The 55710-nt window shown below is 73.8% G+C and carries 56 protein-coding genes (2 of these 56 running past the window's edge); 30 read left to right on the top strand and 26 right to left on the bottom strand.

The genetic code is table 11. The annotated features are described in order from the left end of the window. The 3 genes from CYQ11_RS28670 to CYQ11_RS28680 form a co-directional block, all read right to left on the bottom strand. Positions 1-190, bottom strand: partial view of a protein-arginine deiminase family protein gene (locus CYQ11_RS28670; protein ID WP_104651135.1) — the 5' portion only. 1604 nt of this gene lie to the left of the window's left edge; the window shows 190 of its 1794 coding nt (coding positions 1-190); its start codon is at positions 188-190; its stop codon lies off the left edge, out of view. A gap of 128 nt (positions 191-318) precedes the next feature. Further along, positions 319-1506, bottom strand: a complete 1188-nt coding sequence (locus tag CYQ11_RS30530) for a DUF6114 domain-containing protein (protein ID WP_240003200.1) — start codon at positions 1504-1506, stop codon at positions 319-321. Between the two features lie 152 nt (positions 1507-1658). After that, a complete protein-coding gene (locus tag CYQ11_RS28680) occupies positions 1659-2273 on the bottom strand; it encodes a DUF6230 family protein (RefSeq protein ID WP_099197917.1) in 615 nt (204 codons plus the stop codon). Between the two features lie 520 nt (positions 2274-2793). On the opposite strand from CYQ11_RS28680, the gene CYQ11_RS28685 reads away from it, so the two are divergent. Next, positions 2794-10476, top strand: a complete 7683-nt coding sequence (locus CYQ11_RS28685) for a type I polyketide synthase (RefSeq protein WP_099197916.1) — start codon at positions 2794-2796, stop codon at positions 10474-10476. 128 nt (positions 10477-10604) lie between these two features. Then, a complete protein-coding gene (locus tag CYQ11_RS28690; RefSeq protein WP_099197915.1) occupies positions 10605-11639 on the top strand; it encodes a hypothetical protein in 1035 nt (344 codons plus the stop codon). Positions 11640-11680: 41 nt separating this feature from the next. Here CYQ11_RS28690 and proP read toward each other — a convergent pair whose 3' ends face one another. Beyond that, complete coding sequence (proP, locus tag CYQ11_RS28695) at positions 11681-13222, bottom strand: glycine betaine/L-proline transporter ProP (RefSeq protein ID WP_099197995.1); 1542 nt, start codon at positions 13220-13222, stop codon at positions 11681-11683. Positions 13223-13583: 361 nt separating this feature from the next. Between proP and CYQ11_RS30535 the strand changes: the two genes are divergently transcribed. Together CYQ11_RS30535 and CYQ11_RS28700 are read left to right on the top strand one after the other, a co-directional pair. After that, positions 13584-13895: a hypothetical protein gene (locus CYQ11_RS30535; protein ID WP_240003199.1), complete on the top strand. Its 312-nt coding sequence runs from the start codon at positions 13584-13586 to the stop codon at positions 13893-13895. 57 nt (positions 13896-13952) lie between these two features. Further along, positions 13953-14762: an alkane 1-monooxygenase gene (locus CYQ11_RS28700; RefSeq protein ID WP_275666319.1), complete on the top strand. Its 810-nt coding sequence runs from the start codon at positions 13953-13955 to the stop codon at positions 14760-14762. Here CYQ11_RS28700 and CYQ11_RS28705 read toward each other — a convergent pair. Next, positions 14686-15486, bottom strand: coding sequence for a class I SAM-dependent methyltransferase (locus CYQ11_RS28705; RefSeq protein WP_181143897.1), 801 nt, complete (start codon positions 15484-15486; stop codon positions 14686-14688). The two genes, CYQ11_RS28700 and CYQ11_RS28705, sit on opposite strands and share 77 nt — an antisense overlap. 223 nt (positions 15487-15709) lie before the next feature. Between CYQ11_RS28705 and CYQ11_RS28710 the strand changes: the two genes are divergently transcribed. Beyond that, positions 15710-17563 carry a cholesterol oxidase substrate-binding domain-containing protein gene (locus tag CYQ11_RS28710; protein WP_099197914.1) on the top strand — a complete coding sequence of 618 codons (1854 nt, stop codon included), beginning with the start codon at positions 15710-15712 and terminating at the stop codon, positions 17561-17563. Then, positions 17560-18165, top strand: a complete 606-nt coding sequence (locus CYQ11_RS28715; protein WP_099197913.1) for a mycothiol-dependent nitroreductase Rv2466c family protein — start codon at positions 17560-17562, stop codon at positions 18163-18165. Before CYQ11_RS28710 ends, CYQ11_RS28715 begins: the two co-directional genes overlap by 4 nt. Before the next feature lie 36 nt (positions 18166-18201). Here the strand turns inward: CYQ11_RS28715 and CYQ11_RS28720 are convergent, their stop codons facing one another. From CYQ11_RS28720 to CYQ11_RS28760, 9 genes are all read right to left on the bottom strand, one after another. Beyond that, a complete protein-coding gene (locus tag CYQ11_RS28720; protein WP_099197993.1) occupies positions 18202-19011 on the bottom strand; it encodes an SDR family oxidoreductase in 810 nt (269 codons plus the stop codon). Between the two features lie 80 nt (positions 19012-19091). Continuing rightward, positions 19092-19529, bottom strand: a complete 438-nt coding sequence (locus tag CYQ11_RS28725; protein WP_099197912.1) for an SRPBCC family protein — start codon at positions 19527-19529, stop codon at positions 19092-19094. A gap of 66 nt (positions 19530-19595) precedes the next feature. Beyond that, positions 19596-20057 carry a hypothetical protein gene (locus CYQ11_RS28730; RefSeq protein WP_099197911.1) on the bottom strand — a complete coding sequence of 154 codons (462 nt, stop codon included), beginning with the start codon at positions 20055-20057 and terminating at the stop codon, positions 19596-19598. Between the two features lie 85 nt (positions 20058-20142). After that, on the bottom strand, positions 20143-20805 hold the full coding sequence (locus CYQ11_RS28735) for a hypothetical protein (protein ID WP_099197910.1): 663 nt from the start codon (positions 20803-20805) through the stop codon (positions 20143-20145). 135 nt (positions 20806-20940) lie between these two features. Beyond that, positions 20941-21177: a hypothetical protein gene (locus CYQ11_RS28740; protein WP_099197909.1), complete on the bottom strand. Its 237-nt coding sequence runs from the start codon at positions 21175-21177 to the stop codon at positions 20941-20943. A 261-nt stretch (positions 21178-21438) separates the two neighbouring features. Continuing rightward, positions 21439-22377, bottom strand: a complete 939-nt coding sequence (locus CYQ11_RS28745; protein ID WP_099197908.1) for a sensor histidine kinase — start codon at positions 22375-22377, stop codon at positions 21439-21441. Next, positions 22374-22736, bottom strand: coding sequence for an STAS domain-containing protein (locus tag CYQ11_RS28750; protein WP_099197907.1), 363 nt, complete (start codon positions 22734-22736; stop codon positions 22374-22376). The genes CYQ11_RS28745 and CYQ11_RS28750 overlap by 4 nt, the downstream gene beginning before the upstream one ends. A gap of 25 nt (positions 22737-22761) precedes the next feature. Further along, positions 22762-23646 (bottom strand): SigB/SigF/SigG family RNA polymerase sigma factor, encoded by an 885-nt coding sequence (locus tag CYQ11_RS28755; protein WP_099197906.1) that lies wholly within the window; start codon positions 23644-23646, stop codon positions 22762-22764. 168 nt (positions 23647-23814) lie between these two features. Beyond that, positions 23815-23985 (bottom strand): hydrophobic protein, encoded by a 171-nt coding sequence (locus tag CYQ11_RS28760; RefSeq protein WP_099197905.1) that lies wholly within the window; start codon positions 23983-23985, stop codon positions 23815-23817. 171 nt (positions 23986-24156) lie between these two features. Here CYQ11_RS28760 and CYQ11_RS28765 point away from each other — a divergent pair, with 171 nt between their 5' ends. Beyond that, positions 24157-24330 carry a CsbD family protein gene (locus tag CYQ11_RS28765; protein ID WP_181143898.1) on the top strand — a complete coding sequence of 58 codons (174 nt, stop codon included), beginning with the start codon at positions 24157-24159 and terminating at the stop codon, positions 24328-24330. 129 nt (positions 24331-24459) lie between these two features. Here CYQ11_RS28765 and CYQ11_RS28770 read toward each other — a convergent pair whose 3' ends face one another. Next, positions 24460-24909 carry an SRPBCC family protein gene (locus CYQ11_RS28770; protein WP_099197903.1) on the bottom strand — a complete coding sequence of 150 codons (450 nt, stop codon included), beginning with the start codon at positions 24907-24909 and terminating at the stop codon, positions 24460-24462. 310 nt (positions 24910-25219) lie between these two features. On the opposite strand from CYQ11_RS28770, the gene CYQ11_RS28780 reads away from it, so the two are divergent. The 11 genes from CYQ11_RS28780 (at position 25220) to CYQ11_RS28830 (ending at position 33183) form a co-directional block, all read left to right on the top strand. After that, a complete protein-coding gene (locus CYQ11_RS28780) occupies positions 25220-26215 on the top strand; it encodes a L,D-transpeptidase (RefSeq protein ID WP_240003197.1) in 996 nt (331 codons plus the stop codon). 109 nt (positions 26216-26324) lie between these two features. After that, a complete protein-coding gene (locus CYQ11_RS28785) occupies positions 26325-26621 on the top strand; it encodes a gas vesicle protein GvpO (RefSeq protein ID WP_099197902.1) in 297 nt (98 codons plus the stop codon). 63 nt (positions 26622-26684) lie between these two features. Then, entirely contained in the window at positions 26685-27104 is a 420-nt protein-coding gene (locus CYQ11_RS28790) for a gas vesicle structural protein GvpA (RefSeq protein ID WP_099197901.1), read from the top strand. After that, complete coding sequence (locus tag CYQ11_RS28795; protein WP_099197900.1) at positions 27101-27817, top strand: GvpL/GvpF family gas vesicle protein; 717 nt, start codon at positions 27101-27103, stop codon at positions 27815-27817. The genes CYQ11_RS28790 and CYQ11_RS28795 overlap by 4 nt, the downstream gene beginning before the upstream one ends. After that, positions 27814-28029 (top strand): gas vesicle protein GvpG, encoded by a 216-nt coding sequence (locus CYQ11_RS28800; RefSeq protein WP_099197899.1) that lies wholly within the window; start codon positions 27814-27816, stop codon positions 28027-28029. Before CYQ11_RS28795 ends, CYQ11_RS28800 begins: the two co-directional genes overlap by 4 nt. Next, entirely contained in the window at positions 28026-28343 is a 318-nt protein-coding gene (locus CYQ11_RS28805) for a gas vesicle protein (protein WP_099197898.1), read from the top strand. The genes CYQ11_RS28800 and CYQ11_RS28805 overlap by 4 nt, the downstream gene beginning before the upstream one ends. Then, complete coding sequence (locus CYQ11_RS28810; protein ID WP_240003196.1) at positions 28340-29146, top strand: GvpL/GvpF family gas vesicle protein; 807 nt, start codon at positions 28340-28342, stop codon at positions 29144-29146. Before CYQ11_RS28805 ends, CYQ11_RS28810 begins: the two co-directional genes overlap by 4 nt. Next, complete coding sequence (locus tag CYQ11_RS28815) at positions 29143-29346, top strand: gas vesicle protein (RefSeq protein ID WP_099197897.1); 204 nt, start codon at positions 29143-29145, stop codon at positions 29344-29346. Before CYQ11_RS28810 ends, CYQ11_RS28815 begins: the two co-directional genes overlap by 4 nt. Beyond that, a complete protein-coding gene (locus tag CYQ11_RS28820; protein ID WP_099197896.1) occupies positions 29343-29609 on the top strand; it encodes a gas vesicle protein K in 267 nt (88 codons plus the stop codon). Before CYQ11_RS28815 ends, CYQ11_RS28820 begins: the two co-directional genes overlap by 4 nt. A 99-nt stretch (positions 29610-29708) precedes the next feature. Beyond that, entirely contained in the window at positions 29709-31058 is a 1350-nt protein-coding gene (locus CYQ11_RS28825; protein ID WP_099197895.1) for an MFS transporter, read from the top strand. Positions 31059-31698: 640 nt separating this feature from the next. Beyond that, positions 31699-33183: an amino acid permease gene (locus tag CYQ11_RS28830; protein ID WP_099197894.1), complete on the top strand. Its 1485-nt coding sequence runs from the start codon at positions 31699-31701 to the stop codon at positions 33181-33183. 267 nt (positions 33184-33450) lie between these two features. On the opposite strand, the gene CYQ11_RS28835 is transcribed toward CYQ11_RS28830, so the two are convergent. The 3 genes from CYQ11_RS28835 to CYQ11_RS28845 all read right to left on the bottom strand — a co-directional run bounded on the left by CYQ11_RS28835 (position 33451) and on the right by CYQ11_RS28845 (position 35308). Then, on the bottom strand, positions 33451-33690 hold the full coding sequence (locus CYQ11_RS28835; protein WP_099197893.1) for a hypothetical protein: 240 nt from the start codon (positions 33688-33690) through the stop codon (positions 33451-33453). Then, on the bottom strand, positions 33687-33986 hold the full coding sequence (locus CYQ11_RS28840; protein WP_099197892.1) for a globin family protein: 300 nt from the start codon (positions 33984-33986) through the stop codon (positions 33687-33689). Before CYQ11_RS28840 ends, CYQ11_RS28835 begins: the two co-directional genes overlap by 4 nt. A gap of 110 nt (positions 33987-34096) precedes the next feature. Next, positions 34097-35308: a cytochrome P450 gene (locus CYQ11_RS28845; protein WP_243469311.1), complete on the bottom strand. Its 1212-nt coding sequence runs from the start codon at positions 35306-35308 to the stop codon at positions 34097-34099. A gap of 262 nt (positions 35309-35570) precedes the next feature. On the opposite strand from CYQ11_RS28845, the gene CYQ11_RS28850 reads away from it, so the two are divergent. The 4 genes from CYQ11_RS28850 (at position 35571) to CYQ11_RS28860 (ending at position 36873) form a co-directional block, all read left to right on the top strand. Next, a complete protein-coding gene (locus CYQ11_RS28850; RefSeq protein WP_099197990.1) occupies positions 35571-35906 on the top strand; it encodes an MmcQ/YjbR family DNA-binding protein in 336 nt (111 codons plus the stop codon). A 119-nt stretch (positions 35907-36025) separates the two neighbouring features. Beyond that, entirely contained in the window at positions 36026-36178 is a 153-nt protein-coding gene (locus CYQ11_RS29910) for a hypothetical protein (protein ID WP_099197890.1), read from the top strand. Positions 36179-36256: 78 nt separating this feature from the next. Further along, entirely contained in the window at positions 36257-36544 is a 288-nt protein-coding gene (locus tag CYQ11_RS28855; protein WP_099197889.1) for a hypothetical protein, read from the top strand. A 77-nt stretch (positions 36545-36621) separates the two neighbouring features. Further along, positions 36622-36873, top strand: a complete 252-nt coding sequence (locus tag CYQ11_RS28860) for a WhiB family transcriptional regulator (RefSeq protein WP_099197888.1) — start codon at positions 36622-36624, stop codon at positions 36871-36873. 87 nt (positions 36874-36960) lie between these two features. On the opposite strand, the gene CYQ11_RS28865 is transcribed toward CYQ11_RS28860, so the two are convergent. The 3 genes from CYQ11_RS28865 to CYQ11_RS28875 are packed head-to-tail and all read right to left on the bottom strand — an operon-like array spanning position 36961 to position 39253. After that, complete coding sequence (locus CYQ11_RS28865; protein ID WP_099197989.1) at positions 36961-37323, bottom strand: DUF488 domain-containing protein; 363 nt, start codon at positions 37321-37323, stop codon at positions 36961-36963. Positions 37324-37349: 26 nt separating this feature from the next. Beyond that, on the bottom strand, positions 37350-38099 hold the full coding sequence (locus tag CYQ11_RS28870; protein ID WP_240003194.1) for a sirohydrochlorin chelatase: 750 nt from the start codon (positions 38097-38099) through the stop codon (positions 37350-37352). Beyond that, the gene (locus CYQ11_RS28875) at positions 38096-39253 is read right to left on the bottom strand and encodes a uroporphyrinogen-III synthase (RefSeq protein ID WP_099197887.1); all 1158 of its coding nucleotides are present in this window, start codon (positions 39251-39253) and stop codon (positions 38096-38098) included. Before CYQ11_RS28875 ends, CYQ11_RS28870 begins: the two co-directional genes overlap by 4 nt. A 191-nt stretch (positions 39254-39444) precedes the next feature. On the opposite strand from CYQ11_RS28875, the gene CYQ11_RS28880 reads away from it, so the two are divergent. From CYQ11_RS28880 to nirD, 4 genes are read left to right on the top strand one after another with little or no spacing between them, the layout of a single operon-like run. Beyond that, positions 39445-41568, top strand: coding sequence for a molybdopterin oxidoreductase family protein (locus CYQ11_RS28880; RefSeq protein ID WP_099197886.1), 2124 nt, complete (start codon positions 39445-39447; stop codon positions 41566-41568). Further along, a complete protein-coding gene (locus CYQ11_RS28885; protein WP_099197885.1) occupies positions 41565-42776 on the top strand; it encodes an NAD(P)/FAD-dependent oxidoreductase in 1212 nt (403 codons plus the stop codon). The genes CYQ11_RS28880 and CYQ11_RS28885 overlap by 4 nt, the downstream gene beginning before the upstream one ends. Next, positions 42773-45370, top strand: coding sequence for a nitrite reductase large subunit NirB (nirB, locus tag CYQ11_RS28890; protein WP_099197884.1), 2598 nt, complete (start codon positions 42773-42775; stop codon positions 45368-45370). The genes CYQ11_RS28885 and nirB overlap by 4 nt, the downstream gene beginning before the upstream one ends. After that, complete coding sequence (gene nirD / locus CYQ11_RS28895) at positions 45367-47091, top strand: nitrite reductase small subunit NirD (protein WP_099197883.1); 1725 nt, start codon at positions 45367-45369, stop codon at positions 47089-47091. The genes nirB and nirD overlap by 4 nt, the downstream gene beginning before the upstream one ends. Before the next feature lie 136 nt (positions 47092-47227). Here the strand turns inward: nirD and CYQ11_RS28900 are convergent, their stop codons facing one another. Together CYQ11_RS28900 and CYQ11_RS28905 are read right to left on the bottom strand one after the other, a co-directional pair. Beyond that, positions 47228-48562, bottom strand: coding sequence for a S28 family serine protease (locus tag CYQ11_RS28900; RefSeq protein ID WP_099197987.1), 1335 nt, complete (start codon positions 48560-48562; stop codon positions 47228-47230). A gap of 75 nt (positions 48563-48637) precedes the next feature. Further along, positions 48638-49135, bottom strand: a complete 498-nt coding sequence (locus CYQ11_RS28905) for a MarR family winged helix-turn-helix transcriptional regulator (protein WP_099197882.1) — start codon at positions 49133-49135, stop codon at positions 48638-48640. 89 nt (positions 49136-49224) lie between these two features. Here CYQ11_RS28905 and CYQ11_RS28910 point away from each other — a divergent pair, with 89 nt between their 5' ends. From CYQ11_RS28910 to CYQ11_RS28925, 4 genes are all read left to right on the top strand, one after another. Beyond that, entirely contained in the window at positions 49225-50160 is a 936-nt protein-coding gene (locus CYQ11_RS28910; RefSeq protein WP_099197881.1) for an EamA family transporter, read from the top strand. Between the two features lie 5 nt (positions 50161-50165). Beyond that, complete coding sequence (locus CYQ11_RS28915) at positions 50166-50804, top strand: NAD(P)-dependent oxidoreductase (RefSeq protein WP_099197880.1); 639 nt, start codon at positions 50166-50168, stop codon at positions 50802-50804. A 59-nt stretch (positions 50805-50863) separates the two neighbouring features. Further along, positions 50864-51802: a class I SAM-dependent methyltransferase gene (locus tag CYQ11_RS29090; protein WP_107489242.1), complete on the top strand. Its 939-nt coding sequence runs from the start codon at positions 50864-50866 to the stop codon at positions 51800-51802. 110 nt (positions 51803-51912) lie between these two features. Next, entirely contained in the window at positions 51913-52419 is a 507-nt protein-coding gene (locus CYQ11_RS28925; RefSeq protein ID WP_099197879.1) for a hypothetical protein, read from the top strand. A gap of 62 nt (positions 52420-52481) precedes the next feature. Here the strand turns inward: CYQ11_RS28925 and CYQ11_RS28930 are convergent, their stop codons facing one another. The 3 genes from CYQ11_RS28930 to CYQ11_RS28940 all read right to left on the bottom strand — a co-directional run. Beyond that, on the bottom strand, positions 52482-53450 hold the full coding sequence (locus tag CYQ11_RS28930; protein ID WP_146104762.1) for a hypothetical protein: 969 nt from the start codon (positions 53448-53450) through the stop codon (positions 52482-52484). 130 nt (positions 53451-53580) lie between these two features. Then, the gene (locus CYQ11_RS28935; protein ID WP_104651136.1) at positions 53581-54933 is read right to left on the bottom strand and encodes an aldehyde dehydrogenase family protein; all 1353 of its coding nucleotides are present in this window, start codon (positions 54931-54933) and stop codon (positions 53581-53583) included. Positions 54934-54976: 43 nt separating this feature from the next. Then, positions 54977-55710, bottom strand: partial view of a proline racemase family protein gene (locus tag CYQ11_RS28940; RefSeq protein ID WP_104651137.1) — the 3' portion only. It continues 268 nt past the right edge of the window; 734 of the gene's 1002 nt are visible here — the last part of the coding sequence; its start codon lies off the right edge, out of view; it ends in the stop codon at positions 54977-54979.

Raw genomic sequence — 55710 nt, forward strand, 5'->3', positions numbered from 1 at the left:
ACCGCCGGGCGTCGTCGTCGAGATTGGGCAGCACGACCGCCCCTTCGGGCGCCCGCAACCCGGGAGGGGCGGGGGAGCCGCCGGCGTGGGCGCCGGCCGGGTGGATCAGCGTGGTCGCGACGGCGGCGCAGACCAGCGCTCCGATGAGGGCGGGACGGGTGTGCGACCGGGTGCTCAGCGGTGCTTTCATGCCCCTTACCCTCGCGCCGCGGGGCCCTGTGGCGCATCGGCCACCGGGTGGAAGCGGGGTTGAATCCTTCGGTGCAGCCCCGGGTGGAGGCGGCTCCACTCAGGGGTGGAGAGCCGCTGGCAAAGGTGTCAGTCGGAAGGAGGGCCTCCCCTTGACGTTGCCGCCCTGTCCCGTTCCGGAGGGCCGGGCGGGTCCGCGCCGGCGATCCGCAGCCCGTCGGCCACGATCGTGTCACTGGTGACGAGCGCCTGTTCGGCGACGACGTTCGTCATGAAGACGAAGGGGGGTGTGACCGGTGGCGGGGGCAGGGTCTCGGGGCGGAAGGTCAGGCACACGACGCCCTGGACGCAGCCGCTGAACCGGGTCAGGTAGAGGGTGACGTGCCCGGTCAGGCGCAGATCCGCCACGTCCAGGGCGAGGTCGTCGCCGCCGTCGTGGGTGCGCAGCCGGTACCGGGTCAGCGTGGCGGCCTCCATGCTGAGCACCATGACCCGCCGGGGGCCAGCCACGGTCGGCACTTCCGCCACCCTGGCGAAGGTGAAGCCGCGGGGCGCGAAGCGCGAGGTCGTGACCGTCGTCGGGACGCGACCGGCCACGACACGACCCGGGGCCGCCGCGTGGGCTTGCCTGGGCACGGCGGACACGGCCAGCAGCACCACGGGCAGGACGACGGCGAGAGCTTTGCCCGGCCCCTGCCCCCTCCCGCGCCCGCCCCGGTCCGGCACGTCTCCGTCCGGCGCGTCCCGGCCCGGGGCCTCCCGGTCCGACGCGTCCCGCCCCGGCCCGTCGCGGACGGGCCCGTCCCGGTCAGCGACTTCCTGATCGGGCACGTCCTCGTCCGGCACGTCCTCGTCCGGCATCTCCGGGTCCGGCCCGTCCTCGTCCCCCGGCACCGCCACCGTGCCGGCCGATCGCCCCGCGTCCAGGGCGGTTTCGCCCTGCGGCGCCGCCGCACCGGGCGTCCGCGTGCCCGTAGGGGCGGCCCCGGGCGTCCACGCGAACCCCATCGCCCCGCCCGCGATACCGAGCAGCATCCCGATGAGGAAACCGCCCAGGTTGCTGGCGGCGAAGGACAGGACCGACAGGATCACCGCGTGGATGCCCACGTAATGGCGGCTGTTGGGGAGGAACCACAGGAAGAGCCCGGCGGCCACCAGGGCGCATCCGATGCCCACCGCGGCGATGCCGCCCAGACCCAGGCTGAACAGCACGGTCCACGGCGCCAGGGGGATGACGAGCAGCTCGATGCCGGCGAGCATCAGCAGGGCCCCCGCCCAGAACGGACGCGTGCGCCGCCAGCCGCGCAGCGCCCGCACCCCCCGCGCCCCGTACGCCCTCCCCGGGAGGGACGAGTGTCCGCCCGGTGCCCCACGCCGCCACCCGCGCGGCAGCCCCCGCACCCGAGCCCCCGGTGAAGCCCCGCGCCGGCTCCCCGGAAGGGGCAGCGACCGCCTGTCCCGCACCCCGCTCAAAAGCACGCCCGGTCGTTGAGGCCCACGTCCAGGCGCAGGCCCTTGAGGCGGAAGTCGCCGCCGGTGACCGACCAGGTATGGGACCTCACCCCCGAAACCGTCACGCTCGCCGCCTGCAGGCCGAACTGCCCCGGGGCTCCCCTGACTCCCGGCACCTGGTCCAGCGTGGAGGCGTCCCGGCCGAGCTGGACCTCGCCGAAGCGGGCGTCGCCCATGAGGTCCTCACTGTGGAGCACGAGGTTGCTCACCATGACGTTCCCGGCCTCCCCTCCGGCCCGCAGGGAGAACACCACGGTCCCCAGAGGCGTGTTGACGCGCGCCGCCTGGCAGATGTCCGTGAGCGTCGCGTCGCCGACGCCGAGCAGTGCCGTCGCGTGGCCCCGGCCGTCGGCGGACCGGTCGACGTCGACGAACGAGACCAGCCCCTTGCTCGTCAGCCGGCTCGACGACACCTGGAAGGCCTGGCCCGAGACGGCGAAGGACGAGGCGAGGACGCCCTCTCCCATCGCCACCGCCATGGCCGCGACGGCCGCCACGGCGGGCAGGGCCACCAGGGCCGCCTTTCTCCACACCGTCCTGCCCTCAGACAGCCTCCGGTCGGCTCTGGTCACGGCGCGACTCCTCCCAAGTCTCCCAAGTCCCTTGGGCGCGGCGGTATCCGGCCACTCTCGAAGAGCGGCGAAACAGGACGATCCTGCCCGTGCGACGGCCGGGCGAAGCCTCCGGAGCCACCCGGTTCCCCCACCGAGGCCCTGGACCGACGACGCGCGTCCCCCTGGGCAACTGTGGTCGTCGACAACCCGATTGGTGAATTCGTCCAGGCATTCGTCTCGCTCATTCGATGGAGGTACTGCCTGTTTACGCCCGTCCTCCGACGGCTACTGATAGCAGCGTTCCGCAGAGCGAGGAACGGCGCTGTGGACGGCCGGGAAAACGCTTCCGCCCTCCGATCGCGGGAGAGCCGCGGCCCGCCGGGGCCGTGTCCGAAAGGCGCGGCCAAACGTCATCGTCATGGTCCGCGCTCGCGCGCCGCCCGCGCCGGTTCGCCTCTGTCCGCCTCGCTGCCGCTGTCCACCCACCGCTGCACGTGCGTCGCGATCGGTTTGCTCCCCGGGGAAAGGTCGTAGAGCCATGGGCGTTGACGGAAACGGGACCGTCCCGGACAGTCGGCTGATCGCCGTCGTGGGTGCCGCCTGCCGCCTCCCGGGCGGCATCACGGACCTCGACGGGCTGTGGCGGGCGCTGTGCCAGGGCAGCGACCTCGTCACGGACGTACCGGCCGACCGCTTCGACGCCGACCGCTTCGTGGACCCCTCGATGCCGCGCCCCGGCAAGAGCTACACGAGGGCCGGCGGCTTCCTCGACGACATCAGTGGTTTCGACGCCGCCTACTTCGGCATCGCACCGAAGGAAGCCGCGCAAATGGACCCCCAGCAGAGGCTGTTGCTGGAACTGGCCGCCGAGGCGTGCGACAACGCCGGCATCGCCCCTGCCGCCCTTGCCGGATCCGACACGTCCGTCTTCGTGGGCATCTCCGACCATTCCTACGGCGCGTTGCAGATGCTCATGACCGAGAGCGTCAACGCCTACACCATGTCCGGCGCGGCCTCCTCCATCGCGGCCAACCGCATCTCGCACTTCCTCGACCTGCGCGGCCCCAGCATCGCCGTCGACACGGCCTGCTCCTCCGCGCTGGTCGCCCTGGTGCAGGCCTGCCAGGGCCTGCTGGCCGGCACCAGCGCCGCCGCCTTGGTCGGCGGCGTCAACCTGCTCCTCAGCCCCTACCACTACGTGGGCTTCTCCCAGGCGTCCATGCTCTCGCCGACCGGCCGCTGCCGGTCGTTCTCCGCAGGCGCCGACGGGTACGTACGGGCCGAAGGCGGCGGCGTCGTCCTGCTGAAGAGACTGACCGACGCGGTGGCCGACGGCGACCGGGTCCTCGGCCTGATCGTCGACAGCGCCGCCAACAGCGACGGCCGCACCCCCGGCCTGGCCCTGCCCCGCGTGGAGACCCAGGAAGCCCTGCTGCGCCAGGTGTACGCACGGGCCGGCGTCGATCCGGACGACGTCGCCTACGTGGAGGCGCACGGCACCGGCACCCCCGTCGGTGACCCCATCGAGTGCGAGGCCGTCGGACGTGCCCTCGGCAGCCGCCGCACCAACGGCGAACTGCCCATCGGCTCGGTCAAGTCCAACCTCGGCCACCTGGAACCCGCCTCGGGGATCGCCGGGCTGCTCAAGGCGATGCTGGTCCTGCGCCACGGCGTCATCCCTCCGACGCTCCACGCCCTGCCGCCGAACCCGAACGTCGACTTCCCGGCCCTGCGGCTGGCCCCGGCGGCCGAGAGCCGCGAGATCGTCGTCGGCGAACGCACCGTGGCCGGGGTCAACTCCTTCGGCTTCGGAGGCGCCAACGCCCACGTCATCCTCGCGCCGGCCCCCCTGGCCACGGCCACACCCGCCCCGCCGGCGGACGCGCCACGGTTGGTCGTGGTCTCGGCGCGGACCCGCGACGCCCTCGCCGTGGTGGCCCGCCGTACGGCCGAACGTCTGGCGGCCGCGGATCCGGACGAGTTCTACGACCTCGCCTACACCGCCGGGATGCGGCGCGGCAAGCACCCGCACCGCGCCGCCGTGCTGGCCGACGGCCCCGCCGAGGCCGCCGCACGGCTCACCGCGCTCGCCGAGTCCCTCGCGGCGCCCGCGCTCCCGGACGCCACCGGCTCCACCGAGGGCGACGGAGCCGAGGCCGCGGCCGACGCCACCCCGCAGGCGCCGCAGACGCCGGACGACCACACCGCCCCGACGCGGGACCCCGCCCGAGGACACGGCACGGCGGTCGCCGACGCCGTCGCGCGCGGCCGCATCGCCTTCGCGTTCTGCGGCAACGGCGCCCAGTGGGCCGGCATGGGGGCCGACCTCCTGGCCACCGACTCCGTCTTCCGCGAGGCGATCGACGCCGTCGACGCCGCCCTGTCCCCCCACACGGGCTGGTCGGTGGCGGAAGTCCTCGCCGGGCCCCCGGCCGGCCTGTCCGTCTCCGCCACCGAGATCGCCCAGCCCCTGCTGTTCGCCGTCCAGGTCGCCCTCGTGGAGGTCCTGCGCCGCCAGGGCGTCGAACCCGCGGCCGTGACCGGGCACAGCGTGGGTGAGATCGCCGCCGCCCACGTGGCCGGCGCCCTGACGCTGGAGCAGGCCGCCCGGGTGATCGCCGCCCGGGGCCGGTCCCAGGCCGCCACCGCCGGCACGGGGCGCATGGCCGTCGTGTCCCTGCCGCGGGAGGAGGCGGAGAAGGCCGTCGAAGCCCACCCGGGGCTCTCGGTCGCCTGTGTGAACACCGCTCGCGACGTCACGGTCTCGGGCCCGGCGGACCGACTCGCCGCGCTCCGGGCCGACCTCACCCGCCAAGGCGTCGCCTGCACGGTGCTCGACGTCGACTACGCCTTCCACAGCGAGGCCATGGACCCGGTCGAGGAGCCGCTCAGAGCCGCCCTGGAGTGGCTGCGGCCGACCCCCGTACGCATCCCGATGCTCTCCACCGTCACCGCCGCGACGGTCGAGGGCCCCGAACTGGACGCCGACTACTGGTGGCGGAACGTCCGCCGGCCGGTGCTGTTCGCCCCGGCCGTCCAGCGCCTCCTGGGCGAGGGGTACGACGTCTTCGTCGACATCGGCCCGCACCCCGTCCTGCGCCCGTACCTGCGCCGGCTGACCGAGAAGTGCACCGCCCCCGTGGCCGTCGTCCCCACGCTGGCCAAGGACGAGGACGGGCCGGCCGCCCTGCGCACCGCCCTGGCCGCCCTGGCCGCCGCCGGAGCCCGCCTGGACTGGGGAGTCCACTTCCCCGTCCGCGGCCGCGTCACCGACCTGCCCGCCTACCCCTGGCAACGGGAACGGCACTGGAACGGCTCCCCCGGAGCCTGGGCGGGGACGTTCCGGGACGGCGGCTTGGACCATCCACTGCTGGGCGACCGGTTGCCGCTGCACGAGCCGACCTGGCGCGGTCCCGTCGAGCCCGTCCTCGTGCCGTGGCTGGCCGACCACCGGGTCGGCGGCGCGGTCGTGCTGCCCGCCACCGGCTACGCGGAGATGGCGCTGGCCGCGGGCCGACGGGTGCTGGACGGCCCGGCCGAAGTGGAACACCTGGAGATCACACGGGCCCTCGTGGTGCCGTGGGAGAACCCCGCGGCCGTCAATCTCCACCTCACCCTGTCCTCCGGCGACGGCGACCTCACCATCGCCAGCGCCATGGGCCGCACCGGCGAACCCACCCGCCATGCCAAGGGCCGGGTGCGCCGGCTGCTGCGCGGCCGGCCCGCACCCGTCGACATCCCCGCCCTCCGTGAACGGTGCGCCGGACGGGCCGATCCCGAGGAGCTCTACCGCACCCTCACCGGGGCCGGGCTGGACTACGGCCCCGCCTTCCGGACGCTCCGGGAACTGCACGTCGGCGACGGCGAGGTGCTCGCCGCCTACCGCAACGACCAGCCGGCCGACGGCTACGAGGTCCACCCGGCCCTGCTCGACGGCGCCCTCCAGGCCGGAGTGCCCTTGATGGCCGACGTGCTGGCGCGGCACCGGCACGCCTACCTGCCCGGCGCCATCGACGCCCTGCGCGTCTGGCAGACGCCCCCGCAGGAAGGGCTGGTCCACCTGCGCGAGCGGTTCCGCAGCCAGGCCGAGGTCTGCTGGGACATCACCCTCACCGACGGGGCCGGTCACGTGATGGCGGAGATGGCGGGGTGCCGGCTGCGGCGCTTCGACGGCCTGCGCACCTCGCCCCTCATCCGCTACGGCACCGTCATGCGGGCGGCGCCGTACGCGTCCGTTCCCGCGCAGCCCTCCCCGCTGCCCGGCCCGTCCCGGATCCTGGCCGCCGCGCAGCCCCGCATCGACGAGGTGCGCGCCGCCTGGTACGGGATGGGCTACGAGCGGGTGCGCCACCGGCTCAAGGAGGGGGCCGCGCTCGCCTTGGCGGAGTGCCTCAGGGACCTGCTCCCCGAGGGAGCCGAGTCCTATGGCCCGGAGGACATCACGGCTGCGGGCGTCCAGCCGCACCACCTGCGGCTGTGCCACCTCTTCCTCCCCCTGCTGGAACGCTACGGCCTCGCCGAGCGACTGGAGGACGGAAGGTGGCGGCCTCTGAAGGAGGGGCTCCACACACCGGACTCCGGCCGACGAGTGGCGCGCGACCACCCGGCCTTCGGCGCGGTGATCGCGCTCGCCGCCGCCCGCAGGCCGTCCCTGCTCGAGGAGCTGCTCGGAAGGAGCGAACCGCTGACACTGCTCGGCGAAGGCGTCGGCGAGCTGGTGGAGCTGTTCTTCGACGTCGCGCCACACTCCCGGTTCCACAACCGACTGATGCAGGCGCTGCTGTCCGTGATGGTCGACCGCTGGCCCGCCGACCGGCCGCTGCGCGTCCTGGAGGTCGGGGGCGGCACGGGCGGCACCGCCGCCGCGCTGTTGCCGCTGCTGCCTCCTGAGCGTACCCACTACTGCTTCACCGACGTCGTGCCCTTGTTCCTCACCCGGGCCGAAAAGCGGTTCTCCGGCTACGACTTCGTGGACTACCGCACGTTCGACCTGGACGCCGGCCCGACGGAGCAGGGTCTGACCGAGGGCGCCTTCGACGTGGTCGTGGCGGCCAACGCCCTCCACACCGCCAAGGACCTCGCCCGTGCCCTCCGACGCGTGGCGGCCCTCCTGGCGCCCGGCGGTGTGCTTCTCGCGCTCGAGGAGCACGATGCCCAGCTCACCGCGCCGTTCTTCGGCACCCTGGAGAGCTTCTGGACGTTCACGGACCACGAACTGCGCCCCGAGACACTGCTCCTCCCCGCCCCTCGCTGGCCCGGCCTCCTGCGGCGGTGCGGTTTCACCGACGTGGTCCGCACCGGCGACGGCCGGCGCGGCATCGATGCCGAGGCGTCCGTCCTGCTGGCGGCGGTGCCCCACCGCCCGGTGGCCGCCCCGGCGCCGCCGCCCGCCGACGGCGCGACCGCGTGGATCGTGGCGAGCGAGGACACGGCGGGTGAGGAGCTGCGCGGCGCCGTGGCCGGAGCGCTCGGTGCCGCGGGCGCCGGCGTCGTGCGCGAGGGCGTCGCCGGCCGCACCTCCGAACAGTGGGCAGAGCTGATCCCGCCGGACGCCGGGGCTGTGGCCGTCGTCCTCCTCCTCGACGGTGGCGCCGGTGAGCCGGGCCCCCACGAGCTCGTCGACCTCACCACGCACCGCCTGGCGGTGCTCAGGGCGTTCGCGGCCGTGAGCGAGAAGCTGCGCGAGGGAGTCCGGGTCACGCTGTGGGTGGTGACGCGGCCCAGCGGGGCGCTGCCGGCCCCTGAGCGCCCGGACTTCCCGGCCGACGCGGCTGTCTGGGGGGCGGCCCGCACCCTGGGCAACGAACACCTCCGCCTGACCGTTCGCCGCCTGTCCCTGGAACGCACCCCCGGTGACGCGGCCGGGGACGGCCGCCGCGTCGCCCGCGAGCTCCTCACCCCCACCGACGAGGACGAGATCGCCCTCACCTCCCGGGGCCGCTTCGTCCCCCGCCTCATCGACGTCAGCGACACCCCCCGGGGCACCGCCGACAGCCGTGACGTCGCGGCCTTCGCACTGGAGGTCCGTGACCCGGGCCTCGCGTACCGGCTCGCGTGGAAGGAGACCGAGCCCCCGGCGCAGGCCGGCCCCGGTGACGTCGTCATCGGCGTCAGGGCGGCGGCCCTCAACTACCGCGACGTGATGCAGACCGTCGGTGTGCTGCCCCCGGTGGACACCCTGCCGCGGCGCGCCCGCCAGCCCGGACCGGGCATGGAGTGCGCGGGCGTCGTCGAGGCGGTCGGCCCGGGCGTGACCTCCGTCGCCGTGGGGGACCGCGTCTTCGCCCTCGCGCCCGACGCCTTCGCCTCCCACGTCGTCACCAGCGAACACGCCGTCGGCCGCATGCCCAAGAGCATGTCGTTCACCGAGGCCGCGACCCTGCCCGTGGTCTTCCTCACCGTCCACTACGGCCTGGGCCGCCTGGCCCGGCTCGCGCCCGGGGAGACCGTGCTGGTGCACGGCGGCGCCGGGGGAGTGGGGCTCGCCGCGCTCCAGTACGCCCACCGGCGCGGCGCGCACGTCATCGCGACGGCGGGCAACCGCGTCAAGCGTGAGCTGCTGCGGCTGCTGGGGGTCGAGCACGTCCTCGACTCGCGGGACCTGCGCTTCGCCGAGGAGATCCGGGAGATCACCGGCGGCCGGGGAGTCGACGTCGTCCTGAACTCCCTGGCCGGGGAGGCCATCTCCCGGGGCCTGGAGGTCCTGCGGCCCGGCGGACGCTTCGTCGAGCTGGGCAAGCGCGACATCCTGGAGAACAAGCCGCTGCGCCTGCGCCCGTTCGACCGGAACATCGCGTTCTTCGGCGTCAACCTCACGCAGCTCCTGCACGATCCGGCGCTGGCCATGACGCAGTTCGCCGAGGTGACCGCCCTGGTGCGGACCGGCCGGTACCGGCCGCTGCTGCACACCGTCTTCCCGGCCGCGCGCGTCGCCGAGGCGTTCCGGCTCCTCCAGCACTCGCGGCACATCGGCAAGGTCGTCGTCGCCTTCGACCCCCTCGACGAACCCCTCGTCGTCGAGCGCGCGCCGCGCCCCCTGGAGCTCGACCCGCGAGGCACGTACCTGGTGACCGGTGGTCTCGGCGGCTTCGGCGCGGCGTCCGTCCACTGGCTGGCGGCCCGCGGGGCGCGCCACGTCGCCCTCGTCGGCCGCCGGGGAGCGGACTCCCCCGAGGCGCCGGCCCTGCTGTCCGCCCTGGCGGCCGGGGACGTACGGGCCCACGTCCACGCGGCCGACGTCTGCGACGCCGCCGCCATGCGGCGCGTGGTGGCCGAGGCCGAGGCGGAGGGCCGCCCGCTGCGCGGCATCGTGCACTCGGCGATGCACCTCGACGACGGGTTCTTCACGGACCTGACGGACGACCGGGTCCGGGCCGTCCTGGCTCCGAAGATGGGCGGTGGCGCCGTGCTCGACTCCGTGGCCCGGGGCCGGCCGCTCGACCTGTTCCTGGCCTACTCCTCGGTCACCGCCACCATCGGCCATGTGACCCAGTCCGGTTACGTGGCGGGCAACCTGTACCTGGAGGCCCTCGCCCGCAAGCGGCGGGAGCTCGGTCTGCCGGCTCTGGCCGTCGCCTGGGGAGCCATCGGGGAAACCGGTTACGTGGTGCGCAACAACCTCCTGGGGACCATGTCCCAGATGGGACTCCGGCCGCTCACGCCGGACGCGGCGTTCGAGGTCGTCGAGGGGTTCCTCACCGGCGAAGTCGACGTGGCCGGGGCCGGCCACTACAACTGGGAGCTGCTCGGCCGCCTGCTGCTGACCGTCGGGGCGCCGCGCCTCGCCCTCCTCATGCCGGTCCCGGGCACCGGCGGCGCCCTCACGCGGGAGGAGATCCTCAGCAAGCTCGCCGGGATGTCACCCGAGGAGGCCCAGCAGTACATCGCGGACTCGCTCGCCCGGGTGCTGGCCGACGTGGTGCAGATCCCGGTCGAACAGGTCGACCACCACCGCAGGATCGACACCTACGGGGTGGACTCGCTGATGGCCACCGAGGTGCTGACGTCGCTGCGGCAGCAGTACGACGTCGACATCCCCCCGATGGAACTGCTTCGCAGCGAGGGCACCATCGCCGACATCGCCCGCATCATCCAGCTGCGCCTCGGCCTGGCGACCGGTACGGGGGCCGACACCCTGGCGCCGGGGGCGCTGCCGCGGCGTGAGGAGCCGAAGGCGTTGCCGGCGGGGGAGAGGCCGGAACAGGAGGAGGAGCCCGGCTAGACCCGTGCCACGGGCCCACCGAGGGCGAACACACGCACCTCGAATGTGAGTATGAAGCGCATCTGTCGTCAGATACGCGGGCGCCCGCCGCCCGTGCCGGGCGCCCCGCGTCGATCTATGGTGGCCGCATGGCCGAGGACAACGAGTCAGGGGCGTGGCGGACGTTTCGCCACTCGCCGTTCTTCCCCGCCACCGTGCTCGTCCTCATCGTCGCCGCCGCCGCGGGGCTCTTCGCCGGTTCGTACACCTACGCCATGGCCAATCCGACGCCGCACAGCATCCCCACCGCCGTCACCGGCGTGTCCGCCCCGGAAGTCAAGCGCGCCGAATTCGTCCAGGGCATGGAGAAGGCGCTGGGCGCCTCGCTCAGGCTGCGCCACTACGGTTCGTACGACGCCGCCAGGACCGCGGTGGACGAACAGAAGGTCTACGCGATCCTCCGGGAACGCCCCGGCGGCGCGGAATTGGACGTCTCCGGCGCCTCGGGCGCCACCGTCGCGCAGCTGCTGTCCGAGACGGCCCCCCAGGTCGGCGGGCGGATCGGGGTGCCGGTGACCGTCAAGGACGTCAACCCGCTGCAGAGGGGCGATCCCCGCGGCCTCGCGCTGTTCTACATCTCGCTCGCCGCGGTGATCGTCGGCTTCGTCGGCGCGATCCAGCTGAGCGTGCACGCCAGCAAGCTGAACCCGGGTGAACGCATCGCCTTCACCGTCGCCTACTCGGCGCTGGGCGGCTTCACGATCGCCGCGATCGTGGACTGGGGGCTGGGTGCGCTGCGCCTTCCGTTCGCCGAGTCGTGGCTGATCCTGGCGCTGACGATGTTCACCTCGGGCATGGTCTTCAGCATGTTCAACGTGCTGATCGGCCGGTGGGCGATGCTGCCGACGTGGGGCCTGATGGTCCTGCTGGGCAACCCCTCCTCCGGCGGCGCCGTCTCCTGGCCCCTGCTGCCCTCGCCCCTCGGCACGATCGGCCGCTGGCTGCCTCCGGGCGCCTCGGTCAACGCCCAGCACACGGCCGTCTACTTCGGCGGCCACCAGCACGTCTTCCCGTTCGCCGTACTGGCGGCCTGGGCGGCGGTCTCCTGCGCGGTCTTCTGGACGTGGCGCCACCGCCACCCCGGCGGCCGCGAGCTGCGGACGGCGGCCGCGCCGGCGGGGTGAGGGGGCGGGGAGCCGCGTTCCCCCAGGGGGTGCGCGGTGGGTCAGTCCTTCCGCTCGTGGTGGCGGTGCCGCCCCGGATGGCGCAGGTGCAGCCAGATGTCGCGGGCGCGGCGCCCGGCTTCGGTGCGGCTTCCGGCGACCAGCTCCCGGGCCTGTTCCGGCGTCTCCACCATCGGCCCCGACCCGCGCAGCGGCTTGCCCGCCGTCTCGTGCAGGAAGAACGTGGACACGGCTCCGATCGCGCCGGCGGCCATCAGGTAGTAGGCCGGGACCATCTCGTCGTCCGTCGTCTCGATGAGCGCTGACACCACCAGCGGGGTGGTGCCGCCGAACAGCGAGACGGAGATGTTGTACGAGACGGACAGCGCCCCGTACCGCAGCCGGGTGGGGAAGAGCGCGGGCAGCGTCGCCGCCGCGGTGCCGGCGAAGCACACCAGCAGCAGGCCCAGGATGAGGCAGCCGAGAGCGGGCAGCAGGGCGCCGCCGGCCCGGATCAGGAGCATCGCCGGGACGGCGAGCGCGATCAGCGCCACGCTGCCGGCCATGAACACCGGCCGGCGCCCCCACACGTCCGAGGAGCGGCCCACGGTCGTGATGGTGAGGGCCACGACGATCATGGTGCCGAGGATCAGGAGCTGTGAGGTGGTGGCGTCCTGACCCAGCGTCTCGGTCATGTACGTCGGCAGGTAGGAGGTGACCATGTAGCTGGTGACGTTGTAGACCACCACCAGGCCCATGCAGATCAGCACCGCGTGCCAGTGCCTGGTGAAGATCTCCTTCAGCCGGCCGTGGCCCGACTGGCGGGCCTCCTCGCCCCCCTCCCCGGCCGTTCCGGTGCCCTCGGGCGTCCCCGCGGTGCCGCGGTCGGGCCCGGCCGCCTCCGTCTCCGCCCGGAAGGCGGGCGTCTCCTCCAGCCGCATCCGCATGTACAGCCCGATCAGACCGAGGGGGCCGGCGACGAGGAAGGGCAGGCGCCATCCCCAGTCCGTCATGCCGTCGGTGCCGAGCACGGCGGTGAGCACCGTCACCAGGCCGGAGCCGAGCGCGTAGCCGACGAACGTGCCGAAGTCGAGCCAACTCCCGAGGAAACCACGGCGCTTGTCGGGCGCGTACTCGGCGATGTAGGTGGTGGCGCCGGCGTACTCGCCGCCGGTGGAGAAGCCCTGCACCAGACGGCAGACGAGCAGTAGCACCGGGGCGCCGAAGCCGGCCGTGGCGTAGCCGGGCAGAAAGCCCACGGCGAAGGTGCTGACGGCCATCATGATCATTGTGGCGGCGAGCACCCGCTGCCGCCCGATGCGGTCGCCCAGCGGTCCGAAGACCAGGCCGCCGAGCGGTCGCACGAGGAAGGCGGCGGCGAACGTGGCGAACGCGGAGACCACCTGCGCGCCGGGTGAACTGGAGGGGAAGAAGACCTTGCCCAGCGTTGCCGCCATATAGGCGTACACACCGAAGTCGAACCACTCCATCATGTTCCCCAGCGCCGCGGCGGAGACGGCCCGCCGGACCTCGGGGCGGTCGGTGACCGTCACGTCCTCGATGCTCAGCGGGCGCTTGCGGCGGCGCAGCAGGGTGCGGAGCATGCGGTCCGTGGCCGAGGTGCCGCCGCGTGACGGCTCGGTGCCGCGGACCTTCACTGTTCTCTTGCGGTGGTAGCTCACTGTCACCTGCCAGCCGGGGATGGGCGGAGCATGGGGGAGATGTATCCCTGATCAGTTATTTTCATTACTTATATGCGATATTTGCCGGTTTATTCAGTGAACGGGCCGTCCGGTCGCCCGGGCGTGCGTTCACTCGCGCCTCGGGCGCATCACTTCGGCTGGGCGCCTGCCCAGCCGCAGGCGCCCCAATCCCCTGCTGACCGGGGGCGGCGAAGCGTCCTACTCTGGTAACTCACGGTCATGTCCCCTCGTCGGCGGGGCCGGCTTCACCCGAGGAGCGCCCTTGAACACCGTGCCTGTCGCCCCACCCCACGCGGCCCAGTGGAAGGACCCCAAGCGCCTCCTCTGGCCGCTCGCCGTCCTCACCCCCGGCCTGCCCTTGCTCACCCTCTCCCACCTCCACCCCTCCGTCGGGCCGTTCGGCTGGTGGCTCCCGTTCGCCGGCACCCTGATCCTCGTCCCGGTGGTGGACCGGCTGTTCGGTTCCGACGCCTCCAACCCGCCGGACAGCGCGGCGCGTTCCCTGCGGGCGAGCGCCTACTACCGCTGGTGCACCTACCTGTTCGTGCCGCTGCAGTACCTGTCCCTGGTGTGAGCCTGCGCCCAGTGGGCCAACCCGGCGCTCTCCTGGGCCGACCGCACCGGGCTCGCCCTGGCCGTCGGCTGGGTGGGTGCCCTGGGCCTCAACGCGGGCCACGAACTGGGCCACACCAGCGAGACGGCCGAACGCCGGCTGGGCAAGGTGGCCCTGGCCCAAGTCGCCTACGGGCACTTCTACGTGGCGCACAACCGCGGGCACCACCTGCACGTCGCCACCCCGGGCGACCCGTCGAGCGCCCGGCTCGGCGAGGGCTTCTGGCGGTTCCTCCCGCGCGTGGTCGCGGGCAGGGTCACCGGCGGCTGGCGGATCGAGGCCCGGCGCCTGGCCCGCCGCGGCCGCACGCCCTGGAGCGCGCGCAACGACGTCCTCAACAGCTGGGCCCCCACCGTGGCGCTGTACGCCGCCCTGGGCCTCGCCTTCGGACCCCGCGTGCTGCCGTACCTGGCGCTCCAGGCGGCGTTCGGGATCTGCGTCCTGGAAACGATCGCCTACATCGAGCACTACGGCCTGCTGCGGCGACGCCGTCCCGACGGCCGCTACGAGCGCCCCGCCCACCGGCACAGCTGGAACAGCGACGCCATCGTCAGCAGCGTGCTGCTCTTCCAGTCACAGCGGCACTCTGACCACCACGTCCACCCTCTGCGGCCCTACCCCGTCCTGCGGTACGCGGACGAAGCACCCCGCATGCCCACGGGCTTCGTGTCCATGATCCTTCTCGCCTGGCTGCCCCCGCTGTGGCGGCGGGTGATGGACCCGAAGGTCGTCGCCCACTACGACGGCGACGTCACCTTGGCCAACCTCCACCCTCCCGCGAGGGACCGGCTGCTGGCTCGTCACGGGACCGTGGCGGAAGGGGCTTGACCGCCGTGACGAGCGTGGTGGGGACGAACGGCCCGCACCACCACATGCGTGGTCCGAGCCCACGGGCCTCCACCGCGCTCATCCCGAGTCCGACGAGGACCCGCGCCCGCCCCGCCGACCAGATGTCGACCATGACCAGACGCCCGCCCGGCCGCAGCACCCGCACCGCCTCCGCCAGCGCCGCCCGCCGCCGCGCCAGGGGGTAGACGTTGTGGACGGTCATGCTCGTCACCACGACGTCGAAGCAGCCGTCCACCAGGGGAAGCGCCGAGACGTCGGCCGTGCACAGCCCCACCCGCCCGCCCATGCCGCCCGCGGCCGCGTTCTCCCGGAGCGTACGGGGGTCGCTGCGCCACTGGTCGCGCCGCCGCCACAGGTCGACCCCCAGCGCGCGTCCGGTCGTCAGGCGCCGGCCGATCAGCAGCAGCACCGCACCGCTGCCGCACCCCAGGTCGAGCACGTCCTCGTCGCCGCGCAGCGCGAGCCCGTCGGCGAGCTCCCGCCAGACGGCGAACTTGCCGCGCAGCGAGGCGTGCAGGAAGGACGCCGCACAGCCGGCCAGCACGACCGCCGCGACGGCCGGTAGGAGCACGAAGGGCCATGGCGCCGCGCTCACGAACGCGCCCAGCGCCACCAGGGCGGCCAGGACGGCGCCCCCGGCGAGGGCCACCACCTGCGGCGGTCCGTCCAGGCCGTAGGGAAACACTCTGCGCCGGGTGTCCACGGGGCCAGCCTCCCCCACCGCACCCGCACCGACACAGGGGGCAACAGCGCTGACCGGGGGAGCGCGTGAGGACGCGCGCGCGGCGCCCCCAACCCTGCTTCCCCTCCGCACAGTTGCGCCCCCTCGTTGCCCCGTGATCGCTCCCGCCACCGGTCGTTGGAATCCCTGAACGGCAGTGCCCCGCAGCTCGGGCGATCCGTGACGGCAGAAGGGCGGCCCTCCCGTGGGTGACACGAACATCGGCAGTGACGGCGCTCCCGCCACCCGTGCCGCCCCGGCGGGCGGCCCGCACCCCTGCGGCCCTCCGCGCCGCCAGGTGCTCACCGCCGCGGCGACGGCGCTCGGCTGGGTACCGGTCTTCCGCGTCGACGCGCACGCCGCCGACCCCGGCCTGCCCCCCGCCTTCCCCCGGGGGATCCGGCTGGTGCGGCAGGCGTTCCGCAACTGGTCGGGCGAAGTCGCCCTGGAGGCCGTGTGGACCGCCGTCCCCGCCTCTCCCCACGACGTCCTCACGCTGGCCGACTGGGCGCGCGCCCACCGGTGGCGGCTGCGGGCCAAGGGGGCGGCCCACACCTTCTCGCCGCTGCTCGCCGGCAAGAACGAGGACACCCGGCGGCTCGTCATGGTCGACACCACGGCCCACCTCACCGCGATCGAGGTCCGCCCCGGCACACCCGCCACCGTCACGGCCCAGGCCGGCGCCACGCTGGACGCGGTCCACGCTGCCCTGGGAGCCGCCGGGTACGGACTGACGTGCGTCCCCGCCACCGGAAGCGTCACCGTGGCGGGCGTGCTGGCCGTCGGCGGACACGGCACGGGCGTGCCGCTGCCCGGCACTGGCCGTCCGCTCGGGCGGGGCACCGCGTCGTCGACGACGAGCGACACCGTGGAGTCGCTCACCGCCGTGGTCTGGGACGCGACGACCGGGCGGCACGTGCTGAGGACCTTTCACCGCTCCGAACCCGACACGGCGGCGTTCCTCGTCCACCTGGGGCGGGCCTTCGTCACGGAGGCGACCCTGCGCGTCGCCGCCGACGTCCGCCTGCGGTGCCGCAGCTCCTTCGACGTACCCGTCGGCGAACTCTTCGGCCCACCGGGCAGCGGCCCGCGCACCCTCGACCGGTACCTGTCGCGGGCCGGACGGGTCGAGGCGCTGTGGCTCCCCCACACCGAGCGGCCGTGGCTCAAGGTGTGGACCGAGGAGCCCGAACGTCCCCCCGCCGCCCGCGAGATCCACTCCCCGTACCCGTACGTCTTCGGCGACAGCATCCCCGAGGAGGCGTCCACGCTCGCCCACCGGATCACCGAGGGAGCCGCCGCCCTGACGCCGGCGTTCACCGGCGCCCTGCAACGGGGCATCCAGCTGGGGCTGACCGCCACCGCCACGTGGGACCTGTGGGGCTGGTCGCGGAACACCGTGCTCTACCTCCGGGCCACCACGTGGCGCTGGGCCTTCGGGGGCTGGGCGGTGCTGTGCGCGCGGCGCGACGTCCAGCGGGTCCTGCACGAATTCTGGTCCGGGCTGCGGCGAGGGCTCGACGAGCACGGGGCCCACGGCGAGTACCCGCTCAACGGCACCGTCGAGGTGCGGATCACCGCTCCGGACGGCCAGGGCCCCGCCGCGCCCGTGCTCTCCGCCGCCTGCCCCCGGGCCGACCGCCCCGACTGGGACACGGTCGTGTGGCTGAACACCGCCACGTTCCCCGGAACACCCGGCTCCGCCGTCTTCCACCACGACCTCGAACAATGGATGCTGACCCGCTTCACCGGCTGGGCGGTGGTCCGCCCCGAGTGGTCCAAGGGGTGGGCGTACGGGGCGGGCGGAGCGTGGACGCAGTGGTCGGTCCTCACCGGGACCTGGCCCCGCGCCTTCACGGACGGCCGGCCGGAGGGCGCGCGCTGGGACGACGCCGTCGCCGTCCTCGAACGGCACGACCCGGCCGGAGTCTTCCGCAGCCCGTTCCTGGCCGGCCTGTTCTCCGCCCAGCTCCCCTCTCCCGGCCGACTGGCCCACGATCTTCGAGCGGGAATGGACCTGCCCGGCCGGCCACCCGGGTCCGTAGGCTCGCGGTCATGACGAACAAGGTGGACTTCTACTTCGACCCCATCTGCCCCTTCGCCTGGATCACGTCCCGCTGGATCCTGGAGGTGGAGCGGCACCGCGACATCGACCTGCGCTTCCGCGTCATGAGCCTGTCCGTGCTCAACGAGGGCAAGGACGACCTGCCCGAACGGTACCGACGGCTGCTGGACACCGGCTGGGGCCCGGTGCGCGTGTGCACCGCCGCGGCGCAGGAACACGGGGAGCACGTGCTGCGCGACCTCTACACGGCCCTGGGCACCCGCATCCACCGGGCCGACCGCGCCGCCGACGACGAGGTCGTCAAGGAGGCGCTGGCCGAAGCGGGCCTGCCGACCGCGCTGGCGGAGGCGGCGCACACCACCGACTACGACGAGGACCTGCGCAAGAGCCACCACGAGGGCATGGACCCGGTCGGCGAGGAGGTGGGCACGCCCACCCTGCACGTCGACGGCGTCGCCTTCTTCGGCCCCGTCCTCACCGCCATCCCGCGGGGCGAGGACGCCGTCCGCGTCTTCGACGGCGTGCGGCTCCTGGCCGGCTACCCGAAGTTCTTCGAGCTGAAGCGGACGCGCACCGAGGGCCTCGACTTCACCTGACGGGCCCCGGGCCGGACGCCGGCCCCCGGCGGCGGCTCACAGCCGCCGCCAGGAATCGTCCCTCAGATGCGACCCCGCCTGCGGCCCCATCCGCAGCATGCCCCCGTCGACGCTCCACGAGGCGCCGGTGACGTAGCCGGAGTCCGGTCCGCTCAGGAAGGCGATCACGGCGGCCACCTCGCGGGCGTCACCCGGCCGACCGACCGGTACGCCGGGCCTGCGGACGGCGCGCACGTCGACGTCCTCCTGCCCGGTCATCGGCGTGGCGATCTCGCCGGGCGCCACGGCGTTGACGTTGATCCCGTGCTCGGCCAGCTCCAGGGCCATGACCTGGGTGAGCAGGCCGAGCCCGCCCTTCGCCGCGCAGTACGGGGCCGCGCCCACGCGGGGCTGGTGCTCGTGGACGCTGGTCACGTTGACGATCCGTCCCCCGTCGCCCTGCCGGATCATGCGGCGGGCGGCGCGCTGCCCGCACAGGAGCGGGCCGATGAGGTCCACGTCGATCACCTCGCGGACGGCGTCGGGCTCCAGGTCGAGGAACGGCGTGGCCGTGCCGATACCGGCGTTGTTGACCAGGACGTCGATGCGGCCGAGCGCGTCGGCGAGCCTGTCCACGGCGTCGGCCGCCTCCGGCAGCCGCGTGAGGTCCATGCGGTCGAGCGCGGCCCGCCGGCCCAGCGCGCGCACCTCCGCCGCGGTGCCCTCGGCGCCCTCGCGGTCGCTGTGCCAGGTGATGCCGACGTCCATGCCCTCCCGGGCCAGCCGCACGGCCGTGGCCCGGCCGATGCCGGAGTCCGCGCCGGTGACGACGGCGACGCGCGGGGCGGTTGCTGCCTGTCCGTTCATGAATGCCTTGTCTCCCGAGGAGGCGACGACGTACGGGAAAGCGACGGGAACCCCGTGCACGGGCCGTCCCGGCGGGCTCGTCAGTCGGCCAGCAGCCGCTCCACGACCCGGCCGAAGAGCCACCGGCCGCCGAAAGCCGTCGGCGCGTCGAACAGCCGCGGCAGCCGTTCGACGCGCAGGTCCTCGCGCCACACGACCCACGCTCCCGCGCCCCGGGGGGTCACCTCCAGCTCGGCCCAGCCGCTGACGACGCGACCGCGCTTCTCCAGGCGGCAGTGGCCGGCGCCCCCGTCACCGGCGGGCGGCTCCCAGCGGACGACTTCCATGGGGTCCTCGTAGGCGACGGGACCGATCCCGGTCCGTGCCACGAACCGCGTGCCCACCCCGGTCGGAGAGGGCGTCGCGACGACGATCCGCGTGAGCGGGACGTGCGCCGCGTGGCGCTCCCAGTCGGTGAGCCGCGACCACGTCTCACCGACGGGCAGCCGGGACCGGCGGCCGACCAGGAAGGGCGTCATGACCGGCATCGTAAGCGGACGAGCCGCCCGGGAGCCCTTCGCGCGTCCCGTGTCCCGGCGCGGGGGTCAGAGCCGCACCAGGCGCTCGACCAGATTGCGGTAGTCCAGCAGGACCAGGCGCAGTTCCTCCGTGCGCGGCGCCCGTCCGCTCTCGTCCTGCCACGCCGTGCGCAGGGCGCCGCGCCGTTCGTCGAGAAGGCCGCCGAGACGGGCGGTCAGCGTGCCCAGAAGGGCGTCCGCCTCCTCGACCGAGCCGCCCGGCCCGTCGACGAACCCGTTCATGGCGTCCTGGAGACGGGCCGTGAACTCGTCGCGCTCGGCCGGCCGCAGCAGGGGCCCGCCGGGCGCCGCCGGCTCCCCGCCCCCGGCTTCGGCCTCGGCGGGGGGCCCGTCCTCCAGCATTGGCCCGGACCCGACGAGCACGTCGTCGGCGTCGCCGTGGGGAATCCGCGGGGACCGTGGTCCGGGGTGCCCGTCCGTGTGTCCGCCCACGTCCTTGGCCGGACGTGTGCCGGTGTGCCTCTCCATGTCCTCGCCTCCTTGGCCGTCGCTGTGCCTGTCCTCGCGCCTGTCCTCGCGCGCGGCGGGATGTCCGTCCCTCACCACGCCCTCCTCACCGGTCCGGTACGCCGTCGTGGGCGTGCCGCGGTCCCGCCGTCCTCGTCACGGGCTTCTCCGGACGCGGGCCCGTCCGCCGGGCGTGCCGCTGCGGGGGCTGGTCCTCGGGGTGTGCCCTGACGAGGTCCTCGAACAGGTCCCGGGCCCCCACCAGCGCCTCGCGCAGCTCCTCGGTCGGGACCCGTTCGACCCGCACGCGCGCCGACGCCGCGTGGACCTCCCGGATGCCGTGGACGGTGCGGGGATGGTGGACGGAGAGGGCGTCGATGAGCTCGTCCCAGCTGCCGGTGGGGAAGCCCCGCTCGTGGGCGATCGTGCCCAGCAGCAGGTCGGCGTCCGCCACCGCACGCGCCGGGGCGTCGACGAACTCCTCCTGGACGCCGGTCCACCGGGCGGCGTACTGCTCGCGGACCGCCGCCGGCAACGGGCAGATCCGTACGTCCTTGTGGCGCCGCCACCTCTCGTGCAGTTCCTTCTCCGCCGCCTTGTCGTCACCGTCGTGCCGGGCGACCGCCGTGTCGTACTCGGGGCCGAAGCGCCGGCGCAGTCCACGGCCGCCGGGCGCCGCACCGCGCCCCACGAGCCGTACGGCGACGGCGACGCCCACGAGCACGACGGCGGTGGCGACGAGGATGGTGATCAGTGCAGCCGTTGACATGAGCCGCCTTCCGTCGGGTTGCCCCCGCCTCTCGGGGGCGGTGCCTGGCGTGTAGCCCGGCTGGGCGCCCCCAAACGCCGCCGGAGGCGGTGCGCCGGCGCGAGACCGGCGCGCCCGGGCGCGCCCCCGCCGGACTCACGCGGCGGAGGAACCCCTGTCGCCGGCAGGAGCCCCGGCGTGCGGTCCGGGGCCGGCGGGGGCGGATTCGCCCTCCTCCTCGGCGAGCACGTCCGGCACGGCGCGCAGATGGCGCTTCGGCAGCGCGTGCCGCGGCGTGCAGGAACCATTCTTCAATAGGCACTCCTCATAACGCCCCAGGGCGAGCACCAGGCACAACAGCGCCGGAGGCAGGAGGAGGGCGACGGCTACCACGGGAAGCTCCTTCCGGGTACGTCGGTGGGCACCGGACCGGCTTGCCCCGCACGCCCGGCACAAACCTCGGAGCGGCCGTGCGCTCCCGCGCGCGGGCAGACAGGGGCCGGGCACACGTCGTCGCGCCGGGCGACGGCGAGGCCGTCTGCCCGGCGCGGGGGACGGTGCCCCCGGGCATGAGACCACCCCCGGACCCCGATTCCGGGAAGGCGGGCCGCGGGCCCCCGGATCTCGCCCGCGGGGCGGCCTCCCGAGGGGCGTTCAGCGCCGCAGGTAGCAGCGCGTGGTGGTGCCGCCCGGCCGCGTGTGGGTGCGGACGAGGTCGCTGACGTAGTGGACGAGCAACAGCCCCCGGCCCCCCGGCCGGTCGGGCGGCGGCGGGCAGCGGCCCGCCAGCGGATCGCCGATGTGACCGCCGTCCTCGACCTGCCACACCAGGTGTTCGTCCTCGGCCCAGATCCGGATGACGCCGGTGCCGCCGCCGTGGACCACGCTGTTGGTGGTCAGCTCGGCGACGGCCAGCGTGAGGTCGTCGCGGCGGCCGTCGCCGAGGCCGAGCGCGACGGCGTGCTCGATGACGAAGTGCCGGGCGTCGGGAAGCAGGGCGGCGTCGAAGGAGAAGGAGAACACCGGGACGCCGGACGGGCGGGACAGGGGCTGGTTGTACGAGGCGATGACGTGGTCCGGGGCGTAGGACCCGCTGGGGAGGTGCTCACCGTCGGCCACGACGACGGGGTGCGTGGCGCGGGCGTCCACCAGCACCTGCGGCGCCAGCCGCGCCGTGTCGTAGGGGCACACGATGGTGACCCGGCGGCCGGTGAAGGCGTGGTTGATCAGCGCCTCGTGCTGGACACAGGCGGGGTACTCCTCCGCGGAGCGCCCGAACCACACGGGCTCGCCGATGATGCGGACGTGCGCCCCGGGGTGGGCGTCGGCAAAGGCCCGCAGCACGCGCGGGATGATCCGCCCGGGGTTGCGACCGGCCTGTTGCATGTCGATGAACCGCACCGGCGCACCGTCCTCGCCCAGCTCACCGCGCAGCAACTCCAGGTTCTCCCGGGGCACGGCCACGGCCACCGGCTCCCCGGCGTCGAGCCCCGCCCGGATGAAGGGCACGTTGACGGCGAGGTATTCCGACTGGTTCCGGTAGAACAACGCCGGGTGTACGAACAGCTCCGCCTCCGCCGTCACGTCGTTCACACCGTCACCTCGATCGCTGCCAGCTCCGACCAGAACGTCTCCAAAGTACGGCGGAGCGAGGGCGGCGGCCGGTCGACGATGACCCGGCGCCCGGAGCCGAGCCGCTGAGCCATGCAGGCCAGCGCGGTGGCACCGGCGACGTCGATGAAGGTGACGGCCGCGAGCTCCAGGCACGGGTCCTTGCCCAGGCCCGGCAGCGATTCCAGCGCACCCTCCCACGTCGGGTGCGTGCTCAGACTGACTTCCCCCGCCATGCGCAGACCGGGCCGTTCCACGAGCAGCCCGACGCACAGTGCCGCCCGCAGTGACGGGCCACCGTAGTCCGTGCCCTCGCCGTACGGGACGTCCCCAGGTCTCATAGGCTCTCCCCGCGCATTCGGTGGGTCATTGCTCCGCGAGCATGTGGGTCCGCAGCCGGCCCAGGGTGCGGCTCAGCAGCCGGGAGACGTGCATCTGCGAGATGCCCAGCTCCGCTCCGATCTGGGACTGCGTCATCTCCTGCCCGAACCGCATTCCCAGGATGCGCCGCTCCCGGTCGTCCAGCTCGGGCAGCAGCCGCTTGAGGACGTGGAGGTTCTCGACCTTTTCCAGGTTCTCGTCCACGGTGCCGATGCGCTCGTCCCAGGAGCGCGAGCTCAACTGGTGGTGCGGGGCGCTTTCGGCGCGCATGTCGAGTGAGTTGGCCCGGTAGCCGTTGCTGGCGATCTGGGCCTCGATGATCTCCTCTTCCGAGAGGTCCATCACCTCGGCCAGTTCCCTGACGCTGGGGGAGCGGCCGAGGTGCCCGGACAGTTCGTCCGTCGCCTTCGCCAGCTCGACCCGCAGCTCCTGCAGACGCCGCGGCACGTGCACGGCCCAACTGGTGTCCCGGAAGAATCGCTTGATCTCGCCGGTGACATACGGAATGGCGAAGGTGGTGAATTCCACCTCGCGCATCAGGTCGAATCGGTCGATCGCCTTGATGAGACCGATGGTGCCGACCTGGACGATGTCCTCCATCTGTTCCGCGCGGGTCCTGAACCGGCCGGCGACGAAGCGGACCAGTGAAAGGTTCATCTCTATGAGGGTGTTGCGTACGTACTGGTATTCGTGTGTGCCCTCCTCCAGAGCTCCCAGCCGGTCGAGGAAGATCTTGGTCAGTGCCCTGGCGTCCTTGGGGTCGACGCTGCCGGCGTCCTCAAGCAGGGGAAGCGCGCCCTCCAGGGGCTCGCTCTTGTCCGTGCCGCTCGGCTCGGCCGTCGCCGGCTTGGCCGCACTGATGCTGGTCACGCGCACCCTCCTTCGCTCTGCTGTCAGTTCGGCTTCTGCCCGGTGTCCGCGCGGTCACACCCCTTTGCTCGAACGGCTTCGCACCGTGCGTCCGCCGGGACACGCATCGGGCCGTCGAGCGGCAACTCGACGGCCCGGACGTGCTGGAGCACGCGGTGCGGCTCCACATCACCATCGGTACCAGCGGCCCCGGCTGCCGCCGGTGCCGGCGGAACGCATGACGAAGCCGAGGAGCCAGATCACCAGAACGGCGACCGCGAACCACCACAGCACCTTGATGGCGAATCCGGCGCCGAAAAGGAGCAGGGCGAGGAGCAGGACGAGAAGCAGGGGAACCATAGTCATCAACCTCCAACAAGTCGTCTTCCCGGTAATTCGCTTTTTACGCCCGTCCTTTCCCGCGCATTGTGGTCCGCCGCGTTGCGCGTTTGCATACGGCGGCCAGGGGCACCCGTTGGATGGCTGTAGCCGAAACGTTCACAACAAAGCCGTGGAATGAAGGAGTTGAAGATGAGCGCCAGTGAGAAGGCGAAGGCGAAGGGGGAGCAGACCGTGGGGAAGGTCAAGAAGGAGGCGGGCCGCATGGTCGGAAACGAGAGCAAGGCCGCCGAGGGCCGGGCCGAGGAGGCGAAGGGGAATCTGCGGGGGGCGAAGGAGAAGGTGAAGGACGCCTTCGAGGACTGACGTCGACCGGTTTCGTCCATTCCGCCGAGAAACGCGCGGGCCCCGGCCTTCCGGCCGGGGCCCGTTCCGTCGTCTTCCGCCGTCGGCGCCGTTCCCGGCGCGCTCCGGCGCGACGGCGGGCGCGGGCGCTCAGACCCGGCCGCGCCACTGCCCCGTCTCGAGGCCGCGGGACTCGATGAAGCTCTTGAAGCGCTCCAGATCCCCCTTGGTCTGGCGGCGGACGAAGCCGAGCTTGTCGCCGACGGTGTCGACGACGCCGTCCGGGTCGTGGTCGAACTGCACCATGACCTTGGTGCGCTCCGGCGTCAGACGGTGGAAGGTGACCACACCGGCCTGGCGGACCTCGCCGGCCACGGTCGTCCACGCCACCCGCTCGTCGGGGATCTGCTCGGTGATCACCGCGTCGAACTCCCGTCGGACGCCGCCGGTCTTCGTCACCCAGTGGGTGAGCGTCGGACCGCGCTGCTCGATGCGCTCCACACCCTCCATGAACTGGGGAAAGTCCTCGAACTGCGTCCACTGGTTGTACGCCGTGGTGACGGGGACGGCGACCTCGATGGACTCCTCGATCTGCGTCACGATGCCTCCTTCTGTGACGTCGGGCGGTGGTCACGAGGCGGGTGCCCCCGATCGAGGCGGTCAGACATACCCCTTCTGGTGACCGGTCGCGACGGTTGATGTGCAAAAAGTAGCGAAATGCCCCGCTCTGTATCGAGTCGAGGGCCCTGGAGTGACCTGGCTCATAGCGACCCCGAAAGGCGCTTCCCACACTGAAAAGCGGACGAAATGCATCAATCCCCTCGTCCCGCATCCCCGACTCCGTGCTTCCGCGGCCGGCCCCTCCGGCCCGCACGTCGGGGAATCCCCGGCTCCTCAGGAGGTCACTCGCGTGCGTACCGGACCGACCCGTCGTTCCGCCGTCCTGCTGGCATCCGCCCTGACGGGCGCCCTGGCGCTGACCGCCTGCGGCGTCGGCGGCGCCTTCGAGGCGGCGCACGAGAAGAAGACCGCGTCGCAGCCCGTCGCCGCCGTGCAGGCCGTGGCACCGGCCGCGGCGGGGGAGACCTCTCCGCCGGCCGCCCCCACGCCGCAGCCTCCCCAGGTCAACAAGGTGACCGTCACTCCGGGTGACGGCCAGGTCGTCGGCACGGGCATGCCGGTCTCGGTCCTCTTCGACCGTCCCGTCGACAAGGACAAGCGCGCCGGGATCGAGAGGGCCATGCGGATCACCTCGGTTCCCCAGGTGCGGGGTGCCTGGGGCTGGGTGCGCGACTACTCCGGCAAGGACCGGCTCGACTGGCGGCCGAAGACCTTCTGGCCCGCCGGCACCAAGGTCTCCGTCAAGGCCGCGCTGAACGGCGTCGACTCCGGCCGCGGCGGCCGGTTCGCCCGCGACTACGCCCTCGGGTTCACCGTCGGCGCCGACCACAAGGCCGTCATCGACGTGCCCGGCCACATGCTGACCATGTACGAGAACGGCAGGCCCGTCGGTCGCATCATGGGCTCCGCCGGCTCGCCCGAGGACCCCACCCGCGGCGGCGTCCACACGGTCCGCAGCAAGAGCGCCACCGAGACGATGGACTCCGCCACCATCGGTCACGGCAAGGAGTGGATGCTGGACTCGCAGTGGGTCACCCACCTGACCGCTTCCGGCACCTTCCTGCACTCCGCCCCCTGGAACAAGTCCCTGGGCGTGCGAAACAACAGCCACGGCTGCTTCGGCATGACCACTGACGACGCCAAGAAGGTCTACGACTTCCTCCCCGTCGGCGCCACCGTCGAGGTCAGGGGCACCGCCAACACCCATACGACCGACGTCGGCAACGGCCTCGAGGTCTGGCAGGAGACGTGGCAGCAGTGGCAGAAGCGCAGCGCGCTGGCCTGAGGCCGGGCGGGCGAGGCAGGCCGGGCGGAGCGGCGCTTCGGTGTTTGGCGGCGGCGTAACGCGGTAGCCGCAGGGACGAGGCCCCCTGACCTACCCGGAGGCCACCGCCATGGCTGACACCCCCAACCACTCCGACGAGTCCGCCAAGCCCCTCACGGCACCGCAAGTACTGCGCGCGGCCCACGAACAGTTCGCCGAACTGACCGGCCGGCACCCCGAAGGCGTCTCACGGTTCGAACGGACCGAGGACGGCTGGGTGCTGGAGGCCGAGGTCGTCGAGATCACCCGTGTCCCCGAGACGATGAGCGTCATCGCGCTCTACGAGGTGACCCTCGACTCCGGTGGCCTGCTCACCGGTTACCGCCGCGTACGGCGCTACGAGCGGGGCAGGACCGATTCCCGCTGACCGCCGGCAGGCGTCCGGCTCGTTCCCGGCCGGGCCGTCGGCGACGAGAGGAAGCTGTTCGACATGAGCGTTGTCCCCGCACAGCAGGGCGGCGCAGGCGGCACCAGCGGCCTGTACGACGTCCTCGAACTGGTCCTCGACCGCGGCCTGGTCATCGACGCGTTCGTCCGCGTCTCCCTGGTCGGCATCGAGATCCTGAAGATCGACGTCCGTGTCGTCGTCGCCAGCGTCGACACGTATCTGCGCTTCGCCGAGGCGTGCAACCGCCTCGACCTGGAAGCCGGCCCGCACCGCAGCGCCGGCCTTCCCGACCTGGTGGGCGAGGTGACGGAGAGCGGAGCCCGCGGCAAGACCAAGGGCGCCCTGTCCGGAGCCGCGCAGACCGTCTCCGACGCCATCCACCAGGTGCGTGACCGCGCCGAGGGCCAAGGAAGCGGATCCCGCCGCAGCGCCGCCTCCCGCAAGAAGGAGGAGAGCGAATGACCACCTACGTCTACGGCATCACCCGCGCCGGCCACACCGGGCTGCCCCGGGACCTGACCGGCATCGGCGACCCACCCCTTCCCGTACGGCTGGTGACCCAGGGCTCCCTGGCGGCGGTGGTCAGCGACTGCCCCGAGGAGCTGCGGCCCAAGCGGCGCGACCTGCTCGCCCACCAGCACGTGCTGGCCGAGGCCGGCCGCGAGGACCCCGTCCTGCCCATGCGCTTCGGCAGCGTGTCCGACGGTGACGAGAAGGTGCGCCAGGTCCTCGACGAGCACGCGGGCCGCTACGAGGAACAGCTGGGCCGGCTCGCCGGCCGCGTCGAGTACAACATCAAGGCCGTGCACCGCGAGGACGTCGTGCTCCATCTCGTCCTCGCCGAGAACGCCGGCCTGCGCACCCTCGCCGAGGCCAACCGGGCCGACGGCGGCGGTTCGTACGAGGAACGGCTGCGCTTCGGCGAGATGGTCGCCGAAGGCGTGCGCGAACGGGAGCTCCGCGACGCCGCGCTGGTGCGCGAGGCCCTGGTACCGCTGGCGGAGGACGACCGGCCCGGCCCCGAGAGCGCCGGCTGGTTCGTGAACCTGTCCTTCCTGGTGGACCGCTCCGACACCGGACGCCTGCTCGCCGAGGTCGGCCGCCTCGGCAAGGAGAACCCCCAGCTGGACCTGAAGGTCTACGGCCCCCTGCCGCCCTACAGCTTCGTCGAATGATCGGCCTGGTCGGCTGGGTGCTCCGCCGGCTGGTCGACGAGGCCGAGCGCCTGTACTACGACCCGGCCGTCGTCCAGCACCAGCTCAAGGAACTGGAGGAACAACTCGTGTCCGGCCGGATCGACGAGCAGGAGTTCGACCGGCGCGAGGACGCGCTCCTCGACCGCCTCGCCGAGATGCGGCGACGGAGCGAAGGGGGCGGTGCGGCGTGACCGAGAGGCTGCCCCCGCAGGCGAACGGCTCGGCGAACCTCGCCGACATCCTCGAACGCGTCCTGGACAAGGGCGTGGTGATCGCCGGGGACATCCGCGTCAACCTCCTCGACATCGAACTCCTCACCATCAAGCTGCGCCTGGTCGTCGCCTCCGTCGACAAGGCGAGGGAGATGGGCATCGACTGGTGGGAGAGCGACCCGGCCCTGTCCTCCGGCGCCCGGCGCCGCGAACTGGGCGAGGAGAACGCGCGCCTGCGGGCGCGCGTGGCCGAACTGGAACAAGAGGAACAACGGGAGGAGGAGCCCCGGTGAAGGACTCGGAACTGCTGTACGCCTACGCCGTCACCAGGGACGACGAGGCCGTCACCGAAGCGCTCGCGACGGTGACGGGGGTCGTCGGCGAGCCCGTGCGCGCGGTCCGCCACGAGGGACTCCTCGCCCTGGTGGGTCCCGTGCCGGCGGCGCAGTACGACGAGGGGGCGCTGCGGGCGAACCTGGAGGACCTCGCCTGGCTGGAGCGGACCGCACGCGCCCACCAACGCGTGATCGACGCCGTCGCCGCCGCGGCCCCCTGCGTCCTGCCGCTGCGCCTGGCGACCGTGTACCGCGAGGAGCGGGGGGTACACGGGATGCTGGCGGCCGGCGGCCCGCGCCTGGGCGCCGCGCTCGACCGGCTGGAGGGCCGGGCCGAGTGGGGCGTCAAAGTCCACACCCTCCCTCAGGGCCCGCCGGCCGCCGGTCCCCCTCCCTCCGCGCCGCGCGCCCCCGCGTCCGGCCGGGACTACCTCAGGCAGCGCGCCGCCCAGCGGCGGGCGCACGAGGGGCGGTCCCGGCAGGCGGACGAGGCCGCGCGCGGCATCCACACCGCCCTCACGGCGCTGGCGGAGGAGACCCGGCTCTACCCGGCGCAGAACGCCGGCCTCTCCCGGCAGCCGGGCCACAACGTCCTCAACGCCGCCTATCTGGTGCCGGGCGCGGCCCGCACCCGGTTCACCTCGGCCGTCGCACGGCTGGCGGAGTCGGCCCCGGCGGAAGGGGTGCGCGTGGAACTCACCGGGCCCTGGGCCCCGTACTCCTTCGTCGGCCCCGTCACCGAGGACCCGGGGACGACGTGAGCGACGCCGGTCCTCCCCTCCCGCAACGGCGGATCGCCCTCGTCGACCTGCTCGACCGGCTGCTCGCGGGCGGTGTGGTGATCACCGGCGACCTCACCCTGCGGATCGCCGACGTCGACCTCGTACGCATCGACCTCCGCGCCCTCGTCAGCTCGATCGACGCCAGGGTGCCCGCCCCGTGGGAGGAGACAGGCGCATGAGCGGACGCGTGGAGCTGGACGAGGAGACCGTCGAGCGCGACCTGGTCCGGCTGGTGCTGACCGTCGTGGAACTGCTGCGGCAGCTGATGGAGCGGCAGGCGCTGCGCAGGGTGGAGCAGGGCGGCTTGACGGAGGAGCAGGAGGAGCGGATCGGTCTGACCCTCATGCTGCTGGCGCGGCGCACGGAGGAGCTGTGCGGCCGCTACGGCCTGGACCCGGAGGACCTGAACCTGGACCTCGGGCCGCTGGGCACCCTGCTGTGACGGACGCCGACGAGCGCCGGTGATTGACAACCGGTATGCGTCAATGGCCGCCGGCCAGGTGTTGGACCGCGGCGGGGGAGCGCGGCGAGGGTTAGGACCATGCCCAGGACCTCCCTCGCCCCACCGCTGCTCACCGTCGCGGGCACCACCCTCGTCGCCGCCGCGCCCGCTCCCGTCGCCCCGGCCCCCGCCGTCCCGTGCGGCCCCGCCCGGCCGAGGCCGCGCGACCGGCGGCCGTCCGCCGCCCGTAGCGGCTACGCGCGGATCTTCTCCGTACCGGGCGCCCGCGCGTTCACCGCGTGGAACCTGCTCGCCCGTGTCCCGATGGGCATGTTCGGCGTCGGCGCGGTCCTGATGATCACGGCTGCCCGGGGTTCGTACGCGCTCGCCGGGGCCGTCACCGCGACCGGCCTCGCCGCCACCGCCGTCGTCGCGCCGTGGACGGCCCGGCTCGTGGACCGGTACGGCCAGGCCCGCGTCGCGGTGCCCGCGACCGTGATCGCCGCCCTCGGCTCCCTCTCCTTGGTGTCGTGCGTGCGGTCGGGTGCGCCGGCCTGGACGCTCTTCCTCTCCTACGTCGCGACGGCGACCGCCCCGAACACCGGCGGGATGTCCCGCGCCCGCTGGGCCCACCTCTTCCGGGGCGACCCGGGCGCCCTGCACACCGCGAACGCCTTCGAGCAGGCGGTCGACGAGGTGTGTTTCATGCTCGGCCCCCTGCTGGCCACCTTCCTCTGCACGTCCCTCTTCCCCGAGGCCGGCACCCTCGTCGGGGTCGCCATGATGCTGACGGGAACGGTCCTCTTCGCCGCCCAGCGCCGCACCGAGCCCCCGGTGGCTCCCCGGCCCTCCGTTCCCGGCACGCTCCTGCGCGGCAACCCGGGGCTGGCGGCGGTCCTCGCCGTCTTCGTCTGCACCGGCGCCGTCTTCGGCTCGCTGGAGGTGGTGACCCTCGGCTTCGCGGACTCCCTCGGGCACCGCCCGGCGGCCGGTGCCGTGCTGGCCCTCCAGGCGGCCGGGTCCTGCGCGGCGGGGCTGCTGTACGGGCTGGCCCGCCCCGCCGGCCCGGCGGTCGCCCGCTTCCGGCGCTGCCTCGCGGGAATGGCGGCCCTCGCGCCGCTGCCGCTCCTGGCGGCGAGCACCGGGGGCCTGCCCACCCTGGGCGCCGCGCTGCTCCTGACGGGCATGGCCACCGCCCCGACCATGGTCACCGGCATGAACCTGGTCCAGGGCCGGACGCCCACGGGCCGGCTGAACGAGGGCATGACCCTGGCGGTCACCGGTCTGCTCGCCGGCATAGCGGCCGGCTCGGCGGCCGGCGGCTGGAGCGTGGAGCACTTCGGCGCCTCCGCCGGTTACGGAGTGCCCGCGGTGGCGGCCGCCCTGGCCCTGCTCACCGCGACGGCGGGGCGATCCGTCCTCGTCGCCGACGAGACAACAAACACCTGACGGACATTACTCGCCGGTAGTCCGGCGTCTTTTCCTCCCCCGGTTTATCCGAAGGTTATCCGAATCGATACCGAAATCTCTCTGAGCGTGCCGATCTCGTTTCCTACCGTCACCGAAGCGACCGCCGGGGACGAGAAGAATGCCTGAGCGAACCTTTCTGACCAGCGGCGCTAGCCTGAATCCCCGGGAAAATCAATTCTCCATAAAGTCTTGACGCCGCCCTGGGCCGCCTCTCACCATTCACGGCATGAACGTGTCCGACAGCCGGCGAAGCGCCGCGCACCAGAAGGCGCCCCTCCGGCGCCGTGGTGACGGCGCTCCGTCCTGCCCCGGGGGCTTCCCCCAGGGCGCTCCGGCCCGTCACACAGGGCACACGGCAGGCGCGCCGCACACCGCGGACGGCCCGGCACAGGCCGGCGCCGTGGAGGGTTTACCGCACCGCCCGACCGCCTGACCCACACCTTCTGAACCACCCGGACCGGCGTCGCCAGCCGGCCCCGGGAACCGGGCCACCGCCGGGGTGATCCTCGACGGTGCAGGGGAGAGCCACCGTTGCGTGGCCCTCCCGAGCGCACGGAGATCACCCCCACGAACGTCGTGCGGCCCGGTCCTGCCCCCCTCAACGAAGGCGAAGAACTACATGAGTGACCGCACCCTCACTGCGGCCGACACCCAGCCCGCCGGCGCTTCGGCTCCGGCGTCGACGTCCTCGCACGTCGACGCCGGTGACGCGGGCTACAGCAAGGACCTCAAGTCCCGCCACGTCAACATGATCGCCATCGGTGGAGCGATCGGTACCGGACTCTTCCTCGGTGCCGGTGGCCGCCTCCACAGCGCCGGTCCCTCCCTCTTCATCGCTTACGCGGTGTGCGGCCTCTTCGCCTTCTTCGTCGTGCGTGCGCTCGGCGAGCTCGTGCTCTACCGCCCCTCCTCCGGAGCCTTCGTCTCCTACGCCCGTGAGTTCATGGGCGAGAAGGGCGCCTTCACCGCGGGCTGGCTCTACTTCCTGAACTGGGCCACCACCGGCATCGCGGACATCACCGCCGTCGCCACCTACACCCACTACTGGGGCATGTTCAGCGACATCCCGCAGTGGGTGCTCGCCCTGATCGCCCTCGCGGTCGTGCTCACCGTGAACCTGATCTCGGTGAAGTACTTCGGCGAGATGGAGTTCTGGTTCGCGATCATCAAGGTCGCCGCGATCACCGTCTTCATGGTCGTCGGCATCTTCCTGCTGGCCAGCCAGCACAAGGTCGGTGACACCACCCCGGGCCTGGCGAACATCATGGACCACGGCGGCATCTTCCCGACCGGCGTCATGCCGATGCTGATGGTCGTCCAGGGCGTCGTCTTCGCCTACGCCTCCGTCGAGCTGTGCGGTGTCGCCGCGGGCGAGACGAAGAACCCCGAGAAGATCATGCCGAAGGCGATCAACTCGATCATGTGGCGTGTCGGTCTGTTCTACGTCGGCTCGGTCATCCTGCTGGCCGTCCTGCTGCCGTACGTCTCCTACCACGCCGGCGAGAGCCCGTTCGTCACCGTCCTGTCGAAGATCGGCGTGCCGTACGCGGCCGGCGTGATGAACCTCGTCGTCCTCACCGCGGCGCTCTCCAGCCTGAACTCCGGCCTGTACTCCACCGGCCGCATCCTCCGCTCGATGGCCGTGTCGGGCTCGGCGCCGAAGTTCACCGGCCTGATGAACAAGGGCCAGGTGCCCTACGGCGGCATCCTGCTCACCGCGTTCTTCTGTGTCCTCGGTGTCGGCCTGAACTTCGTCGTCCCGGCGGACGCCTTCGAGATCGTGCTGAACTTCGCCGCGATCGGCATCATCGGCACCTGGGGCATGATCATGGTCTGCTCCCTGCTCTTCTGGAAGCGCTCGCAGGACGGCCGGGTCACCCGCCCCGGCTACAAGCTGCCCTGGGCCCCGTACACCCAGATCGTCACCCTGGTCTTCCTGGCCGGCGTGCTCGGCCTGATGGCGTCCGAGCCCGGCGCCAGCCGCACCACGGTGCTGTGCCTGCCGGTGATCGTGGCCGCCCTGGTCGGCGGCTGGTTCCTGGTCCGCGGCCGGGTCGCCCGCGTCCGGCAGGAGGCCGAGCTGGCCAAGGCCGGCACCGAGTAAGGTCCACCCGCCCCGGTCACCCGGGAGCGGATCTCGCGGCGGCGCCCGCCACGGTTCGACCGTGGCGGGCGCCGCCGTTCGTCGTCGGGCCCCCGTCCCTCCGGCCTGGACGGCCTCGCGGCCCGGCACGCCGGCGACCGGCTGTGGGCGTACGCACTCGACGTGACCGACACCCCCGCCGTCCGCCGGGTGGTCGACGAGGCGCTCGGCGCGGCATGGGCCAGCGGACCGGGTTTCCCCCCGCCGAGCCTCCGGGCCCGGGCGGTGTCAGCCGGCGAAGGTCAGCTGCACCAGCGTGACGGTGTCCTGGCCGACGAGGATCACGCCGGCCACCCTGCCGCGGGCGATGGTGCGCATGATGCCGTCGTCGATGCCGTAGGGGGCGGAGTGGGCGATCGGGTCGGTGAGGGTGTCGAGCAGACACACGGCGAAGTCGCGGCGTGCTTCATCGGGGAGGCCCTTGTAGGTGTGATGAAGGCTCGGGTCCATGCGGATCCGGTAGGTCACGCGGCACCCCGCCGGTTCTCGTCGGCGGCCGAGTGGAGCTCGTCGGGGGCGACGTCGATGAGGCCCGCGGTGTAGGTGGCCGGAGGGTGGCCGTTCTCGTGCACCAGTTCCCTCAGCTGTTCGAGGCGAGGGCGCTCCGCCTCGAACGTCTGGATGAACGCCACCCAGCGCTCCAGGACGGCGGGAAGCTCGCGGACGTCGGTGAAGGACACCTCGCGCATGAAGGTGGCCCGCAGCTCGGGGTGGGGCAGGGCGTGGCCGATGCCGTCGATGGTCCATGGCTGACTGGTGCTCATTGGGTCCTTCCCGCTTCGGCGGTGTGCGGATCCACGGTAGCGAACGGGGTGGTTCCGGGGAGAGCCGACGGGTCCGGCGAAGCGGGGGGCGGCGGACGCCGGTCACCGGCTCACCAGGCGACCGGGAGGGCGACCGGCCCGCGGATGAGGATCTCGGTCTGCCACTGGATCCGGTCCGCCGGCACGGCGAGGCGCAGGCCGGGGAGGCGTTCGATCAGTGTCGAGAGCAGCAGCTCGGACTCCATGCGGGCGAGCATCGGCGCGACGCAGACGTGCGGGCCGTGACCGAAGGCCAGGTGGGGCGCGTCCCGGCGTTCGAAGTCGATGTCGTCCGGCTTCGGGTAGACGCGCTGGTCGCGGTTGGCGGCGACGTAGGAGACGTAGACGACCTCCCCGGCCCTGACCAGAGTGGAGCCCACTTCCACGTCCTCGGTGGCGATGCGGGGCTGGCCCACGCCGTGCTTGTGCGGGATGTAGCGGAGCAGTTCCTCCACCGCGCCGCGCACCAGGTCGGGCGCCGTGCGCAGCCGGTGCATCAGGTCCGGCCGGGTGAGCAGGATGTACATCATGTTGCTGGTGTTGTTGCGCACGGCGTGCCAGCCGTTGAACTGCATGAGGCCGGTCAGGGCGACCAGTTCCTCCTCCTCCAGCCGGCCCGCCTCGACGGCCGCCGCGAGGACGCTCATCAGGTCGTCCCGCGGCTCGGCGCGGCGCCGTGCGGCCAGGGAGCGGAAGTAGACGCCGGCGTCGGCCTTGACCTGGGAGGTCCGGGTCGCGGCGCCGTCGTCCGAGGCCCTGCCCAGGATGACCTGGGCCCACTCGCGCATGAGGGGCCGGTCGGCCGGCGGGATGCCGATCAGCTCGCTGATCAAGGTCAGGGGGAAGGGCGAGGTGACGCGCTCGACGAGGTCGGCCGGTGAGCCGGCACGGAGCAGCTCCTCCAGGAGCCCGTCCAGGATCCGCTGGGCCCGGGGGCGCAGCCGCTCGACGCTGGGATGGGAGAAGGCCCCCGCGATGACGCCGCGCACCCTGGCGTGCCCCGGCGGATCCACAAAACTGACGGCCTTGTCCATGGGAATGTGATGACGGGTCATCTTCGGGAAAGGCCGGCCGACAATGGCGGCACGGCTGAACCGCGGATCGGAAGTGATGAGCCGGACGTCCTCGTAACGGGTCGCGAGCCAGCATTCGCCCTCGCCGTGCGACAAACGGAGTCGGGCCAGCGGCTCATTGCGCAGGAGCTCGGCGAAGACGGGGTCGAAGTCCAGCCCCGGCGGTTCGACGGCCTCGTACAATCGGGCCGGAGTGGTGTGCTCGGCCAATGTCGGCCTCCTCTCGGCGACGGCGAAAGCGCCTGCCGGCGACTGGGTTTCCCGTGACCAATACTTGCACCGGCCCAGCCCTGCTGGATACCCCGCCATTACCCCGTCTCGCTATTCGTCGCACGAATGAACGGAAATATCCGAACGCCGTGTCCGCTGGCTGGCGGACCGCGGCCGCCCTCCGGGAGGGGAAGCCGGGTGACCGCTGACCGGCCTGACGGAGTGTTCGATTCCAGCGTGGTCGGCCCCTACTGTGGAGACCATGATCAATGCCGATGACGTCCGCCGCATCGCCCTGTCCCTCCCGGAGACCGTGGAGAAGGAGGCATGGGACATCCCCACCTTCCGTGTCGCCGGAAAGATGTTCATCACCGTGCCGGACGACGGGACTTCGTTCGCCGTGCGGTGCCCCAGACACGAACGGGCGGAGCTGATCGCGGCCGAGCCGGAGAAATTCTGGGTGCCCCCGCACGAGGCGGCGTCGGCCTGGGTGCGGGTGCGGCTCGCCGCCCTGGAGGACCTGGACGAACTGCGCGACATCCTCGTCGATTCGTGGCGGCAGGCGGCACCCGAACGGCTCACGGACGCCCTGTCGTAGGACCGTCGCGACACCCATGAGATGAACCGGCTCCGTTTTCATCATTCGGCGACGGGCAGGCGCAGCACAGGAGAGATTGCCCCAGAGCTGAAATCGAAGGAATCGAAGGAAAGGACGCCATGCTGTTCCTCGCCGCCGCTCTCCTCGTGCTGGGCATCCTGTCGGGTACCGTCGCGCACATACCGTTGACGGTGAGCGTTTTCTCAGCAATGGCCATCTGCGGCTGGCTGCTCCTCTTCGCGGTGCGCGAGCGCCACCGGCGGAACCGCTGACCGTACGGCCTCGTGCGCGCGGCGCCCGTCGTGGCACGCCATAAGCCGACCGAACAAGCCGACCGACTCTGGAGAACCATGAATTCCCCCGTTGTCACCGGCAAGCGCGGCCGGTCCCGCACCGAATTCCGCCGGGACGCCGACCTCATGGCCGTCACCTCGTTCGTCGTGGGGCTGGTCGGGCTGCTCGTCTTCAACCTCGTCCTCGGGCCCTGCGCCCTCGCCCTGGGCGCCGTCGCCCTCGCCCGCGGCACGGGCCGGCGCTTCCGCGCCTGCCTCGGACTCGCGCTCGGCTGCGCGGACCTGGTCCTGTTCGTCGCGCTCGCCGGCGCCCAGGGCACACCCAGCTGGCACATGGGCGGCTGACCTCCGCTGCGGCACATCACTCCTCGCAACACCCCAAGGAAAGAGCGAAAAGGCACGCCAGAAAGGAAGGAACAGCCGTGAACTGGCGACAGTACGCCGCGTGTGCGGAGGAGGACCCGGACCTGTTCTTCCCCGTCGGCACCGGTGGCCCGGCGATCGCCCAGACGGAGGGCGCCAAGTCCGTCTGCCAGCGCTGCCCCGTGCGGGAGCAGTGCCTGCGATGGGCCATGGAATCCGGCCAGGAGTACGGAGTCTGGGGCGGGACGAGCGAACTGGACCGGCGCGCGCTGCGCCTGGAGGCCAAGCGACGCGCCCCCGCCGCCGGCTAGCCACGGCCACCGACCGCCCCGGGCCCGCCCCGGCTCGCGGGAGGTGGCGCACACCCCCGCGCCGCGTGCCGCAGACCGTGCGCGCGGTCAGCCCCGCAGTGCGTCGAGGAGGACGGCGGCCGCGCTGATCTCCCACTGCCCCGTGGCGGTCAGGAGGGTGAGCGGGCCCCGCGCGGCGAGCTGCCGCAGGTGAGCCACGGCGTCCGCGTGCGCCGCGTCGTCCAGCTCCGCGCGGTAGCGGCGGCTGAACTCCTCGAACCTTTCCGGGTCGTGGCCGTACCACTTGCGCAGCTCCGGCGAGGGCGCGGCGTCCTTGCACCATTCGTCGAGCGCCGCCTTCTCCTTGCTCAGCCCCCGCGGCCAGAGGCGGTCGACCAGGACCCGGCTGCCGTCCGTCCCCTCCGGCGGGTCGTAGACCCGCCGCACCCGCACCCGCCGTTCCCGTGCCATCGCCGCCTCCGCCTCGACGCCCGCGTTCAGCCCCATCCTCCGCCCGCCCCCGCGGCCACGCACTCCGGCACGGGGACACGGGCCGCCTCCTCGTCGTAGCGGCGCAGGACCAGCCGGGCGACGGCGTCGTGCGGGCCCAGGGGAGCACCCACGACGTCCGCCCCGCACGGCTGTGCGGCGCGGCGGGCGAAGTCGCCCGGGGCCAGCAGGTACGGGACCACCGCCACCCGGCCGTGCCCCCGGGCGCGCAGGGCGGCGACGGCCGCGGCCGGTGTGGGAGAGGCGCCGCCCACGAACGCCGGCTCCACCGGGGCGCCCAGGCGGGCGGCGAGCATGCGGGCCATCCGGCCCGTGGCGGCGCCCGCCGCCGGGTCGCGGGAGCCCGCAGCCGCCAGCACCACCGCGCCGCCCGGAGCGCCGGTCCAGCCGGCCTCGCCCAGCCGGTCGCCGAGGGCCTCCGCGAGCAGCGGATGGGGCCCCAGCGGGCCGGCCGTCCGCGTGCGCAGGTGCCCGGCGGCGCCCACGGCCGCCGGTATGTCGACCCGGACGTGGTAGCCGGTGCCCAGCAGCAGCGGAACCACCACCGCCCGGCCGGCCGTGCGCGCGAGGACCTCCGCCAGCCCCGGGGCGGCCAGGCCCAGGAAACCGCACCGCACCTCCAGGCACGGCCGCAGCGACCGCACCCTCGCCATCAGCAGGCGGAGGGAGGCGACGCCGGCCGGATCGCGGGTGCCGTGGGCGGCCGCCACCAGCGCGGGAGGGCGGACGGCGGTCACGAGGCATCGGCCAGGCGGTAGCCGCGCTTGGGGACCGTGCGGACCAGACCGGCGTGCGGCCCCAGGACCTTGCGCAGCCGGGTGACGGCCATCTCCACCGCGTGCTCGTCCGCGTGGTCGCCCGGCCAGGCGCGGCTGAGCAGCTCGCCGCGGCTCAGGACGTGCCCCGGCCGCTCGGCCAGCGCGCGCAGCACCGCGGCCGGCAGCGGCGGCAGCCACACCGGATCGCCGTCGCCCAGCAGCGCGTTGCCCTGGAGGACGAGGGGGTGCGGGCCGGACCTCAGGGGCCGGCGCCCCCACCGCCCGTGGCGCGGCAGCACCTCGGTGAGCGTCCGCACCAGCGCCCCCAGACGGGCGCGCGGGGGACGGTGCACCGGCACCCCCGCCTCCAGCAGGGGCTGAGCGCACAGGTCGCCGACGCACGCCGCCGTCACCCCCGTGCGCAGCGCGGCGAGCAACTCCTCGCGACGGCCCGCCGCGGCGGCCGTCTCCAGCAGCGCGACCGCCGCCACCGCGCTGGTGAAGGCGAGGGCCTGCACCTCCTGGTGCACGGCCGCCTCGACGAGCCGGCGCACCGCCTGCGCGTCCCGGGGCGGGCTCCAGCGGTATACGGGCGCGGTGATGACCTCCGCGCCACGCTCGCGCAGGGCGGCCGCGAAGGCCTCCATCGGCGCGCCGTGCTCCTGGACGGCCACCCGCCGGCCGCGCAGGTCACGGCCCAGCAGCCAGGCGAGCACCTCCTGACTGGCCTCCGTGCCGGGGGAGAACGCCTCGTGCAGGCCGCTGGCCCGTACCGCCCCGGTGGCCTTCGGCCCGCGGCTGACCACCGTGGCCTGCCGGCAGGCCGCCAGGAGGGCGCCGCCGTCGCCCCAGCCCTCGGCGGCGCTCATCCAGCCCCGCCAGCCCACCCCCGTCGTGGCGACGACGTAGTCCAGCGGCGCGTCGAGACAGCTGCGGGTGGCCCGGCGCAACGCGTCGTCGTCCTCCAGCGGCACGATGCGCACGGTCGGTGCCTCGACGACGCGGGCGCCCCGCCGTTCCAGCAGCGCGACCAGCTCCTCGCGGCGGCGGGCGGCCGTCAGCCCGATGGTGAAACCCGTCAGTGGTCCCGGCCCCTCGCGGACCGGAGCGGGGGTGGTGCTGGCAGTACACATGGGCGCAGGCTCCCCCCGCCGTGTTTCCCGCGCATTGCGGGCCCGTCATGCCCGGGTCAGCAGACGCCCTCCCTTGTTAAAAGCAGTCGTCCGCCGGCCTCACCCCACAAGGAGGAGGACGTGAGGGGTTCGTGCCACGCACGCAACGTCCCCGACCCGGGCGCGTAAACGACGGGGCCGACGCTCGTGCCATGACGACGACCGACACCCACTGCCCCTACTGCGCGTTGCAGTGCGGCATGCGACTGCGCCGGGCCAGGCCCGGCACGCCGGCCGGGGCACCGTCGGTGGAGGTGGACGAACGCCCCGGCTTCCCCGTCAACGAGGGGGCACTGTGCGGCAAGGGCCGCACCGCCCCCGCCGTCCTGGCCCGCGCCGCCCGCCTGACCGCCCCGCTGGTCCGCGACCCGCGCAGCGGGGAACTGTGCGAGACGTCGTGGGAGCGGGCCCTGGACCGGGTCGCGGCCGGTCTGCGCGAGAGCGCCGACCGCCACGGCCGGGAAGCGGTGGGCGTCTTCGGCGGGGGCGGCCTGACCAACGAGAAGGCCTACCTGCTGGGGAAGTTCGCCCGCGTCGTGCTGCGCACCCCGAACATCGACTACAACGGCCGCTTCTGCATGGCGTCCGCGGCCGCCGCGCACCGCGCCGCCTTCGGCGTCGACCGGGGCCTGCCGTTCCCCCTGGAGGACGTCGCCACCACCGGGTGCGTCATCCTCGTCGGCGCCAACCCCGCCGAGACCATGCCGCCCGCGCTGCGCTACTTCACCCGGATGCGCGCGGTCGGCGGCCGCCTGATCGTCGTCGACCCCCGGCGCACCCGTACGGCCGAGCACGCCGACCTCCACCTGCGGCCGGCGCCCGGCACCGACCTGGCCCTGGCTCTGGGGCTGTTGCACCTGGTCATCGCCGACGGCCGGCTGGACGAGGAGTTCATCGCCGCCCGCACCACCGGCTTCGAGCAGGCACGGGCGGCGGCCATGGCCCACTGGCCCGAGCGCGTCGAGCAGATCACCGGGGTGCCCGTGCCCGCGATGCGTGAGGCGGCCCGGCTGTTCGCCGCCGCCCCCACCGGCATGGTCCTCACCGCACGCGGCGCCGAGCAGCACAGCAAGGGCACCGACACCGTGCGGGCGTGGATCAACCTGTGCCTGGCCACCGGCAAGGCCGGGCGACCCGGCAGCGGCTACGGCGCCCTGACCGGCCAGGGCAACGGACAAGGCGGCCGCGAGCACGGGCAGAAGGCCGACCAGCTGCCCGGCTACCGCTCCCTGACCGACCCTGCCGCCCGCGCCCACGTCGCCCGGGTCTGGGGAGTGGACCCGGCGGACCTGCCCGGACCGGGCGCGTCCGCCTACGAGCTGCTCGACCGCGCGGGCACCGCCGCCGGCGTACGGGCCCTGCTGGTCATGGGGTCGAACCCGGTCGTCTCCGCACCGCACGCCGCGCACGTCACCGAGCGCCTCACGGCGCTGGACTTCCTCGCCGTCAGCGACGTCGTCCTCTCCGAGACCGCCGAACTGGCCGACGTCGTCCTGCCCGCCGCCCAGTGGGCCGAGGAGACCGGCACCACCACCAACCTGGAGGGCCGGGTCATCCTCCGCCAAGCAGCCCTCCCGCCCCCCGACGGCGTCCGCACCGACCTCACCGTCCTCAGGGAGCTGGCGGCCCGGCTGGGCCACGGGCAGGGCTTCCCCGACGACCCCGAGGAGGTCTTCGACGAACTGCGGCGCGCCTCCGCCGGAGGCCCCGCCGACTACGCCGGCATCACCTACGCGCGCGTCCGGGCGGAGAACGGTGTCTTCTGGCCCTGCCCCGGCACCACCCACCCCGGCACGCCGCGCCTGTTCCTCGACCGCTTCGCCACCGCCGACGGCCGGGCCCGCTTCGCCGCCGTCACCCACCGGCCGGCCGCCGAGGAACCCGACGCCGACTACCCGCTGCACCTGACCACCGGCCGCGTCACCGCCCAGTACCAGAGCGGCGCCCAGACCCGGCGGGTCCCCGAGCTGAACGCGGCCGCCCCCGGCCCCTTCGTCGAGGTCCACCCCCGCCTCGCCGAGCGCCTCGGCGTCACCGAGGGCGAGCTGCTGTCGGTCACCAGCCGGCGCGGCCGCTCCCTGGCCCCGGCCAGGATCACCGGCACCATCCGCCCCGACACCGTCTTCATGCCCTTCCACTGGGCCGGCCCCGGCCGGGCCAACACCGTCACCAACCCCGCCCTGGACCCGGAGTCGAAGATGCCCGAATTCAAGGTCTGCGCCGTACGGGTGGAGAAGGCCGCGCCCGCCGGGCGGGAACGGAGCGCCGCCTCATGACCGTCCACCACGTCGCGGTCGTCGGCGCCGGCATGGCCGCCGCCCGCTTCGCCCAGCAGTTCTCCGCCCGCACCGGGGGTGCGGCGCGGCTGACCCTCTATGGGGCGGAACCCCACGCGCCCTACAACCGCACCCTGCTCGCCGACGTCCTCACCGGCCGCTACGACGAGCACGCGGTCGGCCTGCCGTACGGGCCGGACGCCGAGGTGCGCACCGGCACCCGTGTCACCGCCGTCGACCCCGCCACCCGCACCCTCACCCTCGACGACGGCTCGGCCGCGCGCTACGACACCCTCGTCCTGGCCACCGGCGCCGCCCCGGTGCCACCGGACCTGCCGGGCCCGCACGGCGCCCTCCCGGAGGGCGTCCACGTCCTGCGCACCCTCGCCGACTGCCGCGGCCTCGCCGACGACGCCCGGCGGGTCACGCGGGCCGTCGTCGTCGGCGGGGGAGTGCTGGGCGTCAGCGCGGCGCGCGCCCTGGCCGCGCTCGGGCTGCGCACCGCGATCGTCCACCGGGCGCCGCACCTGATGGAGCGGCACCTCGACCCCGCACCCGCCGGCGCCCTGCGCCGGCACCTCGAAGCCCTCGGCATCGCCGTGCACACCGGCGCCACCGCCCGCGCCCTGCACGGCACCGGCCGCGTCACCGCCGTGGAGCTGCCCGGCGGCCGGCACCTGAGGGCCGGCCTGGTGGTGTTCGCCTGCGGTGTCCGGCCCCGCACCGGCCTGGCCCGCGCGGCCGGCCTGACCGTCCGCCGGGGCGTCGTCGTCGACGACCACCTGGCCACGTCCGCTCCCGGCGTCCACGCCGTCGGCGACTGCGCCGAGCACCGGGGGATCGTGCACGGGCTGGCCGACCCCGCCTGGCAGCAGGCCGACGTGCTCGCCGCCCGCCTGTCCGGCGCCGACCCGCGGGCCCGCTACACCGGCACCCGCCCCCACACCCGGCTGACCGCCGGTTCCCTGCAACTCGCCGCCTTCGGCGACCCCGGCACCGCCGCCGCCGGTCCCCGTGACGTGCTCAGCCTGGCCGACGCCACCCGCGGCACCTACAAGCAACTCGTCCTGGACGGCGACCGGCTGGCGAGCGCCGTCCTCCTCGGCGACCTGACCACCGCCGGCGACCTCATCCGCGCCTGGCGCCACGACGAACCCCTGCCCGCCGACCCCTCGCGCCTGCTCGTCCCCGAAGGAGCCCACCCGTGACGCCCTCCGCCCCCGCCACAGAACGACGCCGCCTCGTCCTCGTCGGCCACGGCATGGTCGGCCAGCGCTTCCTGGAGGCCCTGTACGAGCAGGAGGACGCCGCCCGCTGGCAGGTGACCGTCCTGGCCGAGGAACCCCGGCCCGCCTACGACCGCGTCCACCTCACCTCCGCCTTCACCGGCACGTCGCCCGAGGAACTCTCCCTGTGCGACCGGGAGTTCCTCAGCCGCCACGGCATCGACCTGCGTCTGGGCGACCCGGTGGTCGCCGTGGACCGCGAGGCCCGGCGCGTGACCTGCGCCTCCGGCGGCGAGGTGCCCTACGACGCCCTGGTCCTGGCGACCGGCTCGTACCCCTTCGTGCCGCCCGTGCCCGGTCACGACGCCCCCGGCTGTCACGTCTACCGCACCGTCGACGACGTCGCCGCCATCCAGGCCCGCGCCGCCGGCGCCCGCACCGGCGCCGTCGTCGGCGGCGGCCTGCTCGGACTGGAGGCGGCCGGAGCCCTGCGCGCCATGGGCCTGGACACCCACGTGGTCGAGTTCGCGCCCCGCCTGATGGCCCTGCAGGTCGACGACGCCGGCGGAGCCCTGCTCCGCCAGAAGATCGAACAACTGGGCGTCACCGTGCACACCGGCGCCGGGGCCACGAGCATCGACACGGGCCCGGACGGCGAAGTCGTCGCGATGACGCTCTCCGACGGCACCTCCTTCGCCACCGACCTGGTCGTCTTCTCGGCCGGCGTGCGCCCGCAGGACCGCCTGGCCCGGGACTGCGGGCTGCCCGTCGGCGAACGCGGCGGCATCACCGTCGACGCCCGCTGCCGCACGGCCGACCCGCACGTCTGGGCCGTCGGCGAATGCGCCCGGGCCGTGGACGGCACGGTCTACGGGCTGGTGGCCCCCGGCTACGCCATGGCCGAGACCGCGGCCCGCGATCTGTGCGGCGGCTCCGGCGAGTTCACCGGCGCCGACACCTCCACCAAGCTCAAGCTCCTCGGCGTCGACGTGGCCAGCTTCGGCGACGCCCACGGCGCCACCGAGGGCGCCCTGGACGTCACCTACGCCGACAGCCGGGCGGGCGTCTACAAGAAACTCGTCGTCGGCGCCGACGGCTCGCTGCTCGGCGGGGTCCTCGTCGGGGACGCCGACGCGTACGCCACCCTGCGGCCCCTCGCCGGCAACGGCCGGCCCCTGACCGTGCCGGCCGAACAGCTCCTGCTGCCCGCGGCCGCCGGCCCCGCCGGCGCCACGGGCGGGGCGGCACTGCCCGAGGACGCCATCGTCTGCTCGTGCCACAACGTGGACAAGGCGACCATCCGCTCGGCCGTCACCGAGGGCGTCTGCGCGTCCGTGGCCGCCGTGAAGAAGTGCACGAAGGCCGGCACCGGATGCGGAAGCTGCGAGAAGCTCCTCACCACCCTCGTCGACGACGAACTCGCCGCGACGGGCGTGGCGGCCGCCCGCGGCCTGTGCGAGCACTTCGCCCACACCCGCGCCGAGCTGTACGAGATCATCCGGGTCAAGGGCATCACCACCTTCACCCGGCTGCTGGCCGAACACGGCACCGGAGAGGGCTGCGCGGTCTGCAAGCCGGTCGTCGCCTCCATCCTGGCCACCCTCGGCGACACCTCCCACATCCTCGACGGCGAACAGGCGGCCCTCCAGGACACCAACGACCACTTCCTCGCCAACCTCCAGCGCAACGGCTCCTACTCCGTCGTGCCCCGCGTCCCCGGCGGCGAGATCACCCCCGACGGCCTCATCACCATCGGCGCCATCGCCAGGGACTTCGGGCTCTACACCAAGATCACCGGTGGTCAGCGCATCGACATGTTCGGCGCCACGGTCGACCAGCTCCCCGCCATCTGGCGCCGCCTCGTCGACGCCGGCTTCGAGTCCGGCCACGCCTACGGCAAGGCCCTGCGCACCGTGAAGTCCTGCGTCGGGCAGACCTGGTGCCGCTACGGCGTCCAGGACTCCGTCGCCCTCGCCATCGAGCTCGAACTGCGCTACCGCGGCCTCCGCGCCCCCCACAAGATCAAATCCGCCGTCTCCGGGTGCGCCCGCGAGTGCGCCGAGGCGCGCAGCAAGGACTTCGGCGTCATCGCCACCGCCGAGGGCTGGAACCTCTACGTCGGCGGCAACGGCGGCATGACGCCCCGCCACGCCGACCTGCTCCTCCAGGACGCCGACCACGACACCCTCGTGCGCACCGTCGACCGCTTCCTGATGTTCTACATCCGTACCGCCGACCGCCTGGAACGCACCGCCCCCTGGATCGAGCGCCTCGAAGGGGGGCTCGACCACCTGCGCGCCGTCATCGTCGACGACGCCCTGGGCATCGCGGCCGACCTGGACGCCCAGATGGCCCGGCACATCGCCCGCTACGAGGACGAGTGGGCCGCCACCCTCGCCGACCCCGAACGCCTCCGGCGCTTCGCCTCCTTCGTCAACGCCCCCGGCACCCCCGACCCCACCGTGCGCTTCACGCCCGAACGCGCGCAGATCCGCCCCGCCCGCGTCGGCGAGGACCCGCTCCCCGGCCCGGTGACCGCCGGCGCCGGCCCCGCCCCGAAGGTGCGCATCCGATGAACGAGACCGCGCTCAGCCCCCACCGCAGCCCGCGACCGGACCCCGACGCCCTCGTCGAGATCGGCGACGGCACGACCTGGACCACCGTCTGCCGCTACGGCGACCTCACCCCGGGGCGCGGCGTGACCGCCCTCGTCGGAGGGGAACAGGTCGCCCTCTTCCGCGACCCCGCCGGCGCGCTGTACGCCCTGGCCAACCGCGACCCCTTCAGCGACGCCTGCGTGATCTCCCGCGGCATCATGGGCAGTCGCGACGGCACCCCCGCGGTGACGTCCCCCATGTACAAGCAGACCTTCGACCTGCGCACCGGGGCCTGCCTCGACGAGGAGACCGCCCCCGACGGCTCCCCGGCCGCCCTGCGCGCCTGGGCGGTGCGCACCACCGAGCCCGCACCGCCCGCCCGCGGCCGGACGCTGCCCGAGTGGCGGCCCGAGGACCCCGCCTTCTGGGAGGCCACCGGTGCCCGCGTGGCCCGGCGCAACCTGTGGCTGTCCGTGCTCACCGAACACATCGGCTTCTCCGTGTGGAGCATGTGGTCGGTCCTGGTGCTCTTCCTCGGTCCCGAGTACGGCATCGACCCGGCGGGGAAGTTCACGCTCACGGCCGTGCCCACCGCCCTCGGCGCGGTCCTGCGCGTGCCCTACACCTACGCCGTCGCCCGCTTCGGCGGCCGGAACTGGACCGTCTTCAGCGGGCTCCTGCTGCTCGTGCCCACCGCGTACATCGCGCTCGTCCTCCAGCCGGGCGTCTCGTACACCACCCTGCTCACCGCCGCGGCGGTGGCGGGGGTGGGCGGCGGCAACTTCGCGTCCTCCATGGCCAACATCAACGCCTTCTACCCGCAGCGGCTCAAGGGCCGGGCCCTGGGCGTCAACGCGGGCGGCGGCAACCTCGGCGTCCCGGCCGTCCAGCTCGCCGGCCTCCTGGTCCTCGCCACCGCGGGCGCCGGCCATCCGCGCCTGCTGCCGCTGGCCTACGTCCCGCTGATCGCCCTGACGGCCCTCGTGGCGGCGCTGCGGATGGACAACCTCCCCGCGGGGCACCACGAGCGGCCGGCGATGGGCGAGGTCCTCGGCGATCGCCACGCCTGGGCGCTCTCCCTGCTCTACCTCGGCACCTTCGGCTCGTTCGTCGGCTTCGCCTTCGCCTTCGGCCAGGTCCTCCAGGTGCAGTTCCACGACGAGTTCGACACGCCCGTGAAGGCCGCGTGCCTCACCTTCCTCGGCCCGCTGCTCGGATCCCTGAGCCGGCCCCTCGGGGGCGCCTGGGCCGACCGGCTGGGCGGCGGCCGCGTCACCACCGCCGTGTTCCTGGCCATGGCCGGCTGCGCGGGGCTCATCCTCGTCGCCGCCCAGCACCGGCTGCTGGCCGGTTTCTTCGCCGGCTTCCTGACCCTGTTCGTGCTCAGTGGCGTCGGCAACGGGTCGACCTACCGGATGATCCCCGCCCTGTACGCCGCCCGGGCCCGCGCCGCCGTGCGGGGCGGCGCGGACGCGCGGACCGCCGAGGCCGCCGCGCACCGCCGCACCACGGCGATGATCGGCCTCGCGGGAGCCTTCGGCACCTTCGGCGGCGTCCTGGTCAACGTCGCCTTCCGGCAGTCCTTCCTCACCGCCGGCAACGGTGACGCGGCCTATGCCGCGTTCCTCGTCTTCTACCTCGCCTGCGCGGCGCTCACGGTGGTGCTCTGCCGCCGTGGGCGGGCGGCCGCCCACATCTGACCCCCGTTCACCGCAGCTGGTGGCCCGTCCTCTCCCCCGGGGAGGACGGGCCACGCGTGTTCTCACGCCCGCGCCGCGGCCGCCGGCGGAGAGGCGGATGGACGGGCGGGGACGCGCCGCCTCGTGGGTCCGGTGACTACCGGCTCGCCCACCGGCGGAGCGAGGCCGTGGCACGGGCGGCGTCCTCCGGCCGGAGGCCGGCGATCCGCGCGCGGTGGTTGGTCGCCGGGGCCACGAAGACGGCGGAGTCCCGGCTGCCGCCGCCCAGCCGGAAGGGCTCGGCGCTCGCGGGATCGTTCCCGCCGTAGACGAACAGCAGCCGGCTGCCGTGCCGGCGCACCCACTGGTCGACGTCGTTCATCGCCTGCGGCTGGAAGCGCAGGGGGACGTCCCGGGGGACGTAGGTGCGGACCTCCTGGACGCCGGGGTGGCGCAGCAGGCCGGCCAGGTGCGGGGCGGCGAACTGGGCGTACCCGAGCTGGGTGCCCAGCTGGTAGAAGTACGGCTGGTACGCCTCCAGGGACTGGTCCGTGTACAGCTTCAGGCCGGAGACGTCGTCGAGCCAGGCGTAGACGTCGTCGTCGGGGGCGGACGGGCCGGGCACCTTGGCGCACCGCGACTCATCCCCGTACTCCCAGAACATCAGCGGGACGCGCAGCACGGCGAGTTCGAGGGCGCGGTCGGCGCTGCCGACGGTGCGGAACGTCAGCCCGGCGCCCTCCGCCCAGCGGGCGTAGCGGGCCGCCATCGCCTCGCGCCGCGTCAGCACCTCGCGCTGGGCGGACTTGAGCGCCTCGCGGCAGGCGGGCGTGCCGAGGCGCTCGACGAAGGCGTCGTACGCGCTGTCGTCCCGGTCGTCGACGTTGTCGGGCGCCGAGTAGACGACGGAGCCGTCCACGTCGTGTGGGTAGAAGCGCCGGTGGTAGACCGTGGCCATGCCGCCCTTGCTGCCGCCGGTGGAGATCCAGGGCGTGCGGTAGACCTTCTTGAGCGCCTGGACGAGGTCGTGCTGGTCGCTGGCGGCCTGCCAGATGTCCAGCTTCGACCAGTCCACGGGTGAGGGGCGGGAGTCGCCGAAGAAGCGGTGCTCGACGGAGAGCTGGTTGCCGTCGAGCAACTCGGCGGGCTCGGTGCGGCCGGGTGCGGCCTTGCCCAGCGCGTAACCGCTGTTGTAGACGACCACGGGCCGCTCCGCCGACCTGTGCAGCAGCCGCAGTTTCTGCTCGAAGGTGCCGGCGGCCGGGTGCCGGTGGTCCACGGGCTGGCGGAAGCCGAGGGTGAAGGAGCGGTAGCCCGGTGGGGCGCTCTCCTCCTCGATCACGCGCATGCCGGGGACGGCCTCGACGCGGGCGCGGATGTCGTCGTCCGCGGTGTGGGCCCGGGCGGGGTGGACCGGGCCGGCGCCGAGCAGGCAGGCCAGCGCGGCGAGCAGCAGGGTCTTGCGGGGGCGGCGGGGCGTCGTGTTCCTCATGGCCACCAGCCAACCCGGGTGCGCCCGCCGCCGGTTCCCCCGGCGGCGGGAGCCGTCTCCCCCGCGCGGGGGAGGTCAGTGCCCGGTGTCGCCCAGCGACTCGAGGACGTCGCGCAGGGTGTCGGCGACGGCGGCGCGCTGTGCGGGGCTGAGGGCGGCCAGCAGCCGGTTCTCGGTGGCGATGTGGTCGGGCAGGGCCCGGTCGATCAGGTCCTGGCCCTCGTCGGTGAGGGAGACGAGCACGCTGCGGCCGTCGGACTCGCTGGGCGTGCGCGTCACGAGGCCGCGGGCCTCCAGGCGGTCGAGGCGCTGGGTGATGGCCCCCGAGGTGACCATCGCCGAGCGCATCAGTTCGGCGGGCGTGAGGCGGTGGGGCGCCTCGCTGCGGCGCAGCGTGGCGAGGACGTCGAACGACGCCGCGTCCAGGTCGTGGGCGGCGAACGTGCGGCGCAGCTCGGAGCCGACCAGCAGGGAGAGCCGTTGCAGGCGTCCTATGACCGCCATCGGCGAGACGTCCAGGTCCGGGCGGCGCTGCGCCCATTGCTCGAGTACATGGTCGACGTGATCTGCCACGCCGCCATCCTAGCTACTGTCTTAGCAGTGAGGTACCTCACGCCGTCGACGCGTCGCCAGGTAGCTTAGTGCTGAGATATATTGGCTTAGTGCTAAGCAATCAGGCCAGGGTCGCCTTAACGACCGCGCTGGCGCCCGCCGTCTGGGGCTCCACCTACCTCGTCACCACCGAACTGCTGCCGCCGGGACGGCCGCTGCTGGCCGCGGTCATCCGCGCGCTGCCGGCCGGCCTCCTGCTGATCGGGATCACCCGGCGCCTGCCGCAGGGGCAGTGGTGGTGGCGCGCGGCGGTGCTGGGCGCCCTCAACATCGGGGCGTTCTTCGCACTGCTGTTCATCGCCGCCTACCGGCTGCCCGGTGGCGTCGCGGCCACCATCGGCGCCGTACAGCCCCTGCTGGCCGCCGGCCTCGCGGCCGGCCTACTGCGCGAGCGGCTCTCGCCGCGCACCGCCGCCGCCGGCCTCGCCGGTGTGGCCGGCGTCAGCCTTCTCGTCCTGCGGGCGGACGCCCGGCTGGACGGCCTGGGCGTCGCCGCCGCCCTCGCCGGCGCGGTCGTCATGGCCACCGGAGTCGTCCTCAGCAAGCGGTGGACCTCGCCCGCGCCCCTGCTGGCCACCACCGGCTGGCAGCTCACCGCCGGCGGGCTGATGCTGCTCCCCGTCGCCCTGTTCGTCGAAGGGCCGCCGCCCGCCTCCCTCACCACCGAGAACGTCCTGGGCTACGGCTACCTCGCCCTCATCGGCTCCGCCGTCGCCTACGCCCTCTGGTTCCGCGGCATACGCGCCCTGACCCCCACAAAGGTCACCTTCCTCGGGCTCCTCAGCCCCGTGGTCGCCACCCTGCTCGGCTGGATCGCCCTCGGCCAGGAGCTCACCGCACCCCAGATCGCGGGCGGCCTCGTCGTCATCGCCTCCCTCGTCGTCGCGCAGACGACCCCGAAGTCCCCGAAGGCGCCGAAGGTCCCGCCGGCCCGGCGGACGGCCGACGCGCCCGCCCACCCCTCGACCCCCGTTCAAAGGAGCTGAACACCATGCGCATCACCGTCTTCGGAGCCGCCGGAAACGTCGGCAGCCGCGTCGTGACCGAGGCACTGTCCCGTGGCCACGAGGTCACCGCCGTCGTACGGAACCCCGACCGCCGCCCCGGACCGCCCGCCGGCGCCGAGGTCCGCGTGGGGGACGCCTCCAACGCGGCGGACGTCGCCGCCCTGAGCGCCGGTCAGGACCTCGTGATCAGCGCCACCCGCCCGGCGCCCGGCCAGGAGGCCGACCTCGTCCCCGTCACGCACGCCCTGCTGGCCGGACTCGCCTCCACGGGCGTACGCCTGCTGCTCGTCGGCGGCGCCGGCAGCCTGACCGTGCCCGGCGGGGGCCGCGCCGTGCTGGACGACCCCGAGCTGGTCCCGCCCGCCTGGCGTCCCATCGCCGAGGCCTGCACCGCGCAACTGGAGGCCTGCCGCGCCGGGACGGACGTCGACTGGACCTACCTGAGCCCGCCCGCCCTGCTGGAGCCCGGCGAGCGCACCGGACGCTACCGGCTCGGCGCCGACGAACTGCTCGTCGACGGCGAGGGCCGCTCGGCCGTCTCCATGGAGGACCTCGCCGTCGCCCTCCTCGACGAGGCCGAGAACCCCCGCCACCACCGGGCCAGGTTCACGATCGCCTACTAGGCACCGGCCGCCCGTACGAAGCACTGGATCACGCCGCCGGCATCGGCGAGGCTTCTCCCATGACGCTCGAACAGTTATGGGAGAAGATCCAGTGCGGCGAGAGGGCCGAGGCGCTCGCGCCACTGGCCGCCGGCGCCGAGGAGTGGTTCTACCTCGCGATGGCGGCCTGCCGCACGGGTGACGCCGGCGCCGCCGCCGCGTTCGCCGGCCGGGCCGCGGCGCTCGACCCCGGCCACGCCGTCTACGGCGAGGCCGCGCGCCGCCTGCGCGCCGGACGGCGCGAGGACGAGGACGTGTACGCCGAACCGGAGGCGTTCAGCGCCTTCGTCCGCGGCGGCGGCAACGTGGGCCTGTACCGCGCCGTCCACGAAGCCCTGCGCGAGCAGTACTCCGCGCACCGCCCCGCCCACCTGCTGGACATCGGATGCGGTGAGGGCCACGCCCTGCTGCCCGCCCTCACCGCCGACGTCGGCCACGTCGAGCTGATCGAACCCTCGGCCCGGCGCCTGGACCTGGTGACGGCCGAGCTGACCCGGCGCGGGGTGCCCCACCGCGGCCACGCCGCCACCGCGCAGTCCGTGGTGGCCGGCGCGGGCCCCTGGGACCTGGTGCAGGAGACCTTCTCCCTGCTCGCCCTGGAGCGGGAGGAGCGGCGGGACCTGCTGCGCCGGCTGCGGCCGCGCGCCAAGCGGCTGGCCCTCGTCGAGTTCGACGCCCCGGACCTGGGGGAGGGCCTCGCGCCCGACCGGTTCCGCTACCTGGTCTCCCGCTACGACCGCGGCATCCGGGAGTACGGACCCGAACGGGAGCTGGTGGCCCAGGGATTCCTGATGCCCGTGCTCCTGGGGCTGCTCGGCAGCGAGGAGCACCAGCGGCACCACGAGCAGCCCGTCGCCCGCTGGGTGGAGGACCTGGAGCACGCCGGCTTCACCCCCGGCGAACCGCGCCGGCTCTACGACTACTGGTGGGCGCCCGCCTACCTTCTGACGGCGTCCTGAGCGGCCCTCACCTGAACGAGCTATTCCGCCTGGTTGTTCGCAAGAGCACACTCCAGGGAGGGATGGCGTGCCCCGTCCTCCCGTCACCGACGAAAGGGAGGCGCCCGACCATGCCCTCACTCGCGACCCGCCGGCGGTGCGCCGGCGCGGCCTGCGCCGCGGGAATGCTGATCCTCACGCCCGTGCCGGCCGGTGCCGCCACCCCCGCGCCGGCCACCGTGGTCGTACGCTGCTCCGGCGCCTTCACCATGACGGCCGGCGGCTTCACCGGCGCGGCCCAGGGGCGGGGCGAGCTCACGTGCGCCGTCCCCGGCCGTCCGGAGCCGACGTCCGCCACGCTGCGCATGCGCGGCTCGTTCTCCGGCCGGGCCACGGCGGTGACCACCGCGACCGAGGACACCCTGACCTTCGACACCGGCCAGGTGACGCGCTTCTCGGCCACCCGGACGTTCGTCACCGACGCGGGCCGGCTCGCGGAGACCGGCGAGGGCGTCAGCACGTCGGGGGACCACCACCCCGCCACCGCGACCGAGTCGGGCCGCGGCACCACCAGGTCGGGCGGCGACGTCACGGTCTTCACCGTCGACGACGGGTTCACGCTGGAGCTGGCCGGCTGAGCGGAGGAGCGCCCGCGCGGGCGAAGGACGCAAGGGGTCGCCCCCCGCCCGCGCGGACGTGATCAGGTGAGCCGGATGCCCAGGGCGTAGGCCGTGAGCGTCGCCGGGTCGGCGATGTGGTGGTCCTTGGACGCGGCGGTGAAGGCGGGCGTCCAGGTGGTGGACGGCTCCAGCCGCCACAGCAGGTTGCCCGCCCCGCGGTAGTGCACCTCCGCGCCGCCGCCGGTGAGGGCGTACCCGGGCGGCAGCGTGGCCACGGCGGCCGGGTGCTGCGCCTGGCCGGAGTCGGCGTGGACGATGACGCTGGAGACGCGCCCCACCGGCAGGTCGCGCCGCAGCGAGATGGCGAAGGAGCGGATGCTCGCCGGGTCGGAGACCACGTGGTCCTTGGAACGGGCCTTCCAGGAGTAGTCCGTGGCCGGGAAGGACGCCGTGGCGAGGTTGCCGGCCCCGTACCAGTTCACCTTGAACCCGCCGCCGACGAGGGCGTAGTCCCTCGACGACGGGATGCCCGCCTCCGCCTCCGGGTGCGGCGCCGTGCCGCTGTCCGAACGCGAGACGTGCACCGAGCGCAGCAGCTGGTCGCGCGTCATCCCGGCGATCTTCAAGCCGATCACGTAGGCCACCAGCTCGTGCGGCTGGGGGTCGAGGTGGTCCTTGGAGGAGACGGTCCACCCCGACAGGTCGTCATTGGGGTACGAGGCCGTCAGCAGGGCGCCGTTGGGGCCCTCCACGGCCGTGGCCCCGCCCCCGACAGCGATCATGTCCCCGTCGCCGACCCGGACGGTCTGGTCGATCCAGTGCTGCTGGGCCGGACTGCCGTGGTACGAGAACACGGACACGGTCACCCGGCCCGACGCGTCCCGGAAGCCGGCCACCTGTCTGCCCGTTCTCTCGACGGGCCGGACCGCCGCTCCGCGCCACGCCGTGCGCTGCGCCGCCCCCGCCGTACCGGCACCGGCCAGGGCGCCGGCCGCCGCTAAGCCCGCGGCGGCCGAAGCCGCCTTCAGCACCTCTCGCCTGTTCCTCATCGCCAACCTCCCAGGAGAATCCGGGCGCTGTCGCCCGGAGGCGAGGCAACCGTAGCGACCGCCACACGCGTGCCGATAGACCTCGGCGGCGACCCGTCGACCCGCCCGGGCCGGCCGCGCCGGCGGAACGTCAGACACCGGGCGCGAGGGTGAAGGTGTGCGAGGAGGTGTAGAACTCCTGTGCGGCCTTGCCCTGTTCGCGCGGACCGTAGCTGGAGTCCTTCTCGCCGCCGAACGGAAGGTGGAAGTCCACCCCCGCCGTCGGGGCGTTGACCTTGACCATGCCCGTCTCCAGGCGCGCCCCCAGACGGAGCGCGGCGTCGAGGTCGCGGGTGTGGACGGCGGAGACCAGCCCGAACCGCACGCCGTTGGCCAGGGCCAGCGCCGTCTCGGCGTCCGGCGCCCGCTGCACCAGGCAGACCGGGCCGAAGACCTCCTCGTGGGCCAGCACGTGGCCCTCCGGCGCGTCCGCGACGACGGTGGGGGCGACGAAATGCCCTTCGCCGGCCACCGCACGGCCCCCGCTGAGGACCCGGCCGCCCTCGGTGGACGCCAGCACCCGCTCCCGCGCCGCGGCGGAGACCACCGGGCCCACGACGGTGTCCGGGTGGGCGGGATCGCCGACGGCCAGCTTCTCCACCGCGGCCACGAGGGCGTCCGCCACGTCCCCGGCCGCCGGACCGACCGCGATCACCCGCTTGGTCGCGGTGCACTTCTGCCCGGCGTACCCCATCGCGGCCGCCGCGATCTGCGCCGCCGCCCGTTCCACGTCGGCGTCCGGCAGCACGACGGCGGGGTTCTGCCCGCCCATCTCGGCCTGGACGGGAACGCCCCGGGCGGCCGCCGCGCCGGCGACGGCCTTGCCGACGGCCACCGAACCGGTGAAGGACACCACGTCGGCGGTGCCGGCCAGCGCCTCCCCCTCCGCCGCGTCGCCGGGGACCACCGAGAACAGCCCGTCCGGCAGCAGGCCGCCGATCAGTTCGTCCAGGCGTGCCGCGCACGCCGTCGCCTCCGGTGCGGGCTTGAGGACCACCGCGTTGCCGAACGCCAGCGCCGGGGCGGCCTTCCACAGCGGGATGGCGAGCGGGAAGTTCCAGGGAGTGATCAGCCCGGCGACGCCGCGCGGCCTGCGCCGGGTGAACAGCAGCCCCGGCCCCGCGCCCTCGTGCACGGCACCGGTGGGGTCGAAGACCTGCTGCGCGTAGTAGCGCAGGATCGCCACGCTCCGCGCGACCTCCCCCCGGGCCTCGGTGACGGGCTTGCCCACCTCGCGCACCACCAGCCGCGCCAGCTCCTCCGCCGCGGCCTCGACCGCGGCGGCGGCCGCCGTCAGGGCCGCCGAGCGGGCCGGGGCGTCGGCGGCCCAGGCGCGCTGGGCGGCGCGGGCCCGCTCGACGGCGGCGACCACGGCCCGCGGGCCCGCTTCGGGGACCCGCAGGACCAGGTCGCCCGGCGCCTGCGGGGACCGGCTCTCGATCATCGGTGCTCCTTCTCTCGCCACGGCGGTGCGTCAGGACGGCGGGTCACAGCAGGAATCCCGCGGGAAAGGGGTCCTCGGGGTCGAGGAAGTACTGGGCGGTGCCGGTGAGCCAGGCCCGTCCGGTGACGGCCGGCACGACGGCCGGCCGCCCGGCCACGGTGGTCTCCCGGTCGACGCGCCCCGTGAAGCGCGTGCCGATGAACGACTCGTTGACGAACTCGTCCCCCGTGTGCAGCTCGCCGCGGGCGTGCAGCTGGGCGAGCCGGGCGCTGGTGCCGGTGCCGCAGGGGGACCGGTCGAACCAGCCCGGATGGATCGCCATGGCGTGCCGCGAGTGCTTGGCGTCCGAGCCCGGGGCCAGGAACTGGACGTGGTGGCAGACCGCGATCTCCGGGTTCTCCGGATGGACCGGCCGGATCTGCTCGTTGACGGCGTCCATCACCGCGAGCCCCGCCGTGAGGATCTCCTCCTTGTGGTCCCGCTCGAAGGGCAGCCCCACGCGCTCGACCGGGAGGATGGCGTAGAAGTTGCCGCCGTAGGCGAGGTCGAGCGTGACCGCGCCGATCGCCGGCACGTCGACGGTCAGGTCCAGGCCGTAGGCGAACGAGGGCACGTTGCGCAGGGTCACCCCCCGCGCGACGCCGTCCTCGACCGCGACCTCGGCCGTCACCAGCCCGGCCGGGGTGTCCAGTCGGATCGTGGTGACCGGCTCGGTGACGGGCACCATGCCCGTCTCCACCAGCACGGTGGCCACCCCGATCGTGCCGTGTCCGCACA

This window comes from Streptomyces cinnamoneus (assembly GCF_002939475.1).
GTDB lineage: Bacteria > Actinomycetota > Actinomycetes > Streptomycetales > Streptomycetaceae > Streptomyces > Streptomyces cinnamoneus_A.

What these genes read in the sequence shown, in the direction of transcription:
- CYQ11_RS29910 (WP_099197890.1), top strand. Translation starts at nt 36,026, where the DNA reads ATGCTGTTCCTCGCCGCCGCTCTCCTCGTGCTGGGCATCCTGTCGGGT.
- CYQ11_RS28825 (WP_099197895.1), top strand. Translation starts at nt 29,709, where the DNA reads ATGCCCAGGACCTCCCTCGCCCCACCGCTGCTCACCGTCGCGGGCACC.
- CYQ11_RS28915 (WP_099197880.1), top strand. Translation starts at nt 50,166, where the DNA reads ATGCGCATCACCGTCTTCGGAGCCGCCGGAAACGTCGGCAGCCGCGTC.
- CYQ11_RS28830 (WP_099197894.1), top strand. Translation starts at nt 31,699, where the DNA reads ATGAGTGACCGCACCCTCACTGCGGCCGACACCCAGCCCGCCGGCGCT.
- CYQ11_RS28820 (WP_099197896.1), top strand. Translation starts at nt 29,343, where the DNA reads ATGAGCGGACGCGTGGAGCTGGACGAGGAGACCGTCGAGCGCGACCTG.
- CYQ11_RS28840 (WP_099197892.1), bottom strand. Translation starts at nt 33,986, where the DNA reads ATGAGCACCAGTCAGCCATGGACCATCGACGGCATCGGCCACGCCCTG.
- proP (WP_099197995.1), bottom strand. Translation starts at nt 13,222, where the DNA reads ATGCTCCGCACCCTGCTGCGCCGCCGCAAGCGCCCGCTGAGCATCGAG.
- CYQ11_RS28935 (WP_104651136.1), bottom strand. Translation starts at nt 54,933, where the DNA reads ATGATCGAGAGCCGGTCCCCGCAGGCGCCGGGCGACCTGGTCCTGCGG.
- CYQ11_RS28855 (WP_099197889.1), top strand. Translation starts at nt 36,257, where the DNA reads ATGAATTCCCCCGTTGTCACCGGCAAGCGCGGCCGGTCCCGCACCGAA.
- CYQ11_RS28930 (WP_146104762.1), bottom strand. Translation starts at nt 53,450, where the DNA reads ATGAGGAACAGGCGAGAGGTGCTGAAGGCGGCTTCGGCCGCCGCGGGC.
- CYQ11_RS29090 (WP_107489242.1), top strand. Translation starts at nt 50,864, where the DNA reads ATGACGCTCGAACAGTTATGGGAGAAGATCCAGTGCGGCGAGAGGGCC.
- CYQ11_RS28865 (WP_099197989.1), bottom strand. Translation starts at nt 37,323, where the DNA reads ATGGCACGGGAACGGCGGGTGCGGGTGCGGCGGGTCTACGACCCGCCG.
- CYQ11_RS28720 (WP_099197993.1), bottom strand. Translation starts at nt 19,011, where the DNA reads ATGAACGGACAGGCAGCAACCGCCCCGCGCGTCGCCGTCGTCACCGGC.
- CYQ11_RS28715 (WP_099197913.1), top strand. Translation starts at nt 17,560, where the DNA reads ATGACGAACAAGGTGGACTTCTACTTCGACCCCATCTGCCCCTTCGCC.
- CYQ11_RS28730 (WP_099197911.1), bottom strand. Translation starts at nt 20,057, where the DNA reads ATGGAGAGGCACACCGGCACACGTCCGGCCAAGGACGTGGGCGGACAC.
- CYQ11_RS28790 (WP_099197901.1), top strand. Translation starts at nt 26,685, where the DNA reads ATGAGCGTTGTCCCCGCACAGCAGGGCGGCGCAGGCGGCACCAGCGGC.
- CYQ11_RS28725 (WP_099197912.1), bottom strand. Translation starts at nt 19,529, where the DNA reads ATGACGCCCTTCCTGGTCGGCCGCCGGTCCCGGCTGCCCGTCGGTGAG.
- CYQ11_RS28760 (WP_099197905.1), bottom strand. Translation starts at nt 23,985, where the DNA reads ATGGTTCCCCTGCTTCTCGTCCTGCTCCTCGCCCTGCTCCTTTTCGGC.
- CYQ11_RS28925 (WP_099197879.1), top strand. Translation starts at nt 51,913, where the DNA reads ATGCCCTCACTCGCGACCCGCCGGCGGTGCGCCGGCGCGGCCTGCGCC.
- CYQ11_RS28685 (WP_099197916.1), top strand. Translation starts at nt 2,794, where the DNA reads ATGGGCGTTGACGGAAACGGGACCGTCCCGGACAGTCGGCTGATCGCC.
- CYQ11_RS28850 (WP_099197990.1), top strand. Translation starts at nt 35,571, where the DNA reads ATGATCAATGCCGATGACGTCCGCCGCATCGCCCTGTCCCTCCCGGAG.
- CYQ11_RS28875 (WP_099197887.1), bottom strand. Translation starts at nt 39,253, where the DNA reads ATGTGTACTGCCAGCACCACCCCCGCTCCGGTCCGCGAGGGGCCGGGA.
- CYQ11_RS28690 (WP_099197915.1), top strand. Translation starts at nt 10,605, where the DNA reads ATGGCCGAGGACAACGAGTCAGGGGCGTGGCGGACGTTTCGCCACTCG.
- CYQ11_RS28885 (WP_099197885.1), top strand. Translation starts at nt 41,565, where the DNA reads ATGACCGTCCACCACGTCGCGGTCGTCGGCGCCGGCATGGCCGCCGCC.
- CYQ11_RS28785 (WP_099197902.1), top strand. Translation starts at nt 26,325, where the DNA reads ATGGCTGACACCCCCAACCACTCCGACGAGTCCGCCAAGCCCCTCACG.
- CYQ11_RS28795 (WP_099197900.1), top strand. Translation starts at nt 27,101, where the DNA reads ATGACCACCTACGTCTACGGCATCACCCGCGCCGGCCACACCGGGCTG.
- CYQ11_RS28750 (WP_099197907.1), bottom strand. Translation starts at nt 22,736, where the DNA reads ATGAGACCTGGGGACGTCCCGTACGGCGAGGGCACGGACTACGGTGGC.
- nirD (WP_099197883.1), top strand. Translation starts at nt 45,367, where the DNA reads ATGAACGAGACCGCGCTCAGCCCCCACCGCAGCCCGCGACCGGACCCC.
- CYQ11_RS28735 (WP_099197910.1), bottom strand. Translation starts at nt 20,805, where the DNA reads ATGTCAACGGCTGCACTGATCACCATCCTCGTCGCCACCGCCGTCGTG.
- CYQ11_RS28880 (WP_099197886.1), top strand. Translation starts at nt 39,445, where the DNA reads ATGACGACGACCGACACCCACTGCCCCTACTGCGCGTTGCAGTGCGGC.
- CYQ11_RS28765 (WP_181143898.1), top strand. Translation starts at nt 24,157, where the DNA reads ATGAGCGCCAGTGAGAAGGCGAAGGCGAAGGGGGAGCAGACCGTGGGG.
- CYQ11_RS28800 (WP_099197899.1), top strand. Translation starts at nt 27,814, where the DNA reads ATGATCGGCCTGGTCGGCTGGGTGCTCCGCCGGCTGGTCGACGAGGCC.
- CYQ11_RS28900 (WP_099197987.1), bottom strand. Translation starts at nt 48,562, where the DNA reads ATGAGGAACACGACGCCCCGCCGCCCCCGCAAGACCCTGCTGCTCGCC.